The following is a 57,671-nucleotide window of genomic DNA, read 5'->3' on the forward strand; positions in this document are numbered from 1 at the left end:
TCCGAGAGTCGGCGTGCAGGCGGTGGACGATCTCCCGGATGACGTGTCGGCCGGTCTCGTCGGTCAGCGGCGTGTCCGAATGCACGACCACCTGGATCGCGGACGACGCGTCACCGCCGAAATGCTCGACGGCGAGTTCCCTGACCCGAACCGATTCCGATCCGTTCGCCTGCCAGCCCGCACCGGAGAGGTTCTTCTCCACCATCGGGGCGAACGCTCCGAGCACCACGATCACCAGCAGCCAGGCGACCGTGACGATACGTCCGTGCGCGGCGACCCAGCGTCCGAGTCGTCCGAGCGGCCCGTCCCCGCGCCCGGCGGTCGGATCCGCTCCGGATCTCGTGTTGTTGTCGGTCGTTGTCATCCTTCTCCTCCTCGTTATCCCCCCAGGGGGTTATTCGAGGCCGAAGCTAGCATCCCCCTAGGGGGTTATGCAATACTGGTGTCACCTTCACCGACGACCACAGAGGAGCAGGACCATGACCGATTTCACGATGACGACCACCGTCGACGCGCCGTATGAGCGCGCCGTCGAACTCGTCCGCGCAGCCCTCGCCGACGCCGGTTTCGGCATCCTGACCGAGATCGACGTCAAGGCGACGTTGAAGACCAAACTCGACGTCGACGTGGAGCCGAAGATCATCCTCGGCGCCTGCAGGCCACAGCTGGCCCACGCGGCGCTCTCGGTCGATCCCCGAGTCGCCGCACTGATGCCGTGCAATGTCGTCGTCTCGGCATCGGGTCCGGACGCGTCGTTCGTCGAGATCATGGACCCGGCCCTGATGGAGGAGTTCACCGGCGCGGCCGAACTCGGCCCGATCACCGCGGATGCGAAGACGCGGCTGAACGGCGTCCTCGCCGCCATCGCACCGACAACCGAAGGGAAGTGACGCCGTGCAACTCCCAGACGACGACGTGAAGCCGATCCTGACCCGCCTGCGTCGTGCACACGGCCACCTCGCCACCGTCATCCGGATGCTCGAAGACGGTGCGGAATGCGAAGACGTGCTGACTCAGCTGTCAGCAGTGGACAAGGCGTTGCGGCGGAGCGGATACGCCCTGGTCGCGACGGGCCTGGAGAACTGCCTGATCACCGAGGGGCCCGAGAACGTCGACAAGCAGAAGCTGGAACGCCTGTTCCTGTCGTTCGCATGATCCGGACGTTCGCCGGACGACGCGCCGATGTGTCACCGTTGTCCACGTGAGCACACCGACCGAACGCGCATCGCGTCGCCGCGACCGCCGCAAGGCCGAGATGATCCGTGCCGCCCTCGCTCTCCTGTCGGCTCACGGATATCACGGCATGCGGTTCGAGGACGTCGCCGAACGGGCCGACATCGCCAAGGCGAGCCTGTACTACTACTTCCCCAGCAAGGACCAGCTCGTCAGCGAGGCGCTCGCCGCGCTCACCGTCGACGTCGTCGCACGACTGACCGCCGCACTCGAACCCGTCTCGGATCACTCGGCGACCGCCCGATTCACGGTACTCGTCGACACCCAGCTCGAGATCCTCACGGTCGACTACCCGGAGGTCGGAGCGATCTTCTCCTTCCCCGCCCCCTGGCCGCCCGATCACGCGGCGGCGATCAAGACGATGAGGCGCGCCCACGACGCGATCTTCCGCGACGTGGTCGACGCGGGCGTCGCGAGCGGCGAGTTCACTCCACCCGACGCCGCGGTCGCTCTGCACTGCCTACACGGGATGCTCAATCACGCCTCACTGTGGCTGGATCCCGATTCGGACACCGATCGCCGCAAGCGCGACGCCGTCGTCGACGCGGCCCTTCGCCTTTTTCGATAGCGCGGACGTTTTTTCGACCCTGTGGTTGATAAATCGTTCCGTACATCGATAGGCTCGGCTGCATGACGACCATCGAGCCCTATTTCCACGCACTCGGCGACGGACGCTATCGCGCGACACGGCATGTGCAGGGCGCGTGGTCACTCGACGAGCAGCACATCGCCGCACCTCTCGGCCTCCTGACGCACGTCGTGGAGGTCGACCATCGGCGACGCCGCGGAGACCTCGTCATCAGCCGGCTCTCGTTCGACATCCTCGGGATCATGCCGATCGGCGACGTCGACCTCACCGCCGAGGTGACCCGCGCGGGCCGGACGATCGAACTCGTCGAAGGAACGCTCTCCTACGGCGGACGCGCCATCGTCCGACTCCGCGCATGGTTCACCACACCGGCCGACACGGGCACAGTGGCAGGCACCGGATTCGATCCGATCCCGCCGGTCAGCGACCACGAGGCCTGGGACCCGACCCGCGAATGGGCGGGCGGATACATCGCATCGGCCGAAGTCAGGCGGCTTCTTCGGGAGCCGGGCCGAGGATCGTTCTGGGTCCGATCACCGCATCCGCTGGTCGACGACGAGCCCGTGAGTCCCCTCGCGCACGCCGCCCGCGTGTTCGACATCGCCAACGGCATGTCCACACGCATCGATCCCGCACGACTCGCCTATCCGAACCTCGACCTGACCGCCCACCTGTTCCGCGAACCCCGCGGGGAGTGGGTCGGCTTCGACACGTCGGTGTCGTTCGGGCCGACCGGCGTCGGGCTCACCTCCAGCGTCCTGCACGACGAGGACGGCCCCTTCGGCGCGCTCAACCAGTCGCTGACATTGCGTCCTCGGTAGCGGCGATCGCGGCACGCGCCGCACGACGACCCGCCCTCGTCGCACCCAACGTCGACGCGCTCCGCCCGTAGCCGACGAGGAACAAGCCCGGCGCCACGACGACACTGACATCGTCGTCGGCCATCAGCACGCCTCCGGCCCGATCCCGAATCCCCAACGGCGCGAGGTGACTCAGTGCCGCGCGGAAGCCCGTGGCCCACAGGATCACGTCGACCGACTCGTGCGAGCCGTCGGCGAAGTCGACGCCGTCGTCGGTCAGGGCCTCGATCGGGCCACGGGAGACGAGCAGTCCCCGGTCGACGGCGCCGCGCAGCTCGGGCGTCAGACGAAGTCCGGTCGCCGCGACGACGCTCAACGGGCGCAGGCCCGCGCGCGTGCGGGCGGCGACGCGGTTCTCCACGTCCAGACCCCACATCGGATCGAACGGGCCGTCGTGCCAGCGCGGCGGCGTGCGCGTGGACCACACGGTCGAGACGCCCGCGTCGTCGAGCAGCTGCAGGAATTGGACCGCGGAGATCCCTCCCCCGACCACCAGGACGCGCTTGCCGACGAAGTCCTCGGGCTCGGTGAAGTCGCGCGTGGTGAGCTGGCGGCCGCCGAACGCGCCCGGATACCACGGCACGTAGGGGTGATCCCACGTTCCGGTTCCGGAGATCACCGCGCCGGCCCGGAACACCCGCGTACGACCGTCGGGATGCTCGACGGTCACCTCGAATCGCGCCGACGACTCCGCCGACGGCGTGACCGACCGCACCCGCCACGGCCGTTCGACGGCGAGGCCCTGTTCGTCTTCATAACGGCCGTAGTACCGCTTGACCACCTCGCGCGCGGATTCGTGCGGGTCCGCCGGGCCGAGCGACGACCCAGGCAGGTCGTGCAGACCGTTGACGAGACCGAAGGTCAACGCGTCCCATCGATGACTCCACGCGCCGCCCGGCGTCGGGTTGGCGTCGAACACCTCGAAGTCGACGCCCGCGACGAGGCCGGACCTCGCGAGGAAGTGTGCGGCCGACAACCCGGCCTGGCCTGCACCGATCACGATCACCCTGCGGTGGGGCACCTGGACGTCGCTCATATCCGCGTCAACGCCCCGGAGCGCGTCCGCCATTCCCCACCGTTCCCCGCATCACATTCACTGGTGCAATAGTTGCACCTATGCAATGATGCACTAGTGCAAAAAACACACGGAGGACTTCGCGAACGACAACGAGTCGACACGCTGCAACGTATTCACGATGCGGCGTTCGCCCTTGTCCGCGACGAAGGGTTCACCGCGGCCACCGTCACCGCCATCGCCGACCGTGCGGGCGTGTCGAGACGCACCTTCTTCAACTACTTCCCGACCAAGGAGGACGCCGTGCTCGGCGCCGGACCCGCATCGGTTCCGGTCGAGGCACTCGACGGACTCCTCGACGGTCCCGACACGTTGACCAAGGCGACCCGCATCGTCCACACGGTGGTGACCAGCATCTGGCACGTGACCGCGGACCAGTCGGCCCGGCGCGCGTTGATCAAGACGATCCCCGAACTGCGAGCACGAGGCGGTCAGCATCACCTCGCCGCGCAGGAACTCCTCATCGCCTCGCTGACCGAGCACTACGACGAGGCCGACGCGGCCCGCGCCACCGCGCTCGTCATGGTCGGCGCGGCCGTCCTCCGCTATGCCTACACACTCGATCCCGACATCGTCGACGACCCCGACTCGCCCACTGTCGCCGCCGCCGTCGATCTCTTCCGAACCACCCTGAAGGACCTCACATGAGCACTGCAGTCCCCGACCGCACCGACCAGCAGACAGGCTCAGGCGGCGGGATGTCCCAGAAGAACATCCTGCTGCTGTTCATCGGCCTGATGATCACCATGCTGCTCGCGGCACTGAACCAGACCGTCCTGTCCACGGCGCTCCCGACGATCGTCGGCGAACTGCACGGCGTCGACCAGATGACGTGGGTCATCACGTCGTACATCCTCGCCAGCACGATCGTGATGCCCGTCTACGGCCGGATCAGCGACCTGCTCGGCCGCAAACCCGTCATCCTCACCGCGATCGCCCTGTTCATCGTGGGCTCGATCGTCGGAGCCCTCGCGGGGGACATCGTCTGGCTGATCGTCGGACGCGTGATCCAGGGCCTCGGCGGCGGCGGACTGATGATCCTGTCGCAGGCCGCGATCGCCGACGTCGTCTCCCCGCGCGAACGTGGTCGCTACATGGGCTTCATGGGCGCCGTCTTCGCCGTGGCCTCCGTCGCCGGTCCGCTCCTGGGCGGCTGGCTCACCGAGGGCCCCGGCTGGCGCTGGGCCTTCTGGCTGAACATCCCCCTCGGTCTGCTCGCGATCGCCGCGACCGTCGTCTTCATGCGTCTCCCCAAGCCTCAGCACGATCGGCGCCCCAAGCTCGACTACGCGGGCATGGCCCTCGTCGCGGGTGCGACCACGGCGCTGGTGCTGATGTGCACCTGGGGCGGCCACACCTACGACTGGATGAGCCCGCAGATCATCGGCCTCGGCATCGCGGCCCTCGTTCTCGCCGTCGTCTTCGTCGCCGTCGAGAAGCGCGCCCAGATGCCGATCATCCCGATGCACCTGTTCGCCAACCGCAACTTCACGCTCGTCACGATCGCCGCGCTGCTCGTCGGCATCACGATGTTCGGCGCACTCGGCTACATGCCGACCTACATCCAGATGGTGACCGGCGTCGACGCGACGGTCGCAGGCCTCTACATGATCCCGATGATGGGCGGTCTGCTCGTCACGTCGATCGCGTCCGGACAGGTCATCTCGCGCACAGGTCGCTACAAGAGGTTCCCGCTCATCGGATCGGTGATCATCGGTGTCGCGCTCGCCCTGCTGTCGACCATGTCGATCGACACCCCGACCTGGCAGATGTGCGTCTACCTGGCGGTGTTCGGCATCGGACTCGGCCTGGCGATGCAGGTCCTGACCCTGATCGTGCAGAACGAGTTCCCCGGTGCGCTGGTCGGCACCGCGACGGCGGCGAACAACTACTTCCGCCAGGTCGGAGCCACGCTGGGCTCGGCGATCGTCGGTTCGATCTTCGCCTCCCGTCTGGTCGACCTGCTCAGTCAGCGATTGGCCGGTTCGTCGGCAGGCGGATCGAGCGGGCGCAACGATCTGACGCCGGCCGCGGTGAACGCGATGCCCGAACAGATCCGCATCCCGATCATCGAGTCGTACAACGAGGCGCTGCTGCCGATCTTCCTGTTCTTCGTGCCGCTCGCCGTCGCCGCGCTGATCGTCCTGCTGTTCGTGGACGAGAAGCCCCTCTCCACCAAGGTGCGCGACGTCGCCGAGATAGAAGGAGTCGGCGAAGGCCAGGTGCTCCCCGAACCGTTCGACGTCCCGGCCCGCGCCGACGTCGAGACCAGGGAACGCGCGGGCGTCGACGTCTGACGCCGCGAACATCGGTTCACACGTCGAGGTCCGCTGACGATATGTCAGCGGACCTCGATCGTCGTACCGATCCCCGTAAAGCGTCAGGCCACCGCGAGCGCGTCCACGGGGGCGATGGCGACCGCTCGACGGCTCGGGGGCAGCGACGCGACGACGACCAGGGCCACCGTGCCCACGATGATCGCGATCAACGCCGGAAGCGGAAGTCCGATCGGAAATCCCTCGGTCATGCCGCCGATCAGCGACTGCGCGCCCACCGCGCCCAACACGATCCCGAGCACGAGGCCCGAGGCCACCGCGGTCCCGGTCAGCGCGAGCGACTCGAGGGTGATCATCGACCGGATCTGCTTGGCGGTGAATCCCATCGCACGGAGCATCCCGATCTCGCGAGTGCGCCCGATCACCGTCAACGACATCGTCGACACGAACCCGACGGCCGCGATCACCGCCGAGATCGCGATCATCGCGATCAACACCGACGACATGACGGACAGGATCTGATCGGCCTCCTTGACCTCGTCCGGCGTCATGTCGTTCCAGCTCGACACCGATTCGCGCAACGACTGCATGCCGCTCGCGATTGTCGTGACCAAGGTGACGCCGATCAGCAGACCGATTGTCGATCGAGTGGTGCGCTGCGGGTCGCTCACCGCGTTCTTGCGGGCGATGACGGCCGACGGGCTCTGCCCGACGAGTCGTCCGACGGCACTGACGAGGGCGGGAACGATCCGTCCGGCGCTCAGCATGACGCCGACGCCGAGCACCGCCGCACCGAAGAACGCCGCGAAGAAGCCCGCGACGCTCCCCTGTTCACCCAGATAGCAGGCACCGACCAGCAGCACCACTCCGCCCGCGATGCCGAGAGCGCCGACCACATCCCGCAACCAGGACCGGACCACCCGCGTCGACCGGACGGCCGACGACGACAGCGCACTCCGCGTGCCGATCAGGGTGGCGCCGACCGCGGTGGCGATCACCGCGAGGGCCCCGACGACGATGAGCGGCGGGAACACGTGATAGTCGAGGTCGTCGAGGGTGCCGCGGTTCACCAGCACCGCCCGGGTCGCCCACGTCGCGAGGACGCCGATCACCACGCCGACCGCGGAGCCGACGATCGCGATCCTGGCGACAGCGTTGACCAAGCTGCCGCGCAGCTGCTTGCTGCTCGCCCCGACCAGGCGCAGCAGGTTGAGCTCGCGGCGTCGTCCCGCGATGACGGTGTCGACGCCGTTGCTGATGACGACGCCCGCGACGAACAGCGCGATCAGGACGAACACCGACGACACGATGTCCAGCGCCACCCCTGCGCTTCCGCCCTTCGACTCCGACAGCGTCCCGAGGATGCTCGACGCGCAGACCAGCGTCGTCGAGTACATCGCACTCAGCCCGCACACGACGCCGATCGCCGACAACTCGCGCATGGATCCGACCGTCAGCCGGGAACTCGTGGCCCTCATGCCGCCGCTCCCTGCAGGTTGATGAGCAGGTCGGCGATCTGACGCGGGTCGAGTCCCCGGTACTCGCCGACGATCCGACCGTCGGCGAGCACCAGGATCCGGTCGGCGTACGACGCGGCGACCGGGTCGTGCGTCACCATCGCGATCCCCTGCCCGTACTCGCGCGCCGCCGTCGTGAGCAGCGTGAGGACCTCGCGGCTGGTGCGGGTGTCCAGGGCTCCCGTCGGCTCGTCGGCGAGGATGATCGTCGGACGTCCGGCGAGGGCACGCACGATCGCGACGCGCTGCTGCTGCCCGCCGGACAGTTCGGACGGCAGATGCCCCAGTCGCTCTCTGATGCCGAGCGAGGTCACCAGGTGCGCGATCCACGCGTCCTCCTCGGCCGTGGGCCTGCGCCCGGCGAGCACGAACGGCAACCGGATGTTCTCGTCGGCCGTCAGGGTCGGGACCAGGTTGAACGACTGGAAGATGAATCCGATGTTGGTGCGCCGCAGGATAGTCCGCGCGGTGTCGCCGATGCCGACGATCGGATTGCGCCCGAGCCAGATCTGGCCGGACGTGGCCTCGTCGAGCCCGGCCATCACGTTCATCATCGTCGACTTGCCCGACCCGGACGGGCCCATGATCGCGGTGAACTCGCGACGTCGGATGTCCACGCTCACGTCCCGCAGCGCGTGAATCGGGTTGGCCGGATCGCCGTACGTCCTGGACACGTTGCGCATGGCGACCGCCACTGCGTTGTCGTTATTCGTCATGAATATGACGGTATGGCCCTGACCAGGGGCGACACATCGGCCTGCGGAGTGGAACCGCGTGGTCCTCGAGACGGTCCCGGCGTACATCCTGCGATGTACACGCCCGTCTCAGACCAGGTCGTGCTCGTAGGCGTACACCACGAGCTGCACCCGATCACGAAGGCCGAGTTTCGCGAGGATCCGCGAGATGTGGGTCTTGACGGTCGCCTCGGAGAGGAACTCCGCGGCGGCGATCTCGGCGTTCGACAACCCCTGCGCGGCCCGCACGAGGATCTCCCGTTCGCGCGGAGTGAGGCCGTCGTACTCCGGCCCAGGGCTGGTCGTGGTCCTCGCCCGATGACGTTCGAACAGACCGCGCGTGGCCGACGCCGCGACCACCTGACTCCCGTCGGCCACGGCGCGGACCGATGCGAGAAGGAACTCGGGCTGCGCGTCCTTCAACACGAACCCGCTCGCCCCGGCCTCGATGGCCGACGCCGCGGCCTCGTCGACGTCGAACGTCGTCAGGACCAGCACCTTGGGAGCGGCGTCGCCCAGTTCCCGGACGAGCGACCCGGTCGCCGTGATGCCGTCGACACCGGGCATCCGGACGTCCATCAAGATCACGTCCGGACGGTCCCTGAGCACCATCTCCTGCACGTCGAGGGCCGACGACTCCTGCGCCACCACCTCGATGTCGGGCTGGCTTTCGAGGATCATCGCGATCCCGCCGCGGAAGAGCGGCTGGTCGTCGACGAGGGCGACGCGGATCATCGCGCGAGTCCTTCCTGGCGAGGGATGTCCAGGACGACGAGCCAGTCGTCGCCGTCGCGTGCCGCCGACAGCGACCCGCCCGCGTGGGCGGCCCGTTCGGACATGCCGACTATTCCGTGATGGGAACCGCCCGGGGCGAGCGGGTCGTCGGACAGGGTGTTGCGGACCGTGAGCACACAACCCGAGGTCCAATCGTGATGGACCGTCACCGGCACGCTCAGATCACCGTATTTGAGAGCGTTCGTCAGCGCCTCGGTGAGGACGCCGAACGCGGTGCGAGTGGTCGTCGGCCCGGCGTCGTCGACGTCGCCGTCGTCGGTCGCCACGATCGCCATGCCGGCCGCGCGCATGCGGGCGAACAGTTGGTCCCGGTCCGACCGGCTGATCTCGCCGACCGTGGACGTGCTGCGCAGGTCGTCGAGGACGGACCGGACGTCGGCGAGCGCCTCCCGCGCGGTGTCGGCGATGACGCCGAGCGCATCGCGCGCCGCCTCCGGATTCGCGTCGAACGTGAAGCGGGCGCCCTCCGCCTGCGCGACGACGACCGCGAGCGAGTGCGCGACCACGTCGTGCATATCGCGGGCGAGCCTCGACCGTTCGGTCTGCTCGTCGTACAGGTCGAGCACGCGCCGACGTTCCAACTCGGCGATCGTCTCGCTCACCTCGGCGGCCGCGACGCTGCGTCGTTGATGGCCGATGAATCCCGTCGCCCATCCGCCGACGATGAACAGCGCCGCGCCCGCCGTCCCGAACAGCGAACCCCACAGCAGATTGTCGGGATCCGGATCGGCGACGCCCGAGGGGAAGGCCCGCGGAATCGTGAATCCGGCGACCACCGACCCGAGGAGCGCGACCGCCAACGACCCTCGGCGCACCCTGCGGTCCGGGTGCCCTCCGACGGTGTAGAAGAGCACCGTGTACGCCAACGACAGGGCCGAGACCTGCAGCGCCGCGACTTGAATCGTCGCCGATCCGACCGCGAGCACCATCATGGCGCTCGGCGAGATCCGTCGCAGGGCGAGAGCGGCGCAGATCATCGCGTCGACCACATGGAAGGTGGTCCCCATGTCGTAGTTCGCCAACGCCACGACACCCGCGATCAGCGCGATGCAGATGTCGAAGAACATCGCCGACGGCCGGAGGACGGCAGGGGCGAGCCGATCCCGCATGCGCCCCTCCCCTCCCGCGACGTCGTGGAGTGCCCCGTGTCGGGCTCGAACCGACGAATGACCGCTTTATGAGAGCGGGGCCTTAACCAACTTGGCTAACGGGGCGAAGACGAGACTACCGACCGCCTCCGACCGGATGTGACACTGGTCGCCCCACCAGTCGACATGTCAATGTTCGTTGTATCGTTTGCGCGTGCCTTCCATCGTCGCTCGTGGCCGTGACCGTGTGGCGTCCGCCGTGTCGCAGTCCAGCCAGATCGTCGGACGCGCCGCCGACGCGATCACCGCGCCCGGTGCACGGGCCATCGACGCCGCCATGGCGCTCAATCCGATCTCCGCGCAAGCCGCGCCGACCCCCGTCGACGGGGTCGAAGGCGCCAACCGACTGCTCAGGCAGCTCGGCATCACCACGTTCACCCCGACGGTCGGACTCAGCTTCGACCTCACCTTGCCGGTCGCCGTCGGCGGAGCCGTGGCCGGTCCCTACACTCCCGGCATCGGCAATCTGACGGTCGCCAACATGAGTGTGAACGCGGTCCGACGCGGCGAGATCCTGTACGGGTTCCTGCCCGTCGGCGTGTTCGCCGACTTCGGAGACAAGTCCGGAGTCCACGTCGCGTGGTTCAACCTGGAGTCGTTGCGGGGCGGACTCGGCTCGCCTCTCGGCGGACTCACCGACACCGTCATCGACGCCGTCGGCCGCCACGCTCGCGCCACCCCGATCCCCGACGCCGTCTACGACGCGACGGTCTCCCGGCTGAAGCGGGTGCTGAGCATCGTCCCGTCCAACGGCGTGCGCGGCGGCGTCGTCGACACCGGCTCCGGCGTGGTCGTCTGCGCCGTCTACGGCACGGTACGACGCCGTGGAACCACCTACTTCTTTCTGCCGTCGTTCGGCGTCACCCGGGCGTGCCCGGACTGACCTGGGGCGCGTCCTTCGGTTGCGCGGACTTCCGCTACTTCGTCAACGACGGCCCGCCGCTCATGCTCGCGTAGTCGCGCTCCGAGCGGATCTGCGTGTAGCGGTACGCCCCGAACACGATGGCGACGAAGACCACTATGCCGACGAGCTGAGCACTGTCGCCGTAGCCGTCCCCGACGATGGACAGCGGAGCCTCCTCGTTCGTCGCGGCGACGACACCCGCGAATAGGACGCCGTAGATGCTCTCGCCGACGATCAGACCGGTCGCGAGGAGGACACCGAGCCTCTTGCGGCGGTCGGCGTCGGCCGCGCTCCGGGACGCCCACTTGTCGTAGTACATGCCGATGATCGCGCCGAGCGGAATCGTCAACGTCAACGACATCGGCAGGTACATGCCCATGCCGACGGCCAGCGGGGGCAGTCGGTACTTCGACGTCGTGCGCTTGAGGGTCTCGTCGACGGCGATCACGGCGACACCGATCAACGCGCCGACTCCGATGAGCGCCCAGTTGAGGTCGCCGCCGAACACGCCCGTCGCGAGGGTCTTCATGAGACCCGCCTGGGGCGCCGACAGCGTCCCCTTGACACCGTCCGCGTTCGTCGCACCGTCGAAGCCGAACGCGTTGTTCATCAGGCTCAGGATCGGCGGGATGATCGCCGACCCGAACAACACGCCGATCACCAGCGCGACCTGCTGTTTCCACGGCGTCGCCCCGACCAGCTGGCCGGTCTTCAGGTCCTGCAGATTGTCGTTGGAGATGGTCGCGACGCCGAACACGACGGCGGCCGTGAAGAGCGTGTAGGCGATGAGCGCCTCGACCTGCTTGGGGTCGTCGGTCGGGCCGTGGGTCACCTTGATCAGCAGCGCGGCCGTCAGGACCACGAGGATGCCGACACCGGAGATCGGGCTGTTCGACGAACCGATCAGACCCGCCATGTAACCGCAGACCGCGGCGACCACGAGACCGATGATCAGCACGAAGACGATGCTGACGGCGATGATGCCTGCCAGCGAGTCGGAGATGTGCGAGTCGGCGGCGAAGTCCCACAGCAGCCAGCCGATGGGGATCATCGCGAGCACGACGGTCAATCCGACCCACTGGATCGGGATGTCCCGCTCGGTCACGTCGACGGTGGTGCCCGCCTTGCGCGCCTTCGCGCTCGCCATGGCGGCGATGATGCCCTTGATGATCGGGCCGATGACTGTCGCGAGCGTCCAGATGGCGGCGACGGCGATGGCGCCCGCACCGACGAGCCGGACCTCGTGCGAGAACACGCCGCCGACGAAGTCGAGGAGGGTCTCATCACCCGACGGGCCCGATCCCCACGTGCGGATGGGCAGCATGACGAAGAACGAGATGACCAGTCCGACGATCATCGCGAGACCGACGGCCATGCCGACGAGATGTCCGACGCCGATGAGCGCGAGCGACAGGCTGCCGCTGACCATCGTCGCGCCGGAGCCGACCTTGAACGCGGCGGACGCCTCGGCGGCGACCAGCTTGAGCGAGGTCAGCAGCTGGAAGAAGGCCGCGCCGAGCGAACCGACGACGATCGCGCGCATGCCGCCGCGATTCTGGTCCACTCCGTCGCCGTCCGCGCCGTGTCGCTCCGACGCCTCCCCCACCTTGAGGACCTCGGCCGCGGCCACCCCCTCGGGATACGGCAGGTCCGACCCGGTGACGAGCGCGCGGCGCAACGGAATCGAGTACATGACGCCGAGGACTCCGCCGATCGCGCACACGGCGACGGTCGTCCAGTACGGGAAGCCGGACCACCAGCCGATCATGATCAGGCCGGGCAGGACGAACACGATCGCCGACAACGTGCCCGCGGCGGACGCGATGGTCTGGACGATGTTGTTCTCCATGATGGTGTGCTGCTTGAAGTAACGCAGCACCGCCATCGAGATGACGGCCGCCGGGATGGCGGTGGCGAACGTCAAACCGACCTTGAGTCCGAGGTAGACGTTCGCGGCGGTGAACACCAGAGTGATCAAGCCGCCGAGGATCACCGCCCTGACGGTGAGTTCGCGAACACCGGACGATGGCGCTTGTGGCGCGTCCGTGCTTGGCGCAGACATGTGGTGGGGTCCTCCCGGATGGCGACGAATTACGTTGTCTCACGATAGAACCCGGTGGGACGCCGCACACGACGACCCGCAATTGTCCGCAATGTCAGACGGCGTCCGCACCCGGTTCGAACGCCTGCTCCAACAGGCTCCGGCGGTACGCCTCCAGCGCGACGAGGTCGCCGAACAGCGCGTTGTAGCCGTCCGGGTCGCCTCCGGGCGACATGCGGCGCAGCTTCGACTTGATGTCGGCGATCTGCGAACCGACCCACACCTCCTGCGAGCGCGCGAGGACGCTCGAGATGTACTGCGGCACCTTGTCCTCTTCGACGGGCATCGGCTCCACCGCCAGTTCGGTGACCAGCGGACTGAACGCCGCGTCGTCGACGGCCTGGATCACGGCGTCCACCCACGTGGCTCCGCCGAGGCCGCTGGCCGTTCCCCCGGCGTCGGCGATAGCCTCCCGCAGCCGCCGATACGACGGGTCGCTGAAGCACTCGCCAGGCAACGAGTCGAACACGGTGCCCGCGATCGCCGGATACTGCATGGCCGACTTGAGGGCCTCCCGCTGAGCCCACAGGCGCGGGTCGTTCGGGAGCGGACGCGCGGTCGGCGGCGTCGACAACGCCTCCGGCCTCGTCCGACCGGCCGTGCCGCGCGCCTTCTGCTTGCCGCCGCCCTTGCGCGCCATGCCGCGCACCCGGACCAACACCTGGCCGACGTCGTCCCAGCCGACCCACCCGGCGAGTTGGCGGGCGTACTCGTCGCGCAGGGCGACGTCGCGGATCCGCGACACCACCGGCACGGCGTCGCGCAGTGCGCCGACCCGCCCCTCGGCGGTGTCCAGATCGTGATTGCGGATCAACGCCTTGATCGCGAACTCGAACATCGGGATGCGGCGGGCGATCAAGTCGCGCACCGCGCTGTCACCGGACTCCTGGCGGAGTTCGCAGGGATCCATGCCGTCGGGGGCCACGGCGACGAAGGTCTGCCCGGCGATCGCCTGCTCGCCCTCGAAGGCCTTGAGTGCGGCCGCCTGACCCGCGGCGTCGCCGTCGAAGGTGTAGATCACCTCGCCGCGGAAGTACGAGTCGTCCATCATCAGGCGGCGGATCAAGGCCAGGTGGTCCTCGCCGAACGCGGTGCCACAGGACGCGACCGCGGTCTCGACGCCTGCCGCGTGCATCGCCATGACGTCGGTGTACCCCTCGACGACCACCACCTGGTGGGCCTTCGCGATGTTCTTCTTCGCGTGGTCGAGCCCGAACAGCACCTGCGACTTCTTGTACAGCATCGTCTCGGGAGTGTTCATGTACTTGCCCAGGTTGTCGTCGTCGAAGAGCTTGCGGGCCCCGAAGCCGATGACGTCGCCGCCGAGATTGCGGATGGGCCACAGCAGACGGCGGTGGAATCGGTCGATGGGGCCCTTTCGGCCCTGTTTGGACAGGCCCGCGGCCTCGAGCTCGGAGAACGCGAAACCCTGCCCCTGCAGGGCCTTGGTCATCGTGTCCCACCCGGCGGGCGCGTAGCCGCAGCCGAACTTCTCGGCCGCCGCGGAGTCGAATCCGCGGCCGGTCAGGAAATCGCGCGCGGTCTGGGCGTCCGGGGTGCGAAGCTGATCGGCGTAGTAGCGCTGGGCGGCGGCGTTCGCCGCGACGAGCCGCGCACGGGTGCCGCGGTCTCGAGTGATCGTCGTGCCGCCGCCCTGGTAGTCGATGCGGTAGCCGATCCGGTCGGCGAGTTGCTCGACGGCTTCGACGAAGCTGACGTGCTCCTGCTTCTGGAGGAACGTGTAGACGTCGCCGCCCTCGCCGCAGCCGAAGCAGTGGAAGTGACCGTGATTCGGCCGGACGTGGAACGACGGCGACTTCTCGTCGTGGAACGGGCACAGACCCTTCATGCTGTCCGCGCCCGCCCGACGAAGAGCGACGTATTCGCCGATGACGTCCTCTATCCGCGTCTGCTCGCGGATCGCGGTGATGTCGCGATCGGGGATACGTCCTGCCACGACCGCCAGTGTAGTCGTCCCGGCGGCCGGGCCCGGAGGGTCAGTCCTCCTCGACGACCTTCGCGCCGTCGGCCGCGCGCTGCACGGCCTCGGTGCCCTTGATCGCGCCCTCCTTGGAAGCGTAGGGCTGGCTGGTGGCGACCACCTCGCCGTTGCCCGCGACCAGGTTGAAGTAGTACTTGCCGCCCGCGTTCTTCTTGACCTTGAACGTTCCTGCCATGACGCATGTCCTTCCGTGACGTGAAGGTCGCCCCTCCATGTGGTCGACCTCACCTCCGATCGTGCACGGAAATCGATGTTTGCGCACGTCAGAAGGCATTTAATCCGTTCTGTCGCACCTGGGGTATACCGTGCCATTCACATCGAACACATGAGCGATCCGCTGCCGCGGACCGCGGACGGAGAAGGAGTGGGACATGTGTGAATGGGATCCCCGTTGCAGCGGGTCGGACGATCTGGTCGGCCACGCGCTGGCGTTGATCGCCCGTGGATCGTGGGCCGTGACCGGCGTGTACGGCGACGAGACGTCGCCGCCGATCGCGTACACCACCGGCCTCACGGAACTCGGCCGGCCGGAACTGGTCCTCACCGGCGTCGACCCGGAACGCGCCGGTCCGGTGCTCAACGAGGCCGCCGCGCGAGTGCTGCTGCAACCCGACTTCGCCGCAGGCTCCACGATCGGCGGCCTGACATCGGCGGCCGGTGTCGACTTCGCCGCGATCGACGTGATCGACACGTCCGACCTCCGCGTCACCGCGCTGCTGTTCGGTCGAGGGTTCCAGGCGGTCCAACTCGTGTGGACCGACCGCGATCACCGTCTCCCGTGGGATCGCGGCTACCAGCTGGCCCCCGACGAGCAACCTTTGCTCGGCGTCCCCATGCCTGCCGGATGATCAGGCGAGCGCGGCCGCCCGCACAGCGACGGCGTTCGCGATCAGGACGTCGGTCGACACCATGCCGGGGAAGTAGTCGGCCAGACGCGCCCACATCGCGCGCCCCTCGTCGGTGAGACCGCCCTGCTTCAGTCGTCCGTGCGCCTGCAGGCGGGCGACGGCCGCGAAGCACATCGACTGCATCGACAGCAGCATCCACGGGTTCCCGCCGGTGTCGACGCCGTCGAGCGCCTCGTTGCGGGCCGCGATCAGGTCGTACATCTCCGGCGACGACCGTCGGACATCGCGGAGCATGGTGTTGACGTGACGCGGAGCCTCCACACTCACCGGATCGGCCATCCACTCCACCCGTCGATGGAACGCGTCGATCGTTGCGCTGGTGCGCATGTCGAGGTCGAGCACGGGACCGGGGACGATCCGGAAGTGCTGGAACAACGCATCGACCATGTCGCGGCCCATCGCGTCGACGGCGAGCACGTTGCGGTCGAAGACGCCGGTCCGCGGGTCGCTCATCCGTCCCGACGCGAGTAGTCGGAGCAGTTCCTCGCCGCCACGGGTGGTCAGGTACGCCTGCACCTCGTCGCGGTCGGGGGCCGCGGGGTCGACTATCGCCGACATCGCCAAGGTGCAGCCGATGTACGGATTCGGGTGCGACGCGCCGGAGCGTCCGGTCGACGTGAACGGCAGCTCGGCCAGACCCGAGCGGATGAACATCGCGGGCACCCGATCCGGCGACACCGGGCTGTCGGCGAGCGCCAGCAGCGACGCCGTCGGATCGGCCGTCAGCAGCTCGTCGACAGGGGCTTCCGCGGCGTCGAGCGGCGACTCGGTCGGGGGCGCGCCGGTCTCCTCGGCATGGGCCGCGTCCAGGCGCATCCACTCGTTGATCAACGGGTCTTCGACGACGATGCTCGGCGCCGACGCCTGTCGACCGCCGCGGACGACCGTCGCGATCGGGGCCTCGTCGGTCTCCCCCGACTCGTCGTCGATGAGGGCGACCAGAGTCCCGGCGACGAGCCGCTTGGCCGCGTCGGCGACGCCCCGCGTCGCGAGGGAGAACTCGGCGCCCGACCGTCCGTCGGCGTCCCACTCGCGGACGATGTCGAGATCACCGTCGAGGAGCGCGAACGAGACGTCGACGGCTCCCGGCACGTAGACGGCGAGACGGTGATGGTCGAGCGCGGTCACGTCGAGTTCGGCGAGGCTCGTCTGCCATGCCGCCGGGACTCCGGACCGTTCGATGCGGACGAGCGCATGCGGTGGGCGGACGACCAGTTCGAGCGTGTCGTCGCCCGCCGAGACCGAGGTGATCCGTTCGGTCACGTCCGGCGCGAACTCGACGGTCTCGTCGTCGACCGAGAGGCCGTCACCGACGGTGAACTGCGTCGCCGACTCGGTCAGTCCCTTCTCGACCGGCAGTCGTACCGCGGGTTCGTGGACCACGTCGAGGCCTTCGGCGATGTCGGCCACTCGCCGCAGGTCGAGCCGGTACGAGTCGCTGACGGCGATCTCGTAGCGGCCGAGCAACGGGCCGTCGACGCCGTCGAACGGGTCGGCCGACGTCACATAGTCCTCGGCGGCCCACGGGTAGTCCACGAGCCATTCTACGTCGCCCGCCCGACGGACCCGCACCCGCCACTCTTTGACGTCGTCGCCCTCGTGGGCGGGCAGGTCGACGAGGGGGCGTTCACCGAACACCGGGTCGCCGTCGCGGGTCGTGATGCCGGGCAGCGGTTCCGGGAGTTCGATGCTGGGGCTCTCCACCGGGCGCACACGGCGCGTCTGACCGGGACGTCCGTCGCGGTGGACGGTGAGCGTGCTGTGTCCTTCGAGGTCGACGGTCCGCAGCAGCCAGCCCTCCCAGGGGCCGGCGTGGGTCTCGGTGATCGGGACCGGTGTGCGGCCGGAGCCGAGCAGCTGTGCGTCGTTCGGGACGAGCGCGACGACCGGTCCCGCGGGGAGCGTGCGGTGACGCGACATGACTCGCCCGTCGGGCGCGAACAGGACTATCGGATCACCCGGCAGCAGGACCGGCACCGAACGCCTGGCGCCGGTGTCGAGGCTGACCAGCACGCATTCGCGCAGCGCAGCGGTCACCGGGATCACGGCGGCCTCGTTCGCGCCGACGGACACCTGTTCGGGGGCGTCGCCCGCCCACACCCGCCACGTGGTGGCGGCCGCGTCGGACGGCACGATCACGGTCAGCGAGCCTTCGGACACGTCGTACCGCAGTTCCGGGAATCGGGCGGTGCACAGGGCGACTGCGGCGGTATCGCCCGCGAGGAACGCCGCGCGCTCCAGGCGTACGCGCAGGGCGGCCAGGATCGTCGGCGGCAGGTCGACCGTCGCGGTCGTCAACCGGTCGCCCGCCCAGTCGTCGGGCGATGCGACGGTCGCGACGAGAGTCGCACAGATCCGGGCGAGGAACGTCGCCGCGATGTCCGGGGCGTGATCGAGCAGCGTCCGGAATCCGTTCGGCAGCACCGACATTCGGTGTGCGAAACCCGGTTCGGTGAGGTGATCGAGAATCGCGGTGCCGGACGGCGCCCGACCGGCCGCGACGTGCGCTTCGATGACGTCGACGAGTGCGTCGACGTCTCGCGGCGGTAGACCGGCATGGAGTTCCAGGAGCGGGACGAGGTCGTCCGAGCGCAGTTCGGCGGCGTCCAGGAGGCCCGACTCGCGGAGCATGTCGCCGGCGAACGCGGTGACCGCGGCCGAGAACGATCGATCGGCAGGCACGCCGATGGCATCGAAGTAGCCGTTCCAGAAGTCACCGTCGGAGGTGCGGGTCGCGGCGTGTCCGACGAGAGTGGTCAGGATCAGCGCGGGGTGGCGAGTCAGGAGTGCGATGTGCGCACCGGACGGCATCTCGCGCATCAGAGCGCCGAGACGGGACTGCGCGGCGCGGAACTCCTCCGGGGTCGGGTTCGCTTCGACGACCAGCGCGACGGCGTCGAACCGGCCCCGGATACACGTCTCGATGTCATTGTTCTGCGAGGTCGCCGAACCGGTCATGCGTGTCTGTCCACACCTTCTGTCGTGGCGTCCGCGGGAGGGTTGCGGCGCGTGTTTGGGACGTCCGCGGGATGGACGCGGCACGTGTTCGGACGTCGGGTCGGGCGACATCGTCGTGCCGGGGGTCCACCCGAGGCAAGGACACAAGTTACTCCGCTCGGGCCACCCGTTTCGAGCCCCACCCGCCGGGAGTGGGAAGGCTCACGCCCGCGTCGGATCCGTGCCCGCACAACGCCGTCGCGCCCGATCCAGACCTTCCCGCCGACGCGGCGGAATCGGGGCGCGAAGCGACGCGCCGCGATGCCGGACGTTCTATCGGCGGGTCGTCAGTGATCGCCCTGTCGGCGGCACTCGGCCTCGGTGTGGGTCTGGATGCATTCGGCCCATTCCCGCTGACCGTCACCCCAGTCGGTACCTGCGTGCTGGCCGACGTTCACCTGCCAGGTGTAGTTCGTGCACACGAGTTGGGTGCCCGACGCATCGTAGGCGAACGATCCCGTCTGGTAGCCGTAGCACTGATCGCCCGCCGACACCGCCGAGTCGGACGGCGCCGGACTGGGTGCGACCGTCGGTTCGTCGGTGGTGACCTCCGTGGTCGACGTCGGCGACAACGTGCTCGTCACCGTCACCGTGGAGACGGCACTGGTCGACGTCGCACTGACGCTCTGCGGACCCGACGTCGCGGGGTCGCCGCCACACCCCGCGATCACCGTCGTCATCACTGCGAGGGTCGCCACGACGGCCCGATTCCGGAGTCTCATGCCACGCCTTTCACCGATTCGACGACCGGATCGTAACCGCTCGATGCGCGGTGGTCATTCGTTCGACCCCGCATGCGGACTCAGAGGAGGACACCGGGGTTGAGGATCCCCGCGGGATCGAGGGCCGCTTTGATCGTCGCGGTCAGGTCCATCACGTCGTCCCCGACCTGATCGCGGAGCCAGCCCCTCTTGAGGCGTCCGACTCCGTGTTCACCGGTGATGGTGCCGCCGAGTTCGATGGCGAGATCCATGATCTGCCCGAACGCCCGGTTCGCGCGGGCCGTCTCGTCGACGTCGGACGGGTCGTGGACGATCAGCGGGTGGGTGTTGCCGTCACCGGCGTGGGCGATCACCGAGATCGTCACCTTGTTGTCGGCGGCGATCGCCGCGACACCGTCGATGAGGGCCGGCAACTCCGGAAGGGGCACGCCGACGTCTTCCAGCAACAACGAACCGAGCCGCTCGACCGCCGGGATCGCGGCGCGCCTGGCCTGGGTGAACATCTCCGACTCCACCGCGTCGGACGTGCTGAACACCTCCCCCGCACCGCAGTCGGCGAAGGCCCGCTCGATGAGCTCCACCTCGGCGACCCCGGCGGGCCCAGGCGCGTCGGACTGCGCGACGAGCAACGCCCCGGCACTCCGGTCGAGGCCCATCGACAGCATGTCCTCGACGGCGTTGATCGACACCGAGTCCATGAACTCCAGCATCGCCGGACGGATCTGCGACGTCACGGCGAGCACGGCCCGGCTCGCCGCGTGGACGCTCGCGAACGAGCCGACCACGGTGCACGCCGGGGCCTGCGGCGGAAGCAGTCGCAGCGTCACCTCGGTGACGATGCCGAGCAGCCCCTCGCTGCCGACGAACAGTTTCGTGAGCGGGAGTCCGGCCGAGTCCTTCAACTGCTTGCCGCCCAGGCGCAGGGCGCGACCGTCCGCCAGCACCACCTGCAACCCGAGCACGTAGTCGGTGGTCACGCCGTACTTGACGCAGCACAGTCCGCCCGCGTTGGTCGCCACGTTGCCGCCGATCGAACAGATCTCGAACGACGACGGGTCCGGCGGATACCAGAGCCCCTGCTCCGCGGCTGCCGCTTTGACCTCAGCGTTCAGGAGTCCGGGCTGGGCCACCGCGGTCCGGGTGGCCCGGTCGACGGTCAGGTTCCGCATCTTCTCCGTCGACAGCGTGACCGCGCCGTCGACCGCCGTCGACCCGCCGGACAGGCTGGTCCCGGTGCCGCGAGTGACGATCGGCGTCGCGGTCGCCGCACACCAGCGGACCACCGTCTGGACCTCGGCGGTCGTCGTCGGCCTGACGAGGGCGAGCGGCGTCCCCGCGCTCGGATCGTTGGCGCGATCGAAGCGATACGCGCCGAGGATGTCCGGGTCGGTCACCACCGTTCCGGTGGGGAGAAGCCCTGCCAGTTCCGTCACATCCGCCATGGTTGCGACACTACGTGCCACAGAACGCGATTCTGAGACGATGCTGTGATTCAATCGTTACGGGCGAATGTGGCATTCGCCCGCATGCAGGGGGGAGACGGGATTTCACGGTCTCCCAGCCACCGGCCGTCGACCCCGACGGTCGAACCGAACGGAGAACGTACTCGTGAACATTCTGAAGAAGGCACTGGTCGGCGCCGCGGCCGTCCTCGCCGCCACCTCGATGGTCCCGGCGGCCACCGCCGACGCCGCGCCGCGCGTCACCCTCGGCGGAGGCTCGGGCATCATCGTGGGCGGCAACGCACTGTGCACGCTCACCACGATCGGCCACGATCGTGCTGGGCGGCTCGTGGGCCTCACCGCCGCCCACTGCGGCAACAACGGCGCATCGATCAGGTCCGAACGCAACCCGAGGGCAGGCGTGGTCGGCCGCATCGCGACCAAGGGCACCGGGCTCGACGCCGCCGTCATCGTGTTCGACGCGTCGCGCGTGCACGCGGTACGCCAGGTGGGACGCGCCCGCATCTCGGGAGTGGGCGTCTACCCGCGGCCGTACTCGAACGTCTGCAAGGCCGGACGGACCACCGGCTACACCTGCGGTCCGACGCTGACCAACGGCAAGCTCGACACGTACAACTACGTGTGCGCCGACCACGGCGACAGCGGCGGCCCGGTCATCGCGGGCGGTCGTGTCGTCGGCATGCTGAACGGCGCTCTCCGCATCGCGGGCCCGGGCAGCCCGTCCATCCCGTGCGTGACGCCCGCGGTTCCGATCTACACGCCGATGGTCGCCACCAAGATGACGACGATCCTCGCCTCGCTCAACCGCACGCGGTACGCGGGCTCGGGCTTCCGCCCCATCTGATCGACCGAACGCGCAGGCGACCCCGTCCGGATCTCGGACGGGGTCGCCTCCGTTTTGCGCATAGTCTCGGAAGAATGCGCGCAGAGAAGATCAGCACGAACATCACCGTCGACGACATCGAATCGGCCCGCGGCTTCTACCAGGACTTCCTCGGACTCCGCATCGAGGAGTTCAACCTCGGCTGGGTGGCCCGATTCACCGATCCCGATTCGGGCGCCCACGTGCAGCTCGTCACCGGTGATCACACGGCGCCCGTCGACTCCGCGATGTCGGTGCACGCCGACGACGTCGACGCCGCCTACGCCCAGGCACAGAGCCTCGGCTACGAGATCGTCTATCCGCTGACCACCGAGGCCTGGGGTGTCCGCCGCTTCTTCGTCCGAGCGCCCGACGGGACCGTCCTGAACATCGTGCAGCACCGAGGGCCGTAGTCCCCACCGACCTCTCGGCCGATACCCTGGCTCAGTGCAATTCGACGAGATCGTCGCCGTCCGGCGGGCGAACCCGGCCTGGCGGCTCCTGCGCGCGGACAACGCGCCGCTGGTCCTGTCGTTCCTCGGCCGTGTCTTCGTCGACGACAACGTCCGCGAGATCTCGGAGTCGGGGCTGGTGAGCCTGCTCGACGACGAACTGTACGAATTGAACAAGCGACTCGGCGAGGACGCGTACCCGCGGACCGCGAAGGCGTATCTCGACGAGTGGTCGGCTCCGGGCGCCGGTTGGCTGCGCAAGTACTACGTCGTCGAGAGTGATGAGCCGCACTACGACGCCACTCCGGCCGTCGAGCGGGCTGTCGCCTGGGTCGCCTCCCTGCGCGACCGCGACTTCATCGGCACCGAGTCACGCCTGAACACCGTCTTCGATCTGCTGCGTCAGATCGTCTACGGCGCCAACGCCGACCCGAAGGTCCGTATCGCCGAGTTGCGGCGACGCCGCGCCGAGATCGACGCCGTCGAACGCGGCGAGATCAGCGTGCTGGACGCCACCCGCCGACGCGATCGCTACCAGCAGTTCGGCGAGGTCTCGCGAGCGCTGCTGTCGGACTTCCGCGAGGTCGAGGCCAACTTCCGCAGCCTCGACCGGCAGATGCGCGAGCGCATCGCCACCTGGCGCGGGACGAAGGGCGAACTGCTCGACGACATCGTCGGCAGCCGAAACTTGATCGCCGACTCCGACCAGGGACGCAGCTTTCAGGCGTTCTACGACCTGCTCCTGTCGGTCGACCGACTCGACGAACTCGACCAACTGGTCCGCGAAGCGCAGTCGATCGACGTCGTCACCGACGCACGACTGACCAACATCCACCACGACTGGCTCGACGCGGGCACCCGTGCGCAGACCACCGTCCGCCGACTGTCCGAACAGCTGCGGAGGTTCCTCGACGATCAGGCGTGGCTGGAGAACCGCCGCGTCATGGACCTGCTGCGCAGCATCGAGGCGACCGCCTACACCGTCCGCGACCGGCGCGTCGACGACTTCTCGCACGAGATCGATTCGCCGTCGCCGACCGTTCACCTCCCGATGGAACGTCCCCTGTACCGACCGACCGTCGGCGTCGAGGTGTCCAGCGACGGCATCGAAGACGGCGAGGCCGACGGCCACTCGGACGCCCTGTTCGATCAGGTCCACATCGATCCCGCCCCGCTGATCGACGGCGTCCGCAGGTCGTTGCGCCATCACGGACAGGTGACGCTCGCCGACGTCCTCGCCGGATCGCCGCTGACACGCGGCCTCGCCGAGCTGGTGACCTATCTGTCGCTCACTGACGAGAGCTTCACCAAGGTGTTCGACGACCAGGTGAGCGAATCGATCACCTGGACCGACGAGCACGGCGAACGCCGCACCGCCACCGTCCCCCGCGTCATCTACACCCGTCCATCGAGCGAAGTCCCCCGTTCATCGAGCGAAGTCGAGATGCTGTGAGCCGAACCGTCCCCCGCGACGCGTTGAACCTGTCGTTGGCGGTCACGTCGTTGATGAAGGGCGTCGTGTACCGCGATTCGGCGGAGGCCACCTGGCAGCACGTGGTGGGGTTGGCCGCGCAGGTCAGCGACTACGTGGCGACGCTCGGGCTGTCGGTGGTGATCGACGAGGCCGAGGGGTACGCCTTCCTCCGCTCCCGCGGCGACGACGAACTCGCCGAGGCGGGCATCCCCCGCCTGGTGGCCCGGCATCAGCTCCCGTTGCACACGTCCTTGCTGCTGGCGGTGTTGCGCAAGCGCCTGGCCGAGCACGACACGACGGACGCGGGCAGCAGGCTCGTGCTGACCGGCGACGACCTGCGTGAACTCCTCGCTCCCTTCTTTCCGGCGACCACGAACGAGGCGCGGACCGTCGACCAGACCGACACCGCCGTCCGCCGCGTCGCCGAGCTCGGGTTCCTGCGCCGCATGCCGGGGCAGGACGGCGAGTACGAGGTGCGGCGCGTCATCAAGGCCTACGTCGACGCGCAGTGGCTCGCCGACTTCGACACGCACCTGGCGGAGTACGCCGCGATCGCCGGGGAGGAGACTCGATGACCGGCTTGTTCTCCGCGACCGAACTGCAGTCGGCCGAGTCGGCGCGGTCGGGTTTCCGGCTGCAGCGGTTCCAGGTCCTCAACTGGGGCACCTTCGATCAGCGCGTGTGGACGCTGACACTGGACGGCGAGAACGGCCTGCTCACCGGCGATATCGGCTCGGGCAAGTCGACGCTCGTCGACGCGCTGACGACCCTGCTCCTGCCGGCCCATCGGGTGGCCTACAACAAGGCCGCGGGCGCGGAGTCGCGCGAACGCGACCTGCGCTCATATGTCCTCGGCTACTACAAGTCCGAGCGGAACGAGGGCACCGGCGCGTCGCGGCCGGTCGCCTTGCGCGGCATGTCGAACTACTCGGTGATCCTCGGCGTCTTCGCGAACGAGGGATACGACGAGACCGTGACCCTGGCCCAGGTGTTCTCGATGCGCCACGACTCCGGCCAACCGGAGCGGTTCTTCACCGTCACCGACCGCACCCTCGACATCACGACCGACTTCGCCGACTTCGGCACGGACCTGCGCGCCCTGCGCAAGCGGCTGGCGGCGGGCGGCACCCGGATCCACGAGCACTTCCCCGAATACGGCCGCGACTACCGGCGGAGTCTCGCGGTCCGCTCGGAACAGGCGATGGAGCTGTTCCACCAGACCGTCTCGATGAAGGCCGTCGGCAACCTCAACGACTTCGTCCGAGATCACATGCTCGAACCCTTCGATTCGAGCGGCTGGGTCGACACGATGGTGTCGCATTTCGAGGATCTGACCGCGGCGCACGACGCCGTCGTCCTCGCCCGCCGACAACTCGACGAACTGACGCCGATGCTCGCGGACCACGATCGGTTCACCAGTCATCTCGCGATGTCGGACGAGTTGCGCGAACGGCGCGCCGCACTGCGCTTCTACTTCGCGCAGCGCCGCGTCGACCTTCTCGCCGACCACCTCGAGGCCTGCAACCGGGACCTGGCGGCCACGCGCACCGCCCTCGGCGCCACCGAACGCGACCTCGCCGACCTGCGCATCAACGTCCGCGAACTCGAACTACGCCAGGCCGGGCTCGGCGGCAACGACATCGCGACCCTCGAGGCCCAGATCACCGACGCGCAGCGCTTGCGCACCGAACGGGCAGCGTCGTACGAGCGATACGCGGGTCTGCTGGACGACGCCGGACTCGGCCCCGTCGAGGACCGCGGACAGTTCGATCACCGCCGCACCGAGGCCTCCGAGGCCGTCGACGAGTTGGACGCGGAGATGGCCGACGTCGCCAACGCGATCACCGAGCTGGTCGTCGACCGACGTCAGCTCGACGGCGAGGGTCGACGCGTCGCGGGCGAGATCGCGAGCCTGCGGGGCCGGACGAGCAACATCCCCGAGCGCAATCTGCGGATGCGGGACATGATCTGCGCCGGTGTCGGCGTGAGTCATGACGACCTGCCGTTCGTCGGCGAACTCATCGGCGTACGCGCGGACGAGTCGCGCTGGGAGGGCGCCGCCGAGCGGGTGCTCCGCGGATTCGGCCTGTCGCTGCTGGTGTCGACCGCGCTGTACGACCGGGTGTCGAGTTGGATCGACGCGAATCACCTCGGCGGCAGGCTCGTCTACTTCAAGGTGCCCGAGCGGGTGCAGCCGCAGGGACCGCAGACTCCCCCGCCGACCGCGCTCGTGCACAAACTCGACATCAAGGACGGACCGTTCTACGGGTGGCTCGAACGTCGACTGTTCGAACGGGCGCGCCACGTGTGCGCCGACACGCTCGACGAGTTCCGCGCGGCCGACTACGCGGTGACCGTCAGCGGACAGGTCCGATCGGGCGGCGGCCGACACGAGAAGGACGACTCCAGGCGCGTCGACGATCAGCGCGACTACGTCCTCGGCTGGAGCAACGAGCAGAAGGTGAACGCCTTGTTCACCGCGGGCAAGCGGGTGCAGGACGAGCTGAACCGGATCGACGCGGAGATCGTCGAGTTGGAGGACTCGCGTCGCCGGTCGATGAACCGTCGGAACGCACTCACCGGTCTGGACGCGTACCCGTCGTTCGACGCGGTCGACTGGATGTCGATCGCGACGCGGATCGCCGACCTGACACTCCGCAAGACCGAACTGGAGCAGTCGTCGGACGAACTCGTCGAGATCACCGAGGCGATCGCGTCCACGCGCGAGCAGTTGTCGGCCGTCGACGCCACCCGCGACGGACTCCGGGACAAGGTCTCCCGCCTCGAGATGGCTCGTGACCAGGCCGAACACGCCCGCGACTCCGCGCGCGTCACCACCGGCGAACCCGACTTCGACGACGCCGCGCATCACTTCGACGCGATCACGGTGGCCGTCGACGAGTACCGCGCCAAGGTCGCCGACGGCGTCGACGCGGAACTGACAGTCGACGAGTGCGCCGAACTCGAGTCGAGCCTCGGCGAATCGCTGACCGACGCGTCCGAACAGCACACGACCCGCGCGGGCGCCTATCAGACGCGGGTGGTGAACCGGATGTCCGAGTTCAACCGCAATCATCCCGTCTTGACGACGGAGTTCGACGCCGACATCGCCTCGGCGGAGGAGTACCGGGAACTGCACCGCCGCCTCAGCGAGGACGACCTGCCGCGCTTCGAGGACGAGTTCAAGAACTACCTGAACACGAACGCGATCCGCGACATCGCGATCTTCGCGGCCAAGCTCAACAAGGAAGTCCACCTCATCCACTCGAAGATCGACACGATCAACGAGTCGCTGTCGGGCATCGAGTACAACCCCGGCCGCTACATCCGCCTCGAAGCGAACCCGACCCCGTCGCAGGAGATCCGCGAGTTCCGAGCCGACCTGCGCCGATGCAGCGACGGCGAGATGGAGATCGGCACCGAGGAGGAGCAGTACGGCGAGGAGAAGTTCCTTCTCGTGAAGGCCATCGTCGAACGGTTCCGGGGCCGGGAGGGCTTCGCCGACATCGACCGCCGGTGGACCGACCTCGTCACCGACGTCCGCAACTGGGTGACGTTCGCCGCGTCGGAACGTCACGTCGACGACGACACCGAGTACGAGAACTACACCGACTCGGACGGCAAGTCCGGCGGGCAGAAGGAGAAGCTGGCCTACACGATCCTGGCCGCGTCACTGGCCTACCAGTTCGACCTCAAGTGGGGCGCGACGTGCTCGCGCGACTTCCGTTTCGTGGTGATCGACGAGGCGTTCGGTCGAGGCTCGGACGACTCCGCACGGTACGCGCTGACGCTCTTCGCGAAGCTCGGCCTGCAACTGCTCATCGTGACACCACTGACGAAGATCTACACGATCGAACCGTTCGTCTCCGCTGTCGGCTATGTCGAGAACCGCGGCGGCAACTACTCCCAGCTGCAGTGCCTGACCATCGAGGAGTACCGCGAGTCGCGCCGTTCCCGCGAGGGGTGACCTCAGCTGTGTGCGGGCCTCTCCACGCCGAGGCGCGCGCAGGCCGCTTCATACACGGCGACGACCTCACGGCGGACCGCTGGACGGTCGTCGATCGGCCCGCCGGGCCACGGGACCCGCAGCTCGGTGACGACGCCGTCGCGCGTCACGTCCCACACGCCCGCGTCGCCGTCGAATCCGGTCATCACCGACGCGGTCGGCTCGCCGTCGCCGAAAGCACGGGCGATCAGCAGGTTGTCGTCGGTGTGATCGTCGTTCATGTGGCGCAGGACCGCCGCGACGACCGCGTCATCGAATACGTGGGACATGGTGTGCACCTTACGGCCACGTCGGTCGTCGGGCGGAATCCGTCGGAGAATCTGTCGGGGGGTCGCGATACGGTGCTGGCATGACTTCCACCACCGCCGTGATCGGGCTTCCCGTCGCCGGAGTCGTCCAGCTGTGGACCGACGAATCGAGCATCTGGCGCGTCGCCGAGTTCGACGCCCTCGCCGAGCTCGTCGGCACGGGTCAGATCGAGCGAACCGAGGTGGCGCCGCGGCGGTTCCGCGAGGTCGGCGTGCTCGACGACGCCGCGGGGACCCTGACAGTCGACGGCACGGTCTTCGCGCTCGAACCCGCCGACGCGTTCGACGGCGACTTCTGGGACGCGCTGAACCGAACGGTCACCGCGACGGCGGCCGACGCGTTCGGGCGAGGCGAGATGATCGTGATCGAGCGGGGCGGGTGGACGGCGTCCGACTCCGAGTACTGCCTGGCGGCCGCCCTAGTGAACGACGGTCGGCCGATCGTCCTCATCGAGACCGCGCCCGCACCGTCCGACGACGACTACTGGCCGCCGTCGGACGACGCCACCGGGCAGACGGTGACCGCTCCCCTGTCCGAGGAGTCGCTGCCGGGTATCGGCGCGCTGACGATGTCCGCCGTGAACGGCTGGGGCGTAGCACCGTGGGACGTGGTCGCCACGTATGTCGTGCCCGATCGCGACTCGGCGGAGAACGGGGCGGACGATGAATGAGGCGACCCTCGACCGGGCCCGCGGAGCCCTCGTCGGAGGCGCGGTCGGCGATGCACTCGGTGTGCCGTACGAGTTCGGCCTTCGACTGGGCACGTCCACCGAACCGGTGATGCGCGGCGGCGGGCTCGGCGACTTCGCGCCGGGCGAGTGGAGTGACGACACGTCGATGGCGATGGGCGTCGCCATGGCCGGCGCGCGCCACCGCACGCTCGGCACCGCGGAGGCACTCGACGACGTGGCCGCTGGTTTCCTCGACTGGTTCGAGTCGAATCCTCCGGACATCGGCAATCAGACCCGTGCCGTGCTCGGTGCCGTCCGGCGTGGAGCGTCCGACGACGGCGTCGCCATCGCGATGCTGCACGCGTCGCAGGAGCATGCGCGGGGCGCGCACCGGGCCGGCGGCAACGGCGCGCTCATGCGAACCGCGCCGGTGGCGCTCGCACATCTCGACGACCGGTCAGGTCTCGCCGACGCGGCGCGAACGGTCGCGCGTCTCACCCACTACGACGACGACGCTACCGACAGCTGCGTGCTGTGGTGCGAGGCGATCCGGGTCGCGGTCGTCGACGCCGAGATCTACGTCGAGGCGGGCCTCGACCTGATCGACGCAGGTCGACGCGACTTCTGGGCCGCCAGGCTCGACGAGGCCCGCGACCGTGAGCCGCGCGCCTTCACACCGAACGGGTACACCGTGACCGCGCTGCAGGCCGCGGCGTCATCGATCCTGCACACCCCGGGCGACGGGCCGGATCACCTGCGCGAGGCGTTGTTCACGTCGATCCGGATCGGCGACGACACGGACACCGTCGCGGCGATCGCCGGCGCTCTGCTCGGCGCACGATGGGGCCGATCGGCGATACGCGGACAATGGCAGGACGACGTGCACGGCTGGCCGTCACGGTCGGGAACTCCGTCTCGCGTCGCCGATCTCGTCGCGCTCGCCGACGGACTCGTCGGCGCCTGATCTGCGTCGTCTGATCGATTGACCGCGTTGACGGGGCCTACGATCAGCGCGTGACGAACCCCTTCGCCAACCCGTTCCACCCCGGCAACAGCGGCAACAGCGGCAACGGCCCGACGCCGCCCCCGGCAACACCCGCGCCCCCTGTCCCTGGACCGTCGGAGCCGAATCGGCCCGGCATCGTGGCGAAGGTGATCGGCTGGGCGATCCTCGTCTTCGGCGTGCTCGGCGTGTTAGCGTCGTTCGGCTCGTGGAGCGACCCGTTCATGGCGGTCGGCCTCCTCCTGTTCGGAACGGCCTTCATCGTCGTCGGAGCCACCATGATCTGGCGACGATGGTCGTGGAAGATCGGCGGCCCGGCGACTGCAGCACTGTTCGTCCTGAGCATCGTGCTCAGCAGCTTCGGCAATTCGACGGAGGAATCCCCCAAGCCCGCGACGCTCCTGGACACCCCGTCGTCGAGCACCACGATGTCGACGACTACGACGACAGCAACCTCGACGGTCGTGTCGTCGACCACGGTCACCGTGACGGCCGAGAAGTCGTCGGAGCAACCGACGTCGACTCGCGCCACCCGCGAACGCGATGTCGACGTCGACACTCCGGCTCCCCGTCGGACTACTCCGGCCTACACGCCGCCGCCGGTCACCCAGGAGGACAACAGCGGGGGCAGCGCGTACTACGCGAACTGCGACGCCGTCCGCGCCGCGGGCAAGGCCCCGCTGCACGCGGGCGAGCCGGGCTACCGCTCGAAGCTCGACCGCGACGGCGACGGTGTCGCCTGCGACGGCGGCTAGGGTGTGTTGCCAAACTCTTCCGCCTTGGATCCGCCGAGACAGGCGAAGAGAGTTTGGCAACACACCCTAGTGCGTTGCACCAGGTCGACACGCTCGGAACCCACCGGTCGCGGAGCCTGTGGAATTCGTAGTTGAGCAAATCGGCCATCGGGTGCATCCTTCTCTCCACACGAGATGGGGGAAGAGATGATCGACAACGACATATTCGATTCGACCGAGGCCGTGGAGGTGTACGTCGGAGTTCCGCTCGACGGCATCGTCCGCACGTGGAACGACGGCAGGCCGCAGACGTGGCGGGTCTCGGACGCCGAGTGCTTCAGCCGACTGTGGGGAACGGGCGCGGTGACCGCCGCGGCGATCGAACGGGGACACTACCGCGACATCGGCGTCCTCGACCCGGTGAACAATCTGCTGTGCATCGAGACGACGACGCCCGCGAGCAGCCTCGGCGGGCACATCGACGACCACGAGCACTTCGCACTCACCCCGGTCGATCCGGCGGCCCCGTCGTACGACGAGGCGTTCGGGCTGTGGGTGGAGTATGAGAAGGTCTTGGTCACGGCGATGGCGCATGCGTTCGAGCGGGGCGACGTGCTGATCGTGAGCGGGCAGTCGACGGACGGGCGGTCGGTGACGATCGGCCGCATGACGAGGAGCCTCCGCCGGGTGCTGATCACCTCAGCCTCCCCGGCGCCGCGCACCGACGCATGGCCCGATCCGCGGCCCGGCGAGGAGGATCGGACCACGCTGGTCACCACCGCATGCGCCGACACCCTGTTCGAGTCGACCGTGCAGACCACGCTCGCGCTCGACTCCTGGGGAATCGAACCGTTGGACGCTCGGATCACCTACGTGGTGCCGATCGAGGCGATGACAGTCGAACTGCCGTGGTGCGTGGGGGACGCGGCCTGAGTCTCGCGGACGACGGCCGGTGGGGAGGCCCGACCGTCGTCCGCGTCCCACTCACGCCGCTGCGGCTCCGCGGCGCCCACTACCCTGAACGACGATGACTCGCCCCGCCTGGACCACCGACCAGATCGACACGATTCTCGCCGTCTTCGACACCGCGACGCTCCGACGCGCTCGCGACTACGCGTCCAACGGGATGATCACCGACATCGAGTGGATCGGGACCACGGTCACCGGTTCGTCGGAGGGGTCGGCCGGGCGACGCTACTCGTGCAAGGTGACCGTCGTCGGCGACGGTCCGCGGCCGCGCGTCGTCGCATCGTGCAGCTGTCCGGTCGCGGTGAACTGCAAGCACTGTGCAGCTCTGATGATCGCGGCGACCCTCGACTCGGCGCCCGTACGCGCATACGAGCCGACCACCATGGAGTTGTCGAGGTGGCGGACGCTCGTCGACGAGATCAGGACCCCGACGACGTCACACCGGCCGGGCGCGGAGATCGCCACACGACTTCAGTTCTCCGACGTGCGGACGACGTCGGCGACGTCGATTCAGGTGCGGATCCTCGCGCTGGGGCAGAGCGGCCGCTGGGTGACGTCGAGACTCACCTGGCGCAAGCTCCTCGCCGGGAGCGTCGACGAGAACGTCCCGTGCCTCGAGGGGCTGACCACGCTCGCCGGGATCCTGGCGGCGAGCCGCGGCAACACGGCCGGCTCCGAGCAGATGTCGTTGATGTACGCGCCCGCGCTCGTGTGGCCCGTTCTCGCCGATCTGCACGCGGCGGGTATGGAGTTCACCTTCGCCCGGAGCTACCAGCCCGACCGTCCGGTGGACATGGACACGCCGATCACCGCGGGTCTGCGCGTTCGACCGTCCGGGTCCGGGGTGGACGTCGACCTGCAACTCACCGTCGACGGGCGCGACGTCTCCATGCAGGCGGCACGCAGGCATCTCATCGGCCGACCGCGGGCGCACGGCCTCGCCGTCGACGCCGGCGACGTGGTTCACCTCCGTCCGCTTCCGCCGATGACGCCGTCGGAGGCGATGATGCTCTCGAGCGGGCTGCCGCTACGCGTCGACGCGGGCGACGTGGACGACTTTCGGGAGGCCCTGGCGACGATCGCACCCGAACGAGAGATCATCGTCGCACCGGACGCATTCCCGGCCGCGACGGTCACCGGGCCGTTCCCCGTCCTGCATGTCGACACGAGCCAGCGGACCGCGGCGTGGAGGTTCGGATACGACGCGGACGGGACGCTCCTCGAGTACCCGGTGAACTCCCGCGGCGAGGGCCGCTACCGCAGGCTCGACCTGGAGGCACGACTGTGGGTCGGCCTGCGCCGCGAACTGGAGGCCGTCGCCCGCATCGGCGACCGGTGGGTGGAGCACGCCGCCGAACGGGTGCAGAACGATCTGCCGCGGTGGCGCGGCGACTACAAGCGGTACAACCGGATGTACGCGGTCCTGCGTCAACTGCAGGGCGGCTCCACCGTGCAGGCGGCGTTCGAGTCGCTGCCCGTGGACTATCACACGATCAAGGTGCGGTTCACGGAGATCGGCCTGGCGGTCCTCTGTGCGGAGGTCGCCCCGGCGATCGCCGAGAGCGGCGGCGTCCGCGTCGACGTCGTAGGCGACGCGCCGACCTTCCGCCGCATCGACGAGGCGCCGACGCTGCACTTCTCCGGCGACGCCACCACCGACTGGTTCGATCTCGAGGTGTCGCTCGACGTCGACGGCCACCGGATCCCCCTGCCGAAGGTGATCGCCGCGCTGACACTCGGCGAGACGCACATGGTGACCGACGACGGCGCGTACTTCTCCCTCGACGTCGCCGAACTCGCCACCCTGCGCGACCGCCTGGAGGAGGCCAGGGAGATGGGCGAGCTCGACGGCGACCGCGCGTCGTCGAACAGCCTGAACGCGACCCTGTGGGACGAGTTGCTCGAACTCGGCGTCGTCGACGAACAGTTGGCCGCGTGGCGGGAGCGGATGTCCGGACTCGCACGGGCCACGCCGCCCGAACCGATCGAGCCGCCCGCGGGCCTGCACGCGGAACTGCGCCCCTACCAGCGGGACGGGCTCGACTGGCTGTCGTTCCTCTGGGACAACGGTCTCGGCGGCGTCCTCGCCGACGACATGGGCCTCGGCAAGACCGTGCAGACGCTCGCCGTGATGCAGCGGGCCGTCGACGCCGACCCGGACGCACGGTTCCTGGTGGTCGCGCCGACGAGTGTCATCTCCAACTGGGCCGCCGAAGTGCGACGTTTTGTCCCCGGCCTCGACGTCGTGACGGTGACCTCCACGCAGAAGCGCGCGGGTGCGCCGCTCGCCGACCGGGTCGCGGGCGCGCGGGTGGTCGTGACGTCGTACGCGTTGCTGCGCCTGGACGTCGAGGCCTTCCGGGCGGTCGCGTGGAGCGGGGCCGTGTTCGACGAGGCCCAATTCCTGAAGAACCACAACGCGAAGACTCACCAGGCCGCACGACTCCTCGACGCCCCGTTCAAGCTCGCGATCACCGGGACTCCGATGGAGAACCGTGTGATGGAGCTCTGGTCGCTGGTGTCGGTGGTCGCGCCGGGCCTGTACCCGTCGCCGCTGCTGTTCAAGGACCATTTCGCGGGCCCGATCGAGAGCGGTCAGGCTCCCGAGAAGCTGGAGTTGCTCCGGCGCAGGCTCCGCCCGATCATGTTGCGGCGGACCAAGGGCCAGGTCCTCACCGACCTGCCGGAGAAGCAGGAGCAGGTGCTGCACCTGGAGTTGGAGCCCGCGCACCGGAAGGTGTACGACACTCACCTCGCTCGCCACCGGCAGGAGATGCTCGGACTGCTCGACGACTTCGACGGCAACCGGATTCAGATCCTGCGCGCCCTCACACGTCTACGCCAGCTGAGCCTGCATCCCGGCCTCGTCGACGACGAACACGGCGCGGTGAAGTCGGCGAAGATCGAGTACCTCGCCGAGCAACTGCCGATCCTGCTCGACGAGGGCCACAGCGCGCTCGTCTTCAGCAGTTTCACCGGGTTCTTGAAGCTCGTCGCGGCCCGGCTGGACAAGGCCGGGATCGCCTACAGCTACATCGACGGGTCGACGCCTGTCACCAGACGCGGCGAGCAGATCACCGAGTTCACTTCGGGCTCGACGCGGGTGTTCCTGATCAGCTTGAAGGCCGGCGGCTTCGGCCTCAACCTGACCGCGGCCGACTACTGCTTCCTCGCCGACCCCTGGTGGAACCCGGCGGCCGAGGCCCAGGCGGTCGACCGCGCCCACCGCATCGGACAGCACCGCGCGGTCACCGTGTACCGCATGGCGTCCGTCGACACCATCGAGGACAAGGTCCTCGAACTCCAGAATCGCAAACGCGAACTGTTCTCGGCCCTCATCGACGAGGGCGAGGCCTTCTCCGGAGCGGTCTCCGCCGACGACGTCCGCGCGCTCTTCGCGTAGCCGCTCCCCCTCCCACTCCGCGAGCGCCGCCCCGCTCTCCGAGCGCAGCCCCGATCCCCGAGCGCAGTCGAGGGGCACACCCGTTCCACGAGCCTCCCGTGATCGGCCTCGGGTCCGTGACACAGTCGAGGCATGCGATCCACGTGCTGCTTGTATGTCGACACCGGATACCTCCTCGCCTCGGCGGCCACCCGCACCACCGGGACCTCCCTGCGGAGCGGCATCAACGTCGAGTACGGGAAGCTCGTGAAGGCGCTGATCACCACCGCCGAGGCACTCTCCGGCCTGCCCGTCCTGCGCGTGTACTGGTACGACTCCGCGACCAACGGCGTGCCGAGCCATCTGCAGGAGCGGATCGGCGAACTCGCGAAGGTGAAGCTCCGGCTCGGCCGGTTCGGCTTCAACGGCGAGCAGAAGGGCGTCGACCTGCGCATCGGGCTCGACCTCGTGACACATGCGCGCAACAACGCCTCCGACGTCTTCTTCCTCGTCTCGGGAGACGATGACCTGACCGAGGCCGTCGAAGAGGCACAGGTCCACGGTGTGCAGGTCGTGGTGCTCGGCGTCCCCAACGCCGAGGACCGACCGCACGGGGTGAACAAGCATCTGATCCGGGCCGCCGACGATCTGCACACGATCGACGCCGCGCTGATCGACGGCGCGGTGATCAAGATCGACAGGCACGCGGCTCCGGACGCCTCCTGCCCGGCTGCGGAGTCGCCGACTCCGGCGCCGAAACCCGGACCTGCGCCCGCAGCCCCGAAGCCCACCGCGCGCACTCCTCTCGACGTCGCCAATCATCGGTCTGCGACCCCGGTCCCCACACCCGCCCCGCCGCGCCCGTCGGGTGTGCTCGCGTACAGTTCGTCGACCGGGTCGTCCGGTCACGTGATGCCCGGCTACGACCTCGATGCGCACGACTCCACGATCGAACCCGTCGTCGACCGCGTCCTGTCGTCGTTCTTGGAGAGTGCGGGCCCGGCCGAGCGTCACGAGGTCGTCGCCGCGCGCCCGTCGATCCCCCGCGACATCGACCGAGCCCTGCTGATCGACGCGTCCGAAGCCCTCGACATGGACGATCTCGACGAAGGCGTCCGCCACCGACTCCGCGCCAAGTTCTGGGAGCTCTACGACGCGAGGTGACGGGCGGCGCAGACCGCGACCATCGACACCGTTCGCACACCCGTGCGAGATTGTCGGAGAGATGTGGGACAGTAGTCGTGTCATCCCGCCGCCGGAGAGGATTCCGCCCATGCCACCGCGTCGCCGTTCGGATCACGCGTCCGAGTCGTTGACCTCAGACGATCTCGTCAAGCTGACGACGGCGTTGGCCGACGGCAAACGCGCGACCGTGTATCTCCGCGAGGGCATGGCGAGCCTCGGGCTCGCCGCGGGCGCATCGGCCCGGGTCGTCTCGATCGACGGGTCCACTGTCACGATCCGGCCGACCGGTGTCGACGACGAACTACCCTTCGAGGCGGATGAACTGCGTATCACCAAGAAGGCGCCCGCCGTACCCGAACCGGCCACCGCCAAGCCGCGGAAGGCGAAGACGACTCCCGCACCGACGACGAATCGTCCGCCGCTTCCACCGAGGGAGACACCCGTGACATCGACGACGCCGGCAGCCAAGCCCGCGGCGAAACCGGCCGCCCGACGCGCGCCGACCAAGAAGGCGACCTCGTCGGTGACGGTGACCATCTACGGCACCGCGGACAACGAGTGGTCGATCGCGATGGTCCGCGGCGGCAAGAAGCCGCAGCGGTCGCGACCGGTCACACCGGAGGCGGTCGACTCTGCCATGCGCGAACTCGGCGACGACACCGCCCGCGACGCCGTGACGTCTCTGCTTCACGCCGCGCGCGAGGAGGCGCAGCGCCGCGTCGAACAGCTCAGCAGGGAACTCGACGCGGCACGCCAGGCGCTCGCCGCACTCGAGTCACCCGAGGCCCGCGCATAGCCGACTCCGAGCCGTCCGACCGTCGACCTACGGTAGCGTAACCGTATGTCCAGCATAGTGATCGGCGTCATCGCATGCGCCGTCGGCGCGCTGTTCTGCCTGCGCGGAGTGATCGCGATGCGCGTCGTCATCGCGCTGTGGGGAGCGTTCCTCGGACTCTCCGTCGGCGGCGGGACCATCGCGTCGATCATGGGCGAGAGCGTCCTCTCCTCACTCACCGGCTGGGTGGTCGGCATCGCCGTCGCGTTGACGTTCGCCGTGCTCGCGTACGTGTACTACAGCGTGGCCGTGATCATCGCCGTCGGATCGGTGGGATTCGTGCTCGGAACCGCCGTCATGACCGCCACCGACATCACCTGGAACTGGGCGGTCATCACCGGCGGCGTGATCGCGGGCGTCGTGTTGGCGATCATCGCCATCGTCGCCGACTTCCCGGCCCTCCTGCTCGTCGTCATCACCGCGTACGGCGGGTCCGCGGTGATGACCGCGGGAATCATGCTGATCACCGGGACACTCACCGCGGAGGAGATCGTTCACACGTCGATCAGCACCGATCCCAGCGACGCGTGGTGGTGGTATGCGCTGCAGGTGGCGCTGATGATCGTCGGCATCGTCGTGCAGTCCCGACTCGTCGGCGACGAGCGCACGATGCGTCAGCATTGGAAGGCCGACGCGTAACGCGCGAACTGGGCAACTTGACACCGGACACTGTCATTCCCCAAAGATCAGTGAGACCCAAAGGTTGGGTTGCCTTACCTGACCGCCAGGAGCTCTACTCGTGCGCATCCGTTCCGCATCCGCCGCGGTGATCCTCGCTGTCGCGCTCGTCGCAGGCGCGACGGCGTGTAGCGAAGGTTCACCCGATTCGTCGTCGTCGAGCGCGAGCGTCGCGCCGTCGGATGTCGCGAAGAGCCCGGAGTACCAGGCTGAGCGCACCACCGCCCTCGCGCAGTTCCCGACGCATCCCGCGCAGAAGGTCGTCGCCGCATCCGTGCCGCTCGCCGAAGTCCTGTGGATGCTCGGCGTGCCCCTGTCCGGAGTGCCGTCGACCACCACCCAGCAGCTGCCCGCGGCGCTCGACTCGGTGCCGCGGATCGGCAGCACCATGTCGCTCGACGTCGAGAAGATCATCAGCATCGCACCCGACCTCGTCGTGGCGGCGGACGGTGCGCGCAGCATGGTCGATCCGGCGTTGAAGTCGGCGGCCAAGCCCGCGGCCTACCTCGACACCGACAGCATCGACGACCTGCGCTTCGCCGTCGACGTGCTCGCCACGGCATTCGACAAGAAGGACGCGGGCGACAAGGTGCTCGCGGGCATCGATGCGCACATCGCCGCGCTCACCGAGGCGTCCGAGGGCAAGCCGCAGCCTAAGGTGCTGACGCTCATCGGCGCATCCGACTCGTTCATGGTGATGAGCGGAGACTCGTTCATCGGCAGCCTCGTCGCGAAGGCGGGAGCAGACAACATCGCGACGAGCGCTCTGCACACCACCGAGACGTACACAGCCGTCAACCTCGAGAACATCATCGCGGCGTCGCCCGACGTGGTGCTCGTCCTGCAGTCCGGTGACACCGCGAAGGCGCAGGCCGCGTTCGACGCCGAGGTCGCGAAGAACCCGGCGTGGCAGAGCCTGCCCGCCTACAAGAACAAGCGCATCCATGTCGTCGACTACTCGGCGTTCGGCTACACCTCCGTCAGTGGCCTCGACAAGGCCGTCCCGACCCTGAGCGGCCTGCTGTACCCGTGACGACCGTCAGCGCGGCCCCGCGGCAACGCGCCGTGTGGGCGCTTCCGGCCGCGTGGCTTCTCCTCGCCGTCGTCGCCGTCGTCAGCCTCGGCATGGGCAGCGTGTCGATCTCGCCCGGCCACATCCTGTCGATGGTCGGATCGTCGGCGGACGATCCGCTCGCGACGATCGTCTGGGACGTCCGACTGCCGCGCGTCGCCCTGGCGATCGTCGTCGGCGCGTGCACCGCCGTGTCGGGAGCGCTCTTGCAGACCGTGATGGGCAATCCGCTCGCCGATCCCGGCCTGACCGGCGTGACCAGCGGGGCGGCATCGCTCGTCCTGGTGATCCTGCTCGCGGCCCCGAGCTATCACTCGATGATCCCGATCGCCGCATTCGGCGGCGGCACGATCGCCGCAGTGCTCGTCTATTCGCTCGCCTGGCGCCGCGACGGCATCAAACCGGTCAACATCATCCTCGCCGGAGTGGCGGTGAACGCGCTGGCGGGCGCGTTCATCGCGTTCCTGTCGCTGCGCTACAGCGATCGTCTGCCCGCGGCCATCTCGTGGATGAACGGCAGCCTCGCCGCCAAGGGCATGGACGCGGTGTGGATGATGCTCCCCTACGCGATCGTCGGATTGTTCGCAGCGATGCTGTGCATTCGATCGGCCAACGTGATGCGCCTCGGCGACGACGTCGCCCGCAACCTCGGCGAAGGAGTCAACCGCACGCGCATCGTATTGTCAGTGGTCGCGGTGTTCCTCGCCGCCATCGCCGTCTCGGCCGTCGGCGTCATCGGATTCGTCGGCCTCGTCGTCCCGCACATCGCACGGATGATCGTCGGCTCCAATCATGCGGTGTTGATCCCGATGAGCACCGCGATGGGAGCGCTGTTGATCCTGATCTCCGATACCGTCGGGCGCACCGCGTTCGCGCCCGTCGAGATCCCGGCGGGCATCATCATGGCCGCGATCGGCGCCCCCTACTTCCTGTTCCTCATGCGCAGGCAGGCGGCGCTGTAGACATGCTCCTGGAATCTCGTGGCCTCGTCGTCTCGTACGGATCCGACCGCGTGGTCGACGACGTCTCGCTCGGCGTCGACACCGGTGAGGTCGTCAGTCTCATCGGTCCCAACGGCTCCGGCAAGTCGACCGTCCTGAAGGCCCTGAACGGGCGGCTCTCCCCCGGCGCCGGCAGCGTCCTGATCGACGGTGAGGACTCGACGACCTGGCCGTCCCGCCGGCGGGCGCAGACCATCGGCATGCTCAACCAGGTGAACGCCGCACCACCCGACATGACCGTGCGCGAACTCGTCGGCTACGGCCGCCACCCGCATCGACGCTGGTACGAGCGGGCGACGGCGGACGACGCCGACGCCGTCGACTGGGCGATCGCCCACACCGAACTCGAGAAGTTCGCCGACCGCCCGGTCACCCAACTCTCCGGCGGCGAGGCACAGCGCGCGTGGTTGGCGATGGTGCTCGCACAGCGGCCCCGCGTCCTGCTTCTCGACGAGCCGACCACCTATCTGGACATCGCACACCAGCACGAGGTGCTCGAGGTGGTGACCGCGCTCAACCGGTCCCTCGGCATCGCGGTGCTGATGGTCCTGCACGACCTCGGTCAGGCGGCCGCGTTCAGCGATCGGATCGTGACGCTGTCGTCGGGCCGCGTCGTCGCCGACGGATCGCCGACCGAGGTGTTGACTCCCGACCTCATCCGCGCCGTGTACGGGATGAACGCCGAGGTCACCGCGGATCCGGCGACGGGACGCCCGCGTATTCACCTGCTTCGGCATCGCCAGGATGCCGCCGTTCCCAGCCCCGAGGAGAAGACCCTATGACCGCAGACGCAGAGTTCGAGAAGGCCCGCGCCGGATACCGTGAGTTCATCGCGGGCCGCAAGACCGTCGTCATCGCGACGAAGGACGCCGACGGCGAGCCCTTCCAGTCGATCGCACCGTTCGTCCACCGCGGCGACGACGTGTACGTGTACGTCAGCGAGATCGCCGAACACTACCGCTACCTGGCGGCGGGCGCGACCGCTCGCCTCCTGCTGCACGCGGACGAGGCGTCGTCGAACAACATCTTCGGCGTCGAACGCGCGTCGTTCGTCTGTGACGTCGAGCAGGTCCCCGAGGAGGGCAACGACGAGGTGTTCGCCGGCTTCGCCGACATGTCGAACGAGAAGATGGTCCAGGTGCTCCGCGGCCTCGACTTCCATCTGTTCCGCCTCACGCCCACCGACGGACGGTACGTCGTCGGCTTCGGCAAGGCGTTCGACGTCAGCTTCGACGGCTCGCGTTTCGACCACGTCGTGATCGACAAGAAGGCCTGATCAGCGCGTAGGCCCCCGGGGGCCGATCAGCCGAGGTGCGCCTGCACCTCGGCGCTCGACTTGTCGAGGCGTTCGAGTCGGCCCTCGGTCATGGACGCTATCTGGTCGACGACGACCCGCATCCGTTGGTCGTCGTCGGACGCCCGGTTCCAGCGGTCGGCGAAGAACGGGTCGAGCCCGCCCGGCGACGTCACCAGCAGCATCTCGGCGACCCGATGGATCCGTTCGCGCTGCCGGTCCTGACGCGCGCGGTGCCGCGGGTCGGAGAAGATGAACCGCAGGGCGACGGTCTTGAGGACGGCCACCTCGGCCGCGACGTCGTCGGGCACGGTGAGGTCGGCGTCGTACCGTCGGACCGGCCGGTAGTCGACGGCCGCGCGGGTCGACCTGATCGCGGTGGACGCGAATCGGCCGATCAGCTCGGACGTGAGGCGTTTGAGGCGGACCGAGGCGTCGAGCGAACCGTCGAAGTCCCCCAGATCGGCGAAGATCTCCATCTCCGAGAGGCGCTGAGCCGCGTCGATCAGCGGCGCCGGGTCGTCCCCGCCGAAGTACCGCATGCCGAGCTCGGCGAGGGTCTGCTGGTCGTCGCGTGCGCCGAGCTGTCGCAGATCGATGCGTCCGCCGATCACACCGTCTTCGAGGTCGTGGACCGAATAGGCGACGTCGTCCGACCAGTCCATGACCTGCGCTTCGAGGCATCGCCTGCCGTCGGGCGCACCCGCGCGGACCCAGGCGAGGGCGGGTTCGTCTTCGACGTAGGCCCCGTACTTGCTGCCCGGAGCAGAGCGCGACCACGGGTATTTGAGCGTCGAATCGAGTGATGCGCGAGTCAGGTTGAGTCCGGCGCTCTCCCCGTCGGGCGACAGGATCTTGGGCTCGAGCGCGGTCAGGATCCGCAGATTCTGGGCGTTCCCCTCGAATCCGCCGCGGTCGCGCGCCAATTCTTCGAGGGCCCGCTCGCCGTTGTGTCCGTACGGCGGATGCCCGATGTCGTGGGCCAGACCGGCCATCTCGACGAGGTCGGGATCGCAGCCCAGACCGACCGCGATGCCGCGGCCGATCTGGCCCACTTCCAACGAGTGCGTCAGGCGCGTGCGGGGATTGTCACCTTCGCGCGGTCCGACGACTTGCGTCTTGTCCGCGAGGCGCCGCAGTGCCGCCGAATGCAGCACGCGCGCGCGGTCGCGGGCGAAGTCGCTCCGGTGGTCGGTCGTGGGATCGACGACGGCGAGCTTGGGCCCTTCGGCCACCATGCGTTCGACGTCGTCCGCGGAGTACGCCGCGACGGGCGGATCTGCCACAGACCGACCAGCGGATGGGGAATTAATCGTTCGACCACCCGCGCGCGGCGGCGAGGTCGAGGATGCGCGAACGGATCGACGTGATCTGACGCGCGGTCAGGTCGGGCGCCGAGTCGAGCAGCAGCTCCGTGATCTCGTTCGACAGCGGGCCGCCCGCGTGACGGCTCGGACGGCGCGGTCCGCGGTCCCGGTCACCGCGGTCGCCACGGTCGTTGCGATCGAAACGGTCACGGCGATCGCCACGATCGCCACGGTCGCCGAAGCGTCCGCGGGTGTCGTCGCGACGCTGCGCGCGCTCGGCGGCCGGATCGCCCGCGGGGGCCTCCTCGGTCACCTTGACGTTCGTGGCCTTCGAGCCACGATCGGTGCTCTCGACGTCGAACTCCACGACCGCGCCGGGGCGCAGCAGGTTCTCGTCGATGCTGATGTCGTTGATGTGCAGGAACACGTCGTCCCCGCCGTCCGCCGGTGCCAGAAATCCGAACCCGCGATTCGAGTCGAAATGCACAACCTTGCCGCTGACAGCCACCCTAGTACTCGCTCTCCGAAATGCGCCCACATCGCGGACCCCTTGCCCGCGCGACGCACTCTGTTCTCAATCATGCCTTATCAGAGGCTTTCGCACCTAGCGAAATCGCCTGGTCTAGACGGGAATCACTTCCCGACCGCCGACACTCGCACCGCCCGGCATACGACCACCGAGAGCACAATCGTTGATGCGCGTCGTCGTTCCGGAGACGATGTACCGACTATCACCGCATCAAGGAGGCTCCACCTCGTGACCGCCAGCGACTCTCGGCCCACGCCGCGCATCGAGACCCTGACGACCGACGACCAGGTTCGAGAGGCGTTCGCGGTGTTCGGGCGCGCGATGATCGGGATCGACTTCGGGGGGCTCGACGCGGCGACGATCACCGAACCGGGACGGTACCTGGGAGCATTCGACGGCGACACGATCATCGGCGGAGCCGATTCGTACGAGACGACGTTGACCGTCCCCGGTGGGACGCGAGTTCCGCATGCTTCCGTGACCCACATCGGTGTGCTGCCCTCACACCGCAGACGAGGAGTGCTCACCGCGCTGATCCGCAGACAACTCGACGACGCGTCCGCGCGCGGGGAGATCGTCGCGACGTTGCGCGCCTCCGAGGCGCTGATCTACGGACGGTACGGATACGGCGTCGCCGGACACACCCGATCCCTGACCATCGACCGGTCCCGCACCGACCTGCTCGCGGGCCCCGACGACCTCGGAGCGGTGCGGCTCGCCGACGACATCGACGTCTCGACGCTCGCATCGATCCACGACCGCCAGGCGACACCCGGGTCCACCACGCGATCGCCGGGCTGGTGGACCAACGCCCGACGTCGCGCCGCGGGCGAACCGCTGCGGTACGTGATCGTTCACAGCACTGACGGCGTCGACGACGGATACGCCGTCTACCGTGCGGTCGACCCGGCGACCTGGTGGACGAGCCGGAACCGGACGATCCAGATCACCGACTTCGTCGCCCTCACCGACGACGCTCATCGCGGCCTGTGGCGACATCTGTTCGACCTCGACCTGGTCGACACGATCACCGTCGCGACGGCGGCCGTCGACGACCCGCTCCCCTTGCTCGTCGCCGATCGACGGTCGGTGACTCTCGGGCCGGTGACAGACGAGATCTGGTTGCGACTCATCGACGTCGAAGCGGCCCTGAGGGCACGCTCGTATCGCGCGGGCGAACCGGTGACGATCCGGGTGATCGACTCGCTCCGCCCGTCCAATCACGGCTCGTACCGACTGAGCGCGGACGGCGTCGAGCGGTCCGCGGACACGGCGGAGGTGACCGTCGACGTCGCGGACCTGGCCGCCGTGTACCTCGGCGACACCCGGTGGCGCCAACTCTGCGCCGCAGGCCGCCTTCACGGCTCGACGCCGCCGGACCCACGAGCCGTGGAGCGTCTCGACATCCTGTTCGCGACCGACCGCGCACCGCACTCGGGCACCACCTTCTGACCACGACAGCCGACGACACCCGCACGTAAGTCGGTGTAAGGCCCACGACAGACCCGCCGGGCAGAGTCCTCGGCATGACAACGACCCTCGCGGCGCGCGGCGCCGCCACCCCAGGTCCGGCCACCGATCTCGCGATCGACGCCCGCGGCCTCGTCAAACGATTCGGCGACAACACCGCCGTCGACGGTGTGGACCTCCAGGTCCCGACCGGCTCCGTCTACGGCGTCCTCGGCCCCAACGGCGCGGGCAAGACCACCACGGTCAGCATGCTCGCGACGCTCCTGCGCCCCGACGCGGGCAGCGCGACCGTGTTCGGCTACGACGTGGTCGACGACGCCGTCGCAGTCCGGTCGCTGATCGGCGTCACCGGCCAGTACGCGTCGGTCGACGAGGACCTCAGCGCACGCCAGAACCTCGTCCTCTTCGGCAGGCTCCTCGGCAAGTCACGGAGTGCGTCGAAGGCCCGGGCGGACGAGCTGCTCGCCGACTTCGCGCTCGAAGAGGCCGCCGACCGTCCGCTGAAAGACTTCTCCGGCGGCATGCGCCGTCGCCTCGACCTCGCGGCCAGCCTCATCGACACGCCCCCGCTGTTGTTCCTCGACGAGCCGACGACCGGGCTCGACCCGCGGACCCGCGCCCAGATGTGGGAGACCATCCGCAAGCTCGTCGCTCACGGCAGCACCGTGCTGCTGACCACGCAGTACCTCGACGAGGCCGATCAGCTCGCCGACCGGATCGCGGTCATCGACCGCGGTCGGGTCATCGCCGACGGAACCGCCGACGAGCTCAAGCAATCCGTCGGAACGAGCACCCTCACCCTCACCCCGGTCGACCGCGCCGACGCGTCGACCGTAGCCGAACTCGCCGAGAGCGTCCTCGGCGAACCCGCGGTCCTCAGCGCCGAGGCGGGCCGGGTGACGGCTCCGCTGCACCGCCAGGACCTGGTCCCCGACCTGCTCATCGCGCTCCGCGAACGCGACATCACCGTCGACGAGATCGCCGTCTCCAAGCCGAGCCTCGACGAGGTGTTCCTCACCATCACCGGTCGCGACTGACCGAAAGGACTCCCCCATGACCACAACTCTCGAGCGGACGTCGATCAGCATCGACACCGTCCGCCACTCCGCCAAGACATCGGTGAGCATCGCCGACACCGTCCGCCAGTCGTTCTCGTTCGCGGGCCGCGGCGTCGTCAAGATGCGCCGCAATCCCGAACAGTTCTTCGACGTCGTCCTGCAGCCGATCATCTTCACCTTGATGTTCACGTACATCTTCGGCGGAGCCATCAGCGGCGACGTCAGCTCGTACCTGCCGGTGATCATCCCCGGCATCCTCGTGCAGACCGTGATCGTCACATCGATCGTCACCGGCACCCAGCTGCGCGAGGACATGAACAAGGGCGTGTTCGACCGCTTCCGGTCACTGCCGATCGCCCGCATCAGCCCGCTCGCGGGCGCATTGCTCGCCGACGTCATCCGCTACCTCGTCGCCAGCGTCATCACGTTCTCGGTCGGCATCGCGATGGGCTGGCGACCCGAGCCCATCGGCGTCCTCGGATCCGTCGTCCTGGTCCTGATCTGCAGTTTCGCCGTGTCATGGATCTTCGCGCTCATGGGCTGCCTGATGAGCAAGGCGTCGTCGGTGCAAGGCGTCTCGATGCTGATCATGTTCCCGCTGACGTTCATGTCGAACGCGTTCGTCCCCGTCGAGACCATGCCGACCTGGCTGCAGAAGTTCGTCGACGTAAACCCGATCAGCCACCTCGTGTCGGCCGTCCGCGAGCTCTGCAACGACGGCCACGTCGGCACTCACGTGTTGTGGAGCCTCGTCGGAGCCGCGATCATCACCGCGGTGTTCGCACCGCTCGCGGTTCGCGCCTACATCCGCACCGCCAAGTAGTCAGTGCGCGCGGCGCTCGGCGAACGTCCCGTGGACGTCGTCGAGCGCCGTTCTGCGCGACATCGACTCGCACTCGGTGACGATCGACGCCCACTCGGCGGCAGAGCTGCCGGACAGTCGTTCGGCGTCGACGATGAGTTCGTGCATCGCCGGATAGTCGTGCCGTGGGCGCAGCCGCAGGCCGAGCGCCATCAGCCGCGTGCCCTCCGCGTCGCCGGGCCGACGCAGGCACCGGTACAGTCCGGTCACGAACACGACTCCCGCCGAGTGCGGGACGTCGATCCAGCCCGACTTGTCCCTCATCTCGATCACCGCGGCAGCCGCGTCGTCGAGGGCCCGATCGAGGCCGTCCGTGACGCCGAGTCGGATGCGGGCGGCCACCGTCGCCGTCACACAGCCCATCACACCGGGGTCCCGCTGAGTGATCGCGCGGTCGTCGAGGAGGAGGTCGGCGGCCCGCCGCAGGACGTCGACGATCTCGCCGGTCGACCCCGTCCCGGACAGCCGCAGGTGCTCGGCGGTCATCACCATCATGACGGCGACGGTCTCCGGATTGCCCTGCGGCGTCGGGTCGGCCGGTCCCCACCCGCCGCTGATCTCGTCGAGGGCCGCCCGTGCACCGTCGACGTCGCCGAGGGACAGCAGCATCGCGACGATGTAGCCGCCGACCTGATGTGCGTCGTCGTCGGCTCCGAGCGCGAGAAGCCTGCGGTAGGCGTCCCGATAGCGCTCCAGCGCGTCGGCCCACCGGCCCTGCTGCCCGAACAGACTGCCCGTGGTCATGTCGGTCATCGCCGCCGTGAACGAGTCGGGTCGTGCCGAGAGTCTCGCGACGGCGATGCTGTCGGCGAGGGCTCCGTCGAGGTCGCCCGCGTTCTCGCGGACGTTGAACCGCACGCTCAGCGCGACCCACCTGATCCGGTCCGGACGCCCGGGAGCCAACGCGCGCACCACGAGCCGATAGCCCGCACGGGGTCGACGCGCGAGCACCAACGCCGACAACAGCTCGGCCACGTCGTCGAAGACCCGGTCGGGCCGATGCAGTCGACGCAGCGTGGTCGACGCCGCGGCCACCCTCCGGAGATCGCCGACCGGCAGGAGGTGAAGTATCGCGATCAGCGCCGTCAGTTGCCACGCGCCCCTCGTCTCCTCGTCCGGGTCGGCCGGGGCGGGCCCCAGGTCATCGACGATGCGCGCGCCCCACGCTGCGGCCTCGTGATGAAGGCCGCGACTCGCCCAGAACGCCGAGAGCACCGGGTACACGGACACGATCGTGGCGTCGTCCGCCGCGGCGACCGCCCGACGGAGGACCCAGACGAGGTTCTCGCTCTCCACCGCGATGCGCGCCGCGAGTTCGGTGTCGGGCACGGACTCGTACCGGGTCCGAACGTCGTCGCACACGGTCCGCGCCCACGACGACATCGCCGCGACCACCTCGTCGGTCCCGTCGACCCTGCGTTCCCCGAACTCGCGGACCATCTCGAGCATCCGATACCGGGTGCGTCCGCCGGACTCGTCGACGTGCAGGAGGGACTGGTCGACGAGCGCGGTCAACGCGTCGGCGAGTCGAGCGCCGGACAGCCCGGTGACTGCTTCGGCCGCGTCGATCGCGAACCCGTCCGGGAACAGGCACGTCCGGCCGAGAGTCCGGCGCGCGGTGTGATCGAGCAGATCCCAACTCCAGTCGATCACCGCCTCGAGCGTCCGGTGTCGTCGCGGAGCCGTCCGGTCGGCCGACCGGAGGAGTTCGAACCTTTCGGTGAGCCCCGCGGAGATCTCGGCGACACTCATCACTCGGATCCGCGCGGCAGCCAGTTCGATCGCCAACGGCAGACCGTCCAGGTGCGCGCACAGGTCGGCGACGGCCGCCGGATCGAGGTCGGCGTCCGGCCGCACCGATCTGGCCCGCGCGGCGAACAGCTCCACGCCGGGCGACGCGTCGAGGACCGGCAGCCGATACACCTGCTCGGGGGCGATGAGCAGCGGCGATCTGCTGGTGACGAGCACGCGGAGCGTCGGAAGGTCCGCGACGAGGCCGTCGACCAGACGCGCGCAGGCGTCGATGACCTGTTCACAGTTGTCCAGGACGAGCACCGAGTCCGTGGACCGCAGCGCATCGCCGAGGCTCGATTCGAGGTCGCGGCGCATCAACCTCGGCACCGACGACGTGCGGACGTCCGACTCGCCGACTCCGAGTGCCGCGGCGACCACACCGATCAGGTCGGCGTCGTCGCGCACCGCCGCCAGCGGGATGTAGAACACCGACGTGCCGTCGGCCGCGAGCAGGTCGCCGATGGTGGTGGCGATACTCGTCTTCCCGACTCCGCCCGGACCTTGGACGGTGACCACCCGGTGTTCGGAGAGCAGGCCCCGAATCGCCCGCACATCGGCGTCGCGCCCGATCAACGGATCGCCGCGCAGCCGCGGCTGCGACGCACGCCTGACCGGTGGCGACACCGACGAGACGAGTTCGGCGTTCACGGCCGTCGCCTCGGGCCCGGGATCGGCCCCGAGTTCTTCGGCGAGGATCCGCCGTAGGCGCGAATAGGCGGCGAGCGCCTCCGAGGTGCGTCCGTCCGCAGCGAGAGCGCGCATGAGCAGGACGTGTGCGGCCTCGTCGAGCGGGTCGTCATCGATCGTGGCCTGCGCGATCGCCGTCGCACACGGCCAGTCGCCGCGCGCCATCGCCGCGTGCGCGAGAGCCTCGTCGATTCGGGCGCGGAGCCTCCGGGCCTGGGCGCGGAGCCCATCGGCCGGCCCGTCACCCGGGCCGAGATCGGATCCGACGGTGCCGCGCCACAACCGCGACGCCTGCTCCGCGTCGCCCTCGGCGAGGAGTCGCTCGGCGGCCGCGAGGTCGGTCTCGTAGCCGCTGAGCACGTAACTCCCGTCCGCACCGACGAGAGCGGCGTCGCCGATCAGCGGTCGCAGACGCGAGATCTGAGTGTGCAGCGCCGCACCCGCCGACTTCGGCGGCGCCTCGCCCCACACGTCGTCGATGAGCCGGTTCGCCGACACGGGTCGGCCGTCCGCCGCGACCAGCGCCACCAGCAGTCGCCGCGCGCGCAGTCCTGGCACGCCTGCACCGTCGACGGTGACCGGCCCGAGCAGCCCGATCACCGTCATCGCGTGAGGACTCGAAGCGCCGGACGACATTGAAACAAGACTAGATGATCAATAGCCGGTGATCGGCGGCCGTAGACGATCAGGGACCGGCGTGAAGACCCGCTCCCCACCACGTTCGGACACAGCACGGCGATCCCGACACCCCACAGTTCGCCCACCGACTGCCAGGAACAAGAACACACTTATCGAACTGAAAAACTAGCCTATTGTGATTTGACACACATTCAGATAGACTGGGCGCAACCGAAAGCCACACCCCGGCGAAGGAGGTGGACACCATGACGAACATCGGTGTCGGACACGAACACCGCCAACGGCACGCGCACGGTGATCTTCGACGCCGGGTCGGGCGATGGCGCCGGATACCGGACCACCGTGCAGGGAGCCGGCGAGTCCGGACACATCACGAACATCGTCGTCTGCGGGTGCGCGGCACAACGAGCGCCGACAGTGGCCCTTCCCGATTCGCCGCCCCGAACCTCCTCGTGCCCGAGCATCGTCACCGGCACGACCGACGTGCAGCATCCGCAGCTCGGCACGGTGCGAGTGTTCCTGCTCGCTTCCGGAACGAGTGGTTCGAAAGGGTGCGTCGTGTCGGTCACCGGTACCGGAACCGTTCTTCCGCCCATCGAGATCGGCGTGTACGACAAGAGCCTGACCTTCTACTCACCCGCCTCCGACCGCACCGGAAACACATTCGTCAAGTACAACCCGGGTCGGTACGACGGTGTCCTCGTCCTCGTCCCGACCCCGACCGGATTCGCCGACCCCGAGTTCAGCACCAGCGACTACATCGGACGCCTCGCGTACTACTACGCCGAAGCCAAGGGCCCGGGCGCCGACGGCAGGTACGTCATCGAACAGAGCAACAACGACTGCATGCCCAGCTGCGCGGGCGGCACCATCACCAAGCGGACCCTGAAGTGGAATGGGCACGACTACGTCGAATAGTCGTCGTCTGGCATCGATGCTGCGACAGCCGAAAGGAACCGTCTCACGATGTGTCATAGTGATCGGAGCCACTGAAACGTGTTTCAGTTCCTGTTCCTAGTCTTTGAGGCGGATCGATGAGTACTGCACGCCGGGACCTCGGGTCCCGACTGCCCGCGAACGTGCGGATCCCCGAGGTGGAGATCCCCGACGGCCGGATGGTGAGCCTCGGCAATCGCGGTTCCACCTATGTCACCGACACGCCGGGTCCGACCGACGACGCTCCGACCGTCGTGCTCCTCCACGCGCTGTCGACGACGGGCCTGCTCACCTGGTTCCCGAGCATTCCGATGCTGTCGGAGAAGTTCCGCGTCGTGACGCTCGATCAACGACTGCACGGCCGCGGCATCGACACGGACCGTTTCACACTGCAGGACTGCGCGGACGACTCGGTCGCCGTCCTCGACGAACTCGGCGTCGACAAGGCCATGTTCGCGGGCTTCTCGATGGGTTCGCTCATCGCGCAACGCGTATGGCGTCAGCACGCCGATCGGGTCGGTGGACTGGCCCTGTGCGCCAGCACCGACCAGTTCCAGACCAATGCTCCCGAGCGCCTGTTCCATCGTGCGATGGGGTACTCGCTGGGCTCCACACGTCGCCGGACGGCGCCGAAGCCCGCGGTCCCGTCCACCTCGGACCCGAAGGACGACATCCACAAGTGGGCGCTCGCCGAGTTCCGGTCGACGCGACCCGCCTCGGTGGGACGCGCCGTCGCCGCGATCGGCAAGCACCATACGAAGCCGTGGATACGGGAGATCGACGTGCCGACCGCCGTCGTCGTCCCGCTGCGCGACAAGGCGATCCCGCCTGCCCGCCAGATCGCCATGGCCAACCGGATCCCCGGAGCCACCCTGCATCAGGTGGACGCCGGGCACTCCTGCTGCGTCATGAACGCCGACGCGTTCGTGCCCGTTCTCGCCGAGGCGACCAACACCGTGCTCGCACGGTGGCGTGAGAACGAGGCGTCGTGACGTCCCCGCGCATCGTCGTCGTGACCGGTGCATCGCGGGGTGCGGGCAAAGGCATCGCCCTCGCGCTCGGCGAGACCGGCGCGACGGTCTACGTGACCGGACGGACCACGCCAGACACGGCCTCCGATCTGCCCGGCACCGTCGTCGAGACGGCCGAGGCGATCACCGCCCGCGGCGGTGTCGGGATACCGGTGATCGTCGACCACTCCGACGACGACCAGGTGAAGTCCCTGTTCGAACGGGTTCGTGATGACCACGGACGCCTCGACATCCTCGTCAACAACGCGATCACCATCCCGTCCGCCCTCACCAAGAAGGGCCCGTTCTGGGACAAGCCGCTGTCGCTCACCGATCTGTTCGACGTGGGGATGCGCTCGACGTACGTGTCCTCGTACTACGCCGGTCCGCTGCTGGCCGCGAACGGATCCGGGCTCGTCGTCAACACGTCGTCGTTCGGCGGCTCGGCGTACATGCACGGCCCCGCGTACGGCGCGGGCAAGGCCGCCGTCGACAAGATGGCGCACGACATGGCCGTCGACTTCGCACCCGTCGGCGTCGCGGTCGTCTCCCTGTGGATGGGGCTGCTGAAGACCGAGCGGACGATGGCGGCGTTCGCGTCGAATCCCGCCATGTACGAGGGGCTCGCCGCGAGCGCCGAATCGGTCGAGTTCCCCGGTCGCATCATCGACGCCCTGCACCGTGACCCGTCGCTCATGGAGCGGACCGGCACGGTGCTGGTGGGCGCCGAGATCGCGGCCGAACTCGGCGTCACCGACGTCGACGGCAATCAGCCTCCGTCGCATCGCCCGTTCCTCGGCGACCCGCCGACGTTCAGTTCGGCGGTCGTCGAGTGACGCTCACTCCGAGACGGCGGCCGCCGTCTCCGCGACGTCCTTGAGTCGGGCGAGCTCGCGCGGGAAGTGCTCGACCATGGTCTGCGGATTCCGCACGCTCTGCTCGGAGGCGATGATGCCGACGTGGACGACACCGTTGTTCGAGAGCACCGTGATGTTGAGCCCGGCGCCGTGGAACACCGGTCCGAGCGGATACAGGCCCTCGACCCGGGCGCCCATGAAGTACAGCGGGATCGGCGGTCCGGGCACGTTCGAGATCACGAGGTTGTGGACCACCGGATGCTTCTCGGCCAGCCGTAGACCCGCGTAGGCGCGGACCGCGAGACCGAAGGTCCGGGGCGCCGCGAACTCGGCCCAGTCCTGCAGGGTGTCGGCGGGAATCGCCTTGTGGTGTTCCTTGGCGTTCTTGTTCGCCTCCGTCATCGAGCGCAGACGTTCCATCGGGTCGTCGATGTCGGTGCCCAGGCGCGCGAACAACGACGACACCTTGTTGGCGCCGCCCTCGCGCACCGACTCGTCACGCACCGACACCGGGACCGATGCGAGCAGCGGGGTCGACGGCAGTTCTCCGCGGTCGGACAGGTACGCGCGCAGCGCACCGCCCGCCACGCTGAGCACGATGTCGTTGACGGTGGCGCCCGTCGCCCGGCGGACCACCTTGATGTCTTCGAGATCCATGTCGGCGACCGCGATCGTCCGATGTCCGTCGATCGTCCCGTTGAACGACGTCCGCGGCGCCGTGAACGGCGGAGCCATCGCCGTGCCCTCGCGCGCCCGACCGATGGTCGCGGTGATCAGATCCACGGACGGCATCACCATCTTCGGAAGGGCGAGCGGACGGGCCAGCGTGTTCAGCAGGCCGCGCCCGAACAGTTCGAGACCTCCCGGACCGCTCTCGTTGCGCGCATCGGTGTCGGGCGCCAGCGGCGGCGCGTCCGGCTCGAGGCTGCACAGGTACGAGATGAGGTTCGATCCGGATGCGCCGTCGACCGTCGCGTGGTGCATCTTCGAGAAGATCACGACCTTCTCGACGCCGTTCGAGTCGATGAATCCCTCGATCAGCCACATCTCCCACAGCGGACGGTTGCGGTCCATCGGAAGGCCTGCCAGGTGCCCGCACACCTCGACGAGTTCGGTGTACGTCGCGGGCTTGGGCAGCGCCATGCGGTGGAAGTGGTGATTGACGTCGAAATGGTCGTCGTTCACCCAGATCGGATGCCCGAGGTCGAGCGGGACCCGCCGGATCTTGCGCGTGAACTGCGGGACCTTCTTCACCCGCGATTCGAGAGTGTCGCGCATCGACGCGTACGAATAGCCGCCGGGAATCGTCGACGAGTCGAGGATGAGGAGCCCACACACGTGCATGAGCTGTTCGGGGGTCTCAAGATAAAGGAAGCTTGCGTCGAGGCCACTCAGTCGGTCCATGGACGTGGACACTACAGTAGAACTAGAACACGTTCTACTTTTTCGCGCGAATGTGCCGTCCGGCACGTCAATCGCGTGTGCGCTGGCGATACACCCACACGCCGACGACCGCCAACCACACCGGGACGACGATCGCGAGCATCGTCCACTCCTTCTGGCCGACCATCATCGCGGCCGCGATGAACATCAGGACACAGCTGAACATCATGACGAATCTCGGGTTCACGGGTGAACAGTACCGACTAGCGTTGAGCGCATGGCAGTCCTGCATCAGGCGACACTGACTCCCACCAAACTCGAACTCGTCACGGCACACCTGGATTCCGTGCCCTGGGGCGGTTCCGGCGACGTCACGATGATCGGCGGCTACCGGTTCGACGACCCCGCCGGGCACGTCGGCATCGAAGCCCTCCTGGCCTCACGAGGCGACAGCGTGTTCCACATTCCGCTCACCTATCGGGATGCTCCGCTCGACGGAGCAGACGACGCCCTGATCACCACGATGACGCATTCCGTCCTCGGCGAGCGATGGGTGTACGACGCCGCGGCCGACCCCGTCGCCGTCGACTGCTACACCCGTGCCCTGCACGGCGAAGTCGGGCAGGCCTCGCTGGAGGTCCACAGGGCCGACGGCTCGGTCGTCGCCATGGACCCACCGATCCTCGTACGCCTCGAAGGCTCCGCCGACCGGGGTTCGGTGGTCTTCACTCACGACCTCGCCGACCCGGTGTCCGGCGACGCCCGCCTCGTCGCGGGCTGGCCCGACGGTTTCGGAGTGATAGCCGCACTAAACTAGTCTCTGTCATCCGATCGATCTGACCTCTGTCGTCCGTTCGATCACGCCCTCCCGCGCCTTCTATCGTGATTCCGACTCAGCACGCGATGACGAGGGACCTGACCGATGACCATGCCACCGGGAACGATGTTCGGCGACTACCGCATCGTCCGGCGACTCGGCCAAGGCGGCATGGGCGCCGTGTATCTCGTCGAGAACCCCCAGCTCGGCCGATACGAAGCACTCAAGGTGATCGCGCCGACCGCCGACGCCGACTTCCAGACGAGATTCACACAGGAGGCCCGGACCGCCGCGGCACTCGATCACCCCGGAATCATCGGAGTCCACCACGTCGGGATCGCCGACGGCGTCCCGTGGTTCACGATGACCTACCTCGACGGCGCCGACCTGACACACGCCGGACTCAGCGCCGCCGAATCGTTGGGCGCCGTCACCCGCGTCGCCGCGGCACTCGACTACGCGCACGGCCGCGGCGTGGTCCACCGCGACGTCAAACCCGCCAACATCGTCGTGACCAGAACGGCGGGCGGCATGCTCGACAAGGTTGTCGTCCTCGACTTCGGAATCGCCAAACTCGCCGACACCGCCGGTGTCACCGCGACCGGCGCGTTCATCGGCACGCTCGCCTACACCGCACCCGAAATGCTCGAGGGTCGGCCGCCGTCTCCGCGCTCCGACCAGTACGCCCTGGCCTGCACCGCATTCGAGCTGCTCACCGGGACTCCCCCGTTCGACGGTCCGACACCGGTGTCGATCATGTCGGCCCACGCGAGTGCGCCCGTGCCCGCGATCAGCGCGAGACGACCCGATCTCGCCTCGCTCGATCCGGTCTTCGTGCGCGCACTCGCCAAGAACCCCGCGGAGAGGTTCGCCTCGTGCACCGAGTTCACCGACGCACTCCGCACCGCGATCGCGCGGCCCGCCCCGCCTCCCCCGCCGACGCTCGTGCGACCCGTCGTCGTACCGACGCCCCCGCGCCGCCGGACCCCTCCCGCCGCGATCGCGGCCGTCGCCGTCGTCGCGGCGATCCTGGTCATCGGTGTAGTCGTGGCAGTGGTGAAGACCGTCGGCGGGTCCAGCGACGAACCCGTGACCACCGCCGCGCCCCCGCCCACGAGTACGGCGACGATCACCTCATCGACGGTGCCGACCATCAGCGCGTGCGTGTACAACGCGGGAGTCGTGACCGGCGCGAGCGCCCGGGCGGCGCGGTCACTGACCGGTGCCGGCATCGATGTCCTGGAGACGAGCAACCTTCAGAGCCGCTCGGTCACCGAGAACGTCGTCTTCTATCCGGCCGGCCGCGAATCCGAGGCACGGACCGTCGCCGCCGCCGTTCCGGGCGGCGCCGTCGCCGAGCCCCGACCAGCGGCGTTCACCAAATGCCCGGGCGAGATCGCCGTGATCGTGGTCGACTGACCACTTCACAGAACGACGCGACCCCGAGACGCTCACGCAGTCTCGGGGTCGTGTTCGTCGTCCGGTCAGCAGCCGATGAGCTTGCCGCCCAGGTACTCCACGACCTTGTCGAGCGAGACCCGCTCCTGGCTCATCGTGTCGCGCTCACGAATGGTGACGGCCTGGTCGTCGAGGGTGTCGAAGTCGACGGTCACGCAGAACGGCGTGCCGATCTCGTCCTGGCGGCGGTAGCGCTTGCCGATGCCCTGCGCGTCGTCGAACTCGACATTCCAGTGCTTGCGGAGTTCGGCGGCCAGATCGCGGGCCTTCGGCGACAGCTTCTCGTTGCGCGAGAGCGGCAGCACGGCGGCCTTGACCGGCGCGAGACGACGGTCCAACTTGAGGACGGTACGAGTGTCGGTGCCGCCCTTGGCGTTCGGCACTTCTTCGTCGGTGTACGCGTCGCACAGGAACGCCATCATCGAACGGCCCAGGCCGGCCGCGGGCTCGATCACGAAGGGCGTGTACTTCTCGCCCGACGCCTGGTCGAAGTAGACCAGATCCTCGCCCGACGCCTTGCTGTGCGTCGCGAGATCGTAGTCGGTGCGGTTCGCGACGCCCTCCAGCTCACCCCACGGATTGCCGCCGAAGCCGAACTTGTACTCGACGTCGACGGTGCGCTTGGAGTAGTGGGACAGCTTCTCCTTCGGGTGGTCGTACAGACGCAGGTTCTCCGGGTCGATGCCCAGGTCGACGTACCAGTTGTAACGCGCGTCGATCCAGTGCTGGTGCCACTCTTCGTCCTCGCCTGGCTTGACGAAGAACTCCATCTCCATCTGCTCGAACTCACGGGTGCGGAAGATGAAGTTGCCGGGCGTAATCTCGTTGCGGAAGCTCTTGCCGACCTGCGCGATGCCGAACGGCGGCTTGCGGCGGGCGGTCGTCATCACGTTCTTGAAGTTGATGAAGATGCCCTGGGCCGTCTCCGGGCGCAGGTAGTGCAGGCCTTCGGAGTCGTCGACGGGGCCGAGGTACGTCTTGAGCAGGCCCGAGAACGCCTTCGGCTCGGTCCACTGGCCCTTGGCGCCGCAGTCGGGGCAGCCGATCTCCGACATCGGAACGGTGTCCGGATCGTCGATGCCCTTCTTCAGCGCGTACGCCTCCTGCAGATGGTCCTGACGCTGGCGCTTGTGACAGTTGGTGCACTCGATCAGCGGATCGGTGAACACGTCGACGTGGCCGGACGCCTCCCACACGCGGCGGGGCAGGATCACCGACGAGTCGAGACCGACCACATCGTCACGCGAGGTGACCATCGTCCGCCACCATTGGCGCTTGATGTTCTCCTTCAGCTCCACGCCGATCGGACCGTAGTCCCATGCCGACCGCGTACCGCCGTAGATCTCACCGCACGGGAACACCAGACCGCGCCGCTTGGCGAGGTTGACGACAGCATCGACTTTGGACTGCACAGCCACGGTTTCAGATCTCCACGACGTTGGGGTTGGGAACAGCTACCAGGGTAGTCGGTGCCCGCCGCATACTCTTGGGTGCGTGGACTTTCAGCACATCGACGACGCGATCGCCGAGGTCGACCTCGACACCGTGGTCGGTTGGATCTCGACTCTCGACGACGACGATCGCGCCACGGCGGGACGCTGGTATCGGAAGTCC

At 68.5% G+C, this 57,671-nt stretch carries 53 protein-coding genes and 1 tRNA gene (2 of these 54 running past the window's edge); 34 read left to right on the forward strand and 20 right to left on the reverse strand.

The annotated features are described in order from the left end of the window. Nucleotides 1-364: the start of an MMPL family transporter gene (locus GYB83_RS19515; protein WP_161896971.1), read on the reverse strand. It extends 1,796 nt beyond the left edge of the window; only the first 364 of its 2,160 coding nucleotides appear in the window; it begins with the start codon at nt 362-364; the stop codon falls past the left edge of the window. Nucleotides 365-479: 115 nt separating this feature from the next. Between GYB83_RS19515 and GYB83_RS19520 the strand changes: the two genes are divergently transcribed. The 4 genes from GYB83_RS19520 to GYB83_RS19535 all read left to right on the forward strand — a co-directional run bounded on the left by GYB83_RS19520 (nt 480) and on the right by GYB83_RS19535 (nt 2,643). Then, nucleotides 480-890 carry a DUF302 domain-containing protein gene (locus GYB83_RS19520; RefSeq protein ID WP_161896972.1) on the forward strand — a complete coding sequence of 137 codons (411 nt, stop codon included), beginning with the start codon at nt 480-482 and terminating at the stop codon, nt 888-890. A 4-nt stretch (nt 891-894) separates the two neighbouring features. Then, nucleotides 895-1,155, forward strand: a complete 261-nt coding sequence (locus tag GYB83_RS19525; RefSeq protein WP_161896973.1) for a metal-sensitive transcriptional regulator — start codon at nt 895-897, stop codon at nt 1,153-1,155. Between the two features lie 46 nt (nt 1,156-1,201). Continuing rightward, the gene (locus GYB83_RS19530; protein ID WP_161896974.1) at nt 1,202-1,801 is read left to right on the forward strand and encodes a TetR/AcrR family transcriptional regulator; all 600 of its coding nucleotides are present in this window, start codon (nt 1,202-1,204) and stop codon (nt 1,799-1,801) included. A 62-nt stretch (nt 1,802-1,863) separates the two neighbouring features. After that, on the forward strand, nt 1,864-2,643 hold the full coding sequence (locus GYB83_RS19535) for a thioesterase family protein (RefSeq protein WP_161896975.1): 780 nt from the start codon (nt 1,864-1,866) through the stop codon (nt 2,641-2,643). Here GYB83_RS19535 and GYB83_RS19540 read toward each other — a convergent pair. Next, nucleotides 2,612-3,718, reverse strand: coding sequence for a flavin-containing monooxygenase (locus GYB83_RS19540; protein WP_161896976.1), 1,107 nt, complete (start codon nt 3,716-3,718; stop codon nt 2,612-2,614). The genes GYB83_RS19535 and GYB83_RS19540 overlap by 32 nt on opposite strands. A gap of 96 nt (nt 3,719-3,814) precedes the next feature. Between GYB83_RS19540 and GYB83_RS19545 the strand changes: the two genes are divergently transcribed. Then, nucleotides 3,815-4,405 carry a TetR/AcrR family transcriptional regulator gene (locus GYB83_RS19545; protein WP_161896977.1) on the forward strand — a complete coding sequence of 197 codons (591 nt, stop codon included), beginning with the start codon at nt 3,815-3,817 and terminating at the stop codon, nt 4,403-4,405. Then, on the forward strand, nt 4,402-6,054 hold the full coding sequence (locus GYB83_RS19550) for an MDR family MFS transporter (protein WP_161896978.1): 1,653 nt from the start codon (nt 4,402-4,404) through the stop codon (nt 6,052-6,054). The genes GYB83_RS19545 and GYB83_RS19550 overlap by 4 nt, the downstream gene beginning before the upstream one ends. A gap of 83 nt (nt 6,055-6,137) precedes the next feature. On the opposite strand, the gene GYB83_RS19555 is transcribed toward GYB83_RS19550, so the two are convergent. The 5 genes from GYB83_RS19555 to GYB83_RS19575 all read right to left on the reverse strand — a co-directional run bounded on the left by GYB83_RS19555 (nt 6,138) and on the right by GYB83_RS19575 (nt 10,293). Then, the gene (locus GYB83_RS19555) at nt 6,138-7,511 is read right to left on the reverse strand and encodes an ABC transporter permease (RefSeq protein ID WP_161896979.1); all 1,374 of its coding nucleotides are present in this window, start codon (nt 7,509-7,511) and stop codon (nt 6,138-6,140) included. Then, nucleotides 7,508-8,266 (reverse strand): ABC transporter ATP-binding protein, encoded by a 759-nt coding sequence (locus GYB83_RS19560; RefSeq protein WP_161896980.1) that lies wholly within the window; start codon nt 8,264-8,266, stop codon nt 7,508-7,510. Before GYB83_RS19560 ends, GYB83_RS19555 begins: the two co-directional genes overlap by 4 nt. A gap of 108 nt (nt 8,267-8,374) precedes the next feature. Beyond that, the gene (locus tag GYB83_RS19565) at nt 8,375-9,019 is read right to left on the reverse strand and encodes a response regulator transcription factor (protein ID WP_161896981.1); all 645 of its coding nucleotides are present in this window, start codon (nt 9,017-9,019) and stop codon (nt 8,375-8,377) included. Beyond that, complete coding sequence (locus tag GYB83_RS19570) at nt 9,016-10,188, reverse strand: sensor histidine kinase (RefSeq protein ID WP_161896982.1); 1,173 nt, start codon at nt 10,186-10,188, stop codon at nt 9,016-9,018. The genes GYB83_RS19565 and GYB83_RS19570 overlap by 4 nt, the downstream gene beginning before the upstream one ends. 30 nt (nt 10,189-10,218) lie before the next feature. Continuing rightward, nucleotides 10,219-10,293, reverse strand: a tRNA-Ile gene (locus GYB83_RS19575). A gap of 88 nt (nt 10,294-10,381) precedes the next feature. Here GYB83_RS19575 and GYB83_RS19580 point away from each other — a divergent pair. Further along, nucleotides 10,382-11,110, forward strand: a complete 729-nt coding sequence (locus GYB83_RS19580; RefSeq protein WP_228461635.1) for a hypothetical protein — start codon at nt 10,382-10,384, stop codon at nt 11,108-11,110. Between the two features lie 34 nt (nt 11,111-11,144). On the opposite strand, the gene GYB83_RS19585 is transcribed toward GYB83_RS19580, so the two are convergent. From GYB83_RS19585 to GYB83_RS19595, 3 genes are all read right to left on the reverse strand, one after another. Further along, a complete protein-coding gene (locus GYB83_RS19585; RefSeq protein WP_161896983.1) occupies nt 11,145-13,193 on the reverse strand; it encodes an OPT family oligopeptide transporter in 2,049 nt (682 codons plus the stop codon). 94 nt (nt 13,194-13,287) lie between these two features. Then, nucleotides 13,288-15,189, reverse strand: a complete 1,902-nt coding sequence (dnaG, locus tag GYB83_RS19590; RefSeq protein ID WP_161896984.1) for a DNA primase — start codon at nt 15,187-15,189, stop codon at nt 13,288-13,290. Between the two features lie 40 nt (nt 15,190-15,229). Further along, nucleotides 15,230-15,409, reverse strand: a complete 180-nt coding sequence (locus tag GYB83_RS19595) for a YegP family protein (protein WP_161896985.1) — start codon at nt 15,407-15,409, stop codon at nt 15,230-15,232. 196 nt (nt 15,410-15,605) lie between these two features. On the opposite strand from GYB83_RS19595, the gene GYB83_RS19600 reads away from it, so the two are divergent. Continuing rightward, a complete protein-coding gene (locus GYB83_RS19600; RefSeq protein WP_161896986.1) occupies nt 15,606-16,082 on the forward strand; it encodes a DUF4262 domain-containing protein in 477 nt (158 codons plus the stop codon). Here the strand turns inward: GYB83_RS19600 and GYB83_RS19605 are convergent, their stop codons facing one another. The 3 genes from GYB83_RS19605 to GYB83_RS19615 all read right to left on the reverse strand — a co-directional run bounded on the left by GYB83_RS19605 (nt 16,083) and on the right by GYB83_RS19615 (nt 21,303). Next, nucleotides 16,083-19,100: a hypothetical protein gene (locus GYB83_RS19605; RefSeq protein ID WP_161896987.1), complete on the reverse strand. Its 3,018-nt coding sequence runs from the start codon at nt 19,098-19,100 to the stop codon at nt 16,083-16,085. It abuts the gene before it with no gap. A 326-nt stretch (nt 19,101-19,426) separates the two neighbouring features. Further along, nucleotides 19,427-19,861: a hypothetical protein gene (locus tag GYB83_RS19610; RefSeq protein ID WP_161896988.1), complete on the reverse strand. Its 435-nt coding sequence runs from the start codon at nt 19,859-19,861 to the stop codon at nt 19,427-19,429. An 80-nt stretch (nt 19,862-19,941) separates the two neighbouring features. Next, on the reverse strand, nt 19,942-21,303 hold the full coding sequence (locus GYB83_RS19615; RefSeq protein ID WP_161896989.1) for an FAD-binding oxidoreductase: 1,362 nt from the start codon (nt 21,301-21,303) through the stop codon (nt 19,942-19,944). A gap of 166 nt (nt 21,304-21,469) precedes the next feature. Between GYB83_RS19615 and GYB83_RS19620 the strand changes: the two genes are divergently transcribed. From GYB83_RS19620 to GYB83_RS19640, 5 genes are all read left to right on the forward strand, one after another. After that, on the forward strand, nt 21,470-22,168 hold the full coding sequence (locus GYB83_RS19620; RefSeq protein ID WP_161896990.1) for a chymotrypsin family serine protease: 699 nt from the start codon (nt 21,470-21,472) through the stop codon (nt 22,166-22,168). 74 nt (nt 22,169-22,242) lie between these two features. After that, entirely contained in the window at nt 22,243-22,599 is a 357-nt protein-coding gene (locus GYB83_RS19625) for a VOC family protein (RefSeq protein ID WP_161896991.1), read from the forward strand. Nucleotides 22,600-22,633: 34 nt separating this feature from the next. Further along, nucleotides 22,634-24,091 (forward strand): DUF3375 domain-containing protein, encoded by a 1,458-nt coding sequence (locus tag GYB83_RS19630; RefSeq protein ID WP_161896992.1) that lies wholly within the window; start codon nt 22,634-22,636, stop codon nt 24,089-24,091. Further along, complete coding sequence (locus GYB83_RS19635) at nt 24,088-24,687, forward strand: DUF4194 domain-containing protein (RefSeq protein WP_161896993.1); 600 nt, start codon at nt 24,088-24,090, stop codon at nt 24,685-24,687. Before GYB83_RS19630 ends, GYB83_RS19635 begins: the two co-directional genes overlap by 4 nt. Continuing rightward, nucleotides 24,684-28,079 (forward strand): ATP-binding protein, encoded by a 3,396-nt coding sequence (locus GYB83_RS19640; protein WP_161896994.1) that lies wholly within the window; start codon nt 24,684-24,686, stop codon nt 28,077-28,079. Before GYB83_RS19635 ends, GYB83_RS19640 begins: the two co-directional genes overlap by 4 nt. A 2-nt stretch (nt 28,080-28,081) precedes the next feature. Here the strand turns inward: GYB83_RS19640 and GYB83_RS19645 are convergent, their stop codons facing one another. After that, a complete protein-coding gene (locus GYB83_RS19645) occupies nt 28,082-28,387 on the reverse strand; it encodes a DUF2470 domain-containing protein (RefSeq protein ID WP_161896995.1) in 306 nt (101 codons plus the stop codon). A gap of 80 nt (nt 28,388-28,467) precedes the next feature. On the opposite strand from GYB83_RS19645, the gene GYB83_RS19650 reads away from it, so the two are divergent. The 12 genes from GYB83_RS19650 (at nt 28,468) to GYB83_RS19705 (ending at nt 41,232) form a co-directional block, all read left to right on the forward strand. Next, nucleotides 28,468-29,097 (forward strand): hypothetical protein, encoded by a 630-nt coding sequence (locus GYB83_RS19650; protein WP_161896996.1) that lies wholly within the window; start codon nt 28,468-28,470, stop codon nt 29,095-29,097. After that, entirely contained in the window at nt 29,090-30,061 is a 972-nt protein-coding gene (locus GYB83_RS19655; RefSeq protein ID WP_161896997.1) for an ADP-ribosylglycohydrolase family protein, read from the forward strand. The genes GYB83_RS19650 and GYB83_RS19655 overlap by 8 nt, the downstream gene beginning before the upstream one ends. A gap of 50 nt (nt 30,062-30,111) precedes the next feature. Next, complete coding sequence (locus GYB83_RS23720) at nt 30,112-30,855, forward strand: excalibur calcium-binding domain-containing protein (RefSeq protein WP_228461637.1); 744 nt, start codon at nt 30,112-30,114, stop codon at nt 30,853-30,855. Between the two features lie 186 nt (nt 30,856-31,041). Then, the gene (locus GYB83_RS19665) at nt 31,042-31,767 is read left to right on the forward strand and encodes a hypothetical protein (protein WP_161896998.1); all 726 of its coding nucleotides are present in this window, start codon (nt 31,042-31,044) and stop codon (nt 31,765-31,767) included. 94 nt (nt 31,768-31,861) lie between these two features. Next, complete coding sequence (locus GYB83_RS19670; protein WP_161896999.1) at nt 31,862-35,206, forward strand: DEAD/DEAH box helicase; 3,345 nt, start codon at nt 31,862-31,864, stop codon at nt 35,204-35,206. Between the two features lie 132 nt (nt 35,207-35,338). Beyond that, a complete protein-coding gene (locus tag GYB83_RS19675) occupies nt 35,339-36,349 on the forward strand; it encodes an NYN domain-containing protein (RefSeq protein WP_161897000.1) in 1,011 nt (336 codons plus the stop codon). A gap of 109 nt (nt 36,350-36,458) precedes the next feature. Beyond that, a complete protein-coding gene (locus GYB83_RS19680) occupies nt 36,459-37,166 on the forward strand; it encodes a DUF6319 family protein (RefSeq protein ID WP_161897001.1) in 708 nt (235 codons plus the stop codon). Nucleotides 37,167-37,211: 45 nt separating this feature from the next. Further along, a complete protein-coding gene (locus GYB83_RS19685) occupies nt 37,212-37,844 on the forward strand; it encodes a TM7S3/TM198-like domain-containing protein (protein ID WP_161897002.1) in 633 nt (210 codons plus the stop codon). Between the two features lie 100 nt (nt 37,845-37,944). Then, the gene (locus GYB83_RS19690) at nt 37,945-38,916 is read left to right on the forward strand and encodes an ABC transporter substrate-binding protein (RefSeq protein WP_161897003.1); all 972 of its coding nucleotides are present in this window, start codon (nt 37,945-37,947) and stop codon (nt 38,914-38,916) included. Further along, nucleotides 38,913-39,917 (forward strand): FecCD family ABC transporter permease, encoded by a 1,005-nt coding sequence (locus GYB83_RS19695; protein ID WP_228461639.1) that lies wholly within the window; start codon nt 38,913-38,915, stop codon nt 39,915-39,917. Before GYB83_RS19690 ends, GYB83_RS19695 begins: the two co-directional genes overlap by 4 nt. A gap of 2 nt (nt 39,918-39,919) precedes the next feature. Then, nucleotides 39,920-40,738 (forward strand): ABC transporter ATP-binding protein, encoded by an 819-nt coding sequence (locus GYB83_RS19700; protein ID WP_161897004.1) that lies wholly within the window; start codon nt 39,920-39,922, stop codon nt 40,736-40,738. Next, nucleotides 40,735-41,232, forward strand: a complete 498-nt coding sequence (locus GYB83_RS19705) for a HugZ family pyridoxamine 5'-phosphate oxidase (RefSeq protein ID WP_161897005.1) — start codon at nt 40,735-40,737, stop codon at nt 41,230-41,232. Before GYB83_RS19700 ends, GYB83_RS19705 begins: the two co-directional genes overlap by 4 nt. A gap of 26 nt (nt 41,233-41,258) precedes the next feature. Here GYB83_RS19705 and GYB83_RS19710 read toward each other — a convergent pair whose 3' ends face one another. Both GYB83_RS19710 and GYB83_RS19715 read right to left on the reverse strand, forming a co-directional pair. Continuing rightward, nucleotides 41,259-42,563 (reverse strand): deoxyguanosinetriphosphate triphosphohydrolase, encoded by a 1,305-nt coding sequence (locus GYB83_RS19710; RefSeq protein ID WP_161897616.1) that lies wholly within the window; start codon nt 42,561-42,563, stop codon nt 41,259-41,261. After that, nucleotides 42,559-43,065, reverse strand: a complete 507-nt coding sequence (locus GYB83_RS19715; RefSeq protein ID WP_161897006.1) for a cold-shock protein — start codon at nt 43,063-43,065, stop codon at nt 42,559-42,561. The genes GYB83_RS19710 and GYB83_RS19715 overlap by 5 nt, the downstream gene beginning before the upstream one ends. Nucleotides 43,066-43,314: 249 nt before the next feature. Here GYB83_RS19715 and GYB83_RS19720 point away from each other — a divergent pair, with 249 nt between their 5' ends. The 3 genes from GYB83_RS19720 (at nt 43,315) to GYB83_RS19730 (ending at nt 46,437) form a co-directional block, all read left to right on the forward strand. After that, complete coding sequence (locus GYB83_RS19720; RefSeq protein ID WP_228461643.1) at nt 43,315-44,538, forward strand: GNAT family N-acetyltransferase; 1,224 nt, start codon at nt 43,315-43,317, stop codon at nt 44,536-44,538. Between the two features lie 74 nt (nt 44,539-44,612). Beyond that, nucleotides 44,613-45,593 carry an ATP-binding cassette domain-containing protein gene (locus GYB83_RS19725; protein ID WP_161897008.1) on the forward strand — a complete coding sequence of 327 codons (981 nt, stop codon included), beginning with the start codon at nt 44,613-44,615 and terminating at the stop codon, nt 45,591-45,593. Between the two features lie 16 nt (nt 45,594-45,609). Then, nucleotides 45,610-46,437, forward strand: a complete 828-nt coding sequence (locus GYB83_RS19730) for an ABC transporter permease (protein ID WP_161897009.1) — start codon at nt 45,610-45,612, stop codon at nt 46,435-46,437. Here the strand turns inward: GYB83_RS19730 and GYB83_RS19735 are convergent, their stop codons facing one another. After that, nucleotides 46,438-49,593: an ATP-binding protein gene (locus GYB83_RS19735; RefSeq protein WP_161897010.1), complete on the reverse strand. Its 3,156-nt coding sequence runs from the start codon at nt 49,591-49,593 to the stop codon at nt 46,438-46,440. Between the two features lie 261 nt (nt 49,594-49,854). Here GYB83_RS19735 and GYB83_RS19740 point away from each other — a divergent pair, with 261 nt between their 5' ends. The 3 genes from GYB83_RS19740 (at nt 49,855) to GYB83_RS19750 (ending at nt 52,378) form a co-directional block, all read left to right on the forward strand. Beyond that, nucleotides 49,855-50,514: a hypothetical protein gene (locus tag GYB83_RS19740; protein ID WP_161897011.1), complete on the forward strand. Its 660-nt coding sequence runs from the start codon at nt 49,855-49,857 to the stop codon at nt 50,512-50,514. Nucleotides 50,515-50,630: 116 nt separating this feature from the next. Then, the gene (locus tag GYB83_RS19745) at nt 50,631-51,524 is read left to right on the forward strand and encodes an alpha/beta fold hydrolase (RefSeq protein WP_161897012.1); all 894 of its coding nucleotides are present in this window, start codon (nt 50,631-50,633) and stop codon (nt 51,522-51,524) included. After that, nucleotides 51,521-52,378, forward strand: a complete 858-nt coding sequence (locus tag GYB83_RS19750; RefSeq protein ID WP_161897013.1) for an SDR family NAD(P)-dependent oxidoreductase — start codon at nt 51,521-51,523, stop codon at nt 52,376-52,378. Before GYB83_RS19745 ends, GYB83_RS19750 begins: the two co-directional genes overlap by 4 nt. A 3-nt stretch (nt 52,379-52,381) precedes the next feature. Here the strand turns inward: GYB83_RS19750 and GYB83_RS19755 are convergent, their stop codons facing one another. Both GYB83_RS19755 and GYB83_RS23415 read right to left on the reverse strand, forming a co-directional pair. After that, nucleotides 52,382-53,803 (reverse strand): WS/DGAT/MGAT family O-acyltransferase, encoded by a 1,422-nt coding sequence (locus GYB83_RS19755; protein ID WP_161897014.1) that lies wholly within the window; start codon nt 53,801-53,803, stop codon nt 52,382-52,384. A gap of 67 nt (nt 53,804-53,870) precedes the next feature. After that, nucleotides 53,871-54,029, reverse strand: coding sequence for a hypothetical protein (locus GYB83_RS23415; protein WP_186349816.1), 159 nt, complete (start codon nt 54,027-54,029; stop codon nt 53,871-53,873). A gap of 30 nt (nt 54,030-54,059) precedes the next feature. Between GYB83_RS23415 and GYB83_RS19760 the strand changes: the two genes are divergently transcribed. Continuing rightward, nucleotides 54,060-54,599, forward strand: coding sequence for a maltokinase N-terminal cap-like domain-containing protein (locus tag GYB83_RS19760; protein ID WP_161897015.1), 540 nt, complete (start codon nt 54,060-54,062; stop codon nt 54,597-54,599). Nucleotides 54,600-54,704: 105 nt separating this feature from the next. Next, complete coding sequence (locus tag GYB83_RS19765) at nt 54,705-56,018, forward strand: serine/threonine-protein kinase (RefSeq protein ID WP_161897016.1); 1,314 nt, start codon at nt 54,705-54,707, stop codon at nt 56,016-56,018. A 65-nt stretch (nt 56,019-56,083) separates the two neighbouring features. Here the strand turns inward: GYB83_RS19765 and GYB83_RS19770 are convergent, their stop codons facing one another. Next, nucleotides 56,084-57,475, reverse strand: a complete 1,392-nt coding sequence (locus tag GYB83_RS19770; RefSeq protein ID WP_161897017.1) for a glycine--tRNA ligase — start codon at nt 57,473-57,475, stop codon at nt 56,084-56,086. Between the two features lie 76 nt (nt 57,476-57,551). Between GYB83_RS19770 and GYB83_RS19775 the strand changes: the two genes are divergently transcribed. Continuing rightward, nucleotides 57,552-57,671, forward strand: the 5' end (the start) of a protein-coding gene (locus tag GYB83_RS19775) for a hypothetical protein (protein ID WP_161897018.1). 2,301 nt of this gene lie beyond the right edge of the window; 120 of the gene's 2,421 nt are visible here — the first part of the coding sequence; it begins with the start codon at nt 57,552-57,554; the stop codon falls past the right edge of the window.

Source organism: Gordonia spumicola (assembly GCF_009932475.1).
GTDB classification, from domain to species: Bacteria; Actinomycetota; Actinomycetes; order Mycobacteriales; family Mycobacteriaceae; genus Gordonia; species Gordonia spumicola.

Coding starts and splice junctions, on each gene's coding strand:
- GYB83_RS19520 (WP_161896972.1), top strand. CDS start 480: ATGACCGATTTCACGATGACGACCACCGTCGACGCGCCGTATGAGCGC.
- GYB83_RS19535 (WP_161896975.1), top strand. CDS start 1,864: ATGACGACCATCGAGCCCTATTTCCACGCACTCGGCGACGGACGCTAT.
- GYB83_RS19540 (WP_161896976.1), bottom strand. CDS start 3,718: ATGAGCGACGTCCAGGTGCCCCACCGCAGGGTGATCGTGATCGGTGCA.
- GYB83_RS19550 (WP_161896978.1), top strand. CDS start 4,402: ATGAGCACTGCAGTCCCCGACCGCACCGACCAGCAGACAGGCTCAGGC.
- GYB83_RS19555 (WP_161896979.1), bottom strand. CDS start 7,511: ATGAGGGCCACGAGTTCCCGGCTGACGGTCGGATCCATGCGCGAGTTG.
- GYB83_RS19560 (WP_161896980.1), bottom strand. CDS start 8,266: ATGACGAATAACGACAACGCAGTGGCGGTCGCCATGCGCAACGTGTCC.
- GYB83_RS19565 (WP_161896981.1), bottom strand. CDS start 9,019: ATGATCCGCGTCGCCCTCGTCGACGACCAGCCGCTCTTCCGCGGCGGG.
- GYB83_RS19570 (WP_161896982.1), bottom strand. CDS start 10,188: ATGCGGGATCGGCTCGCCCCTGCCGTCCTCCGGCCGTCGGCGATGTTC.
- GYB83_RS19585 (WP_161896983.1), bottom strand. CDS start 13,193: ATGTCTGCGCCAAGCACGGACGCGCCACAAGCGCCATCGTCCGGTGTT.
- GYB83_RS19595 (WP_161896985.1), bottom strand. CDS start 15,409: ATGGCAGGAACGTTCAAGGTCAAGAAGAACGCGGGCGGCAAGTACTAC.
- GYB83_RS19600 (WP_161896986.1), top strand. CDS start 15,606: ATGTGTGAATGGGATCCCCGTTGCAGCGGGTCGGACGATCTGGTCGGC.
- GYB83_RS19605 (WP_161896987.1), bottom strand. CDS start 19,100: ATGACCGGTTCGGCGACCTCGCAGAACAATGACATCGAGACGTGTATC.
- GYB83_RS19610 (WP_161896988.1), bottom strand. CDS start 19,861: ATGAGACTCCGGAATCGGGCCGTCGTGGCGACCCTCGCAGTGATGACG.
- GYB83_RS19615 (WP_161896989.1), bottom strand. CDS start 21,303: ATGGCGGATGTGACGGAACTGGCAGGGCTTCTCCCCACCGGAACGGTG.
- GYB83_RS19625 (WP_161896991.1), top strand. CDS start 22,243: ATGCGCGCAGAGAAGATCAGCACGAACATCACCGTCGACGACATCGAA.
- GYB83_RS19640 (WP_161896994.1), top strand. CDS start 24,684: ATGACCGGCTTGTTCTCCGCGACCGAACTGCAGTCGGCCGAGTCGGCG.
- GYB83_RS19645 (WP_161896995.1), bottom strand. CDS start 28,387: ATGTCCCACGTATTCGATGACGCGGTCGTCGCGGCGGTCCTGCGCCAC.
- GYB83_RS19650 (WP_161896996.1), top strand. CDS start 28,468: ATGACTTCCACCACCGCCGTGATCGGGCTTCCCGTCGCCGGAGTCGTC.
- GYB83_RS19655 (WP_161896997.1), top strand. CDS start 29,090: ATGAATGAGGCGACCCTCGACCGGGCCCGCGGAGCCCTCGTCGGAGGC.
- GYB83_RS19665 (WP_161896998.1), top strand. CDS start 31,042: ATGATCGACAACGACATATTCGATTCGACCGAGGCCGTGGAGGTGTAC.
- GYB83_RS19670 (WP_161896999.1), top strand. CDS start 31,862: ATGACTCGCCCCGCCTGGACCACCGACCAGATCGACACGATTCTCGCC.
- GYB83_RS19675 (WP_161897000.1), top strand. CDS start 35,339: ATGCGATCCACGTGCTGCTTGTATGTCGACACCGGATACCTCCTCGCC.
- GYB83_RS19680 (WP_161897001.1), top strand. CDS start 36,459: ATGCCACCGCGTCGCCGTTCGGATCACGCGTCCGAGTCGTTGACCTCA.
- GYB83_RS19685 (WP_161897002.1), top strand. CDS start 37,212: ATGTCCAGCATAGTGATCGGCGTCATCGCATGCGCCGTCGGCGCGCTG.
- GYB83_RS19700 (WP_161897004.1), top strand. CDS start 39,920: ATGCTCCTGGAATCTCGTGGCCTCGTCGTCTCGTACGGATCCGACCGC.
- GYB83_RS19705 (WP_161897005.1), top strand. CDS start 40,735: ATGACCGCAGACGCAGAGTTCGAGAAGGCCCGCGCCGGATACCGTGAG.
- GYB83_RS19725 (WP_161897008.1), top strand. CDS start 44,613: ATGACAACGACCCTCGCGGCGCGCGGCGCCGCCACCCCAGGTCCGGCC.
- GYB83_RS19730 (WP_161897009.1), top strand. CDS start 45,610: ATGACCACAACTCTCGAGCGGACGTCGATCAGCATCGACACCGTCCGC.
- GYB83_RS19735 (WP_161897010.1), bottom strand. CDS start 49,593: ATGTCGTCCGGCGCTTCGAGTCCTCACGCGATGACGGTGATCGGGCTG.
- GYB83_RS19745 (WP_161897012.1), top strand. CDS start 50,631: ATGAGTACTGCACGCCGGGACCTCGGGTCCCGACTGCCCGCGAACGTG.
- GYB83_RS19755 (WP_161897014.1), bottom strand. CDS start 53,803: ATGGACCGACTGAGTGGCCTCGACGCAAGCTTCCTTTATCTTGAGACC.
- GYB83_RS19760 (WP_161897015.1), top strand. CDS start 54,060: ATGGCAGTCCTGCATCAGGCGACACTGACTCCCACCAAACTCGAACTC.
- GYB83_RS19765 (WP_161897016.1), top strand. CDS start 54,705: ATGACCATGCCACCGGGAACGATGTTCGGCGACTACCGCATCGTCCGG.